54 protein-coding genes, 1 tRNA gene, 1 other RNA gene and 2 pseudogenes (2 of these 58 cut by a window edge) are annotated in these 56,981 nt (G+C 51.7%); 20 read left to right on the top strand and 38 right to left on the bottom strand.

The features are described from left to right. The 5 genes from ACKI5T_RS18715 to ACKI5T_RS18735 form a co-directional block, all read left to right on the top strand. Window positions 1-364: the final stretch of a carbohydrate ABC transporter permease gene (locus ACKI5T_RS18715; RefSeq protein WP_015960281.1), read on the top strand. The gene continues 527 nt to the left of window position 1, outside the view; only the last 364 of its 891 coding nucleotides appear in the window; its start codon lies off the left edge, out of view; it ends in the stop codon at window positions 362-364. Then, window positions 357-1,259 (top strand): carbohydrate ABC transporter permease, encoded by a 903-nt coding sequence (locus tag ACKI5T_RS18720; protein WP_015960282.1) that lies wholly within the window; start codon window positions 357-359, stop codon window positions 1,257-1,259. The genes ACKI5T_RS18715 and ACKI5T_RS18720 overlap by 8 nt, the downstream gene beginning before the upstream one ends. A gap of 12 nt (window positions 1,260-1,271) precedes the next feature. After that, the gene (locus ACKI5T_RS18725) at window positions 1,272-2,399 is read left to right on the top strand and encodes an ABC transporter ATP-binding protein (protein ID WP_015960283.1); all 1,128 of its coding nucleotides are present in this window, start codon (window positions 1,272-1,274) and stop codon (window positions 2,397-2,399) included. A gap of 14 nt (window positions 2,400-2,413) precedes the next feature. Next, the gene (locus ACKI5T_RS18730) at window positions 2,414-3,700 is read left to right on the top strand and encodes an ABC transporter substrate-binding protein (protein WP_407439385.1); all 1,287 of its coding nucleotides are present in this window, start codon (window positions 2,414-2,416) and stop codon (window positions 3,698-3,700) included. A gap of 64 nt (window positions 3,701-3,764) precedes the next feature. Further along, window positions 3,765-4,892, top strand: a complete 1,128-nt coding sequence (locus ACKI5T_RS18735; protein WP_407439387.1) for an oligogalacturonate lyase family protein — start codon at window positions 3,765-3,767, stop codon at window positions 4,890-4,892. A gap of 88 nt (window positions 4,893-4,980) precedes the next feature. Here the strand turns inward: ACKI5T_RS18735 and ACKI5T_RS18740 are convergent, their stop codons facing one another. The 3 genes from ACKI5T_RS18740 to kduI all read right to left on the bottom strand — a co-directional run bounded on the left by ACKI5T_RS18740 (window position 4,981) and on the right by kduI (window position 8,372). Beyond that, window positions 4,981-6,396, bottom strand: coding sequence for a sugar porter family MFS transporter (locus ACKI5T_RS18740; RefSeq protein WP_407439389.1), 1,416 nt, complete (start codon window positions 6,394-6,396; stop codon window positions 4,981-4,983). 314 nt (window positions 6,397-6,710) lie between these two features. Then, the gene (gene kduD, locus ACKI5T_RS18745; RefSeq protein ID WP_015960287.1) at window positions 6,711-7,472 is read right to left on the bottom strand and encodes a 2-dehydro-3-deoxy-D-gluconate 5-dehydrogenase KduD; all 762 of its coding nucleotides are present in this window, start codon (window positions 7,470-7,472) and stop codon (window positions 6,711-6,713) included. A 63-nt stretch (window positions 7,473-7,535) separates the two neighbouring features. Further along, entirely contained in the window at window positions 7,536-8,372 is an 837-nt protein-coding gene (gene kduI, locus ACKI5T_RS18750) for a 5-dehydro-4-deoxy-D-glucuronate isomerase (RefSeq protein WP_015960288.1), read from the bottom strand. A 456-nt stretch (window positions 8,373-8,828) separates the two neighbouring features. Here kduI and ACKI5T_RS18755 point away from each other — a divergent pair, with 456 nt between their 5' ends. Then, a complete protein-coding gene (locus ACKI5T_RS18755; protein ID WP_015960289.1) occupies window positions 8,829-10,004 on the top strand; it encodes an oligogalacturonate lyase family protein in 1,176 nt (391 codons plus the stop codon). Between the two features lie 136 nt (window positions 10,005-10,140). Here the strand turns inward: ACKI5T_RS18755 and ACKI5T_RS18760 are convergent, their stop codons facing one another. The 3 genes from ACKI5T_RS18760 to ACKI5T_RS18770 form a co-directional block, all read right to left on the bottom strand. Continuing rightward, the gene (locus ACKI5T_RS18760) at window positions 10,141-10,827 is read right to left on the bottom strand and encodes an oligogalacturonate-specific porin KdgM family protein (protein ID WP_015960290.1); all 687 of its coding nucleotides are present in this window, start codon (window positions 10,825-10,827) and stop codon (window positions 10,141-10,143) included. A 325-nt stretch (window positions 10,828-11,152) separates the two neighbouring features. Further along, on the bottom strand, window positions 11,153-12,331 hold the full coding sequence (locus ACKI5T_RS18765; RefSeq protein ID WP_407439392.1) for an acetyl-CoA C-acetyltransferase: 1,179 nt from the start codon (window positions 12,329-12,331) through the stop codon (window positions 11,153-11,155). Window positions 12,332-12,427: 96 nt separating this feature from the next. After that, entirely contained in the window at window positions 12,428-13,294 is an 867-nt protein-coding gene (locus tag ACKI5T_RS18770; RefSeq protein ID WP_407439393.1) for a LysR family transcriptional regulator, read from the bottom strand. Between the two features lie 104 nt (window positions 13,295-13,398). Here ACKI5T_RS18770 and ACKI5T_RS18775 point away from each other — a divergent pair, with 104 nt between their 5' ends. Both ACKI5T_RS18775 and ACKI5T_RS18780 read left to right on the top strand, forming a co-directional pair. Next, window positions 13,399-13,857, top strand: coding sequence for a multidrug/biocide efflux PACE transporter (locus ACKI5T_RS18775; protein ID WP_015960293.1), 459 nt, complete (start codon window positions 13,399-13,401; stop codon window positions 13,855-13,857). Between the two features lie 119 nt (window positions 13,858-13,976). Then, the gene (locus ACKI5T_RS18780) at window positions 13,977-15,206 is read left to right on the top strand and encodes an amino acid permease (protein ID WP_407439394.1); all 1,230 of its coding nucleotides are present in this window, start codon (window positions 13,977-13,979) and stop codon (window positions 15,204-15,206) included. A gap of 17 nt (window positions 15,207-15,223) precedes the next feature. Here the strand turns inward: ACKI5T_RS18780 and ACKI5T_RS18785 are convergent. After that, window positions 15,224-15,424: pseudogene (locus ACKI5T_RS18785) on the bottom strand (GNAT family N-acetyltransferase); the annotation flags it as partial. On the opposite strand from ACKI5T_RS18785, the pseudogene ACKI5T_RS18790 reads away from it, so the two are divergent. Then, a pseudogene (locus tag ACKI5T_RS18790) lies at window positions 15,417-15,647 on the top strand (cytochrome ubiquinol oxidase subunit I); the annotation flags it as partial. The pseudogenes ACKI5T_RS18785 and ACKI5T_RS18790 overlap by 8 nt on opposite strands. A 384-nt stretch (window positions 15,648-16,031) precedes the next feature. Here ACKI5T_RS18790 and ACKI5T_RS18795 read toward each other — a convergent pair. From ACKI5T_RS18795 to ACKI5T_RS18810, 4 genes are all read right to left on the bottom strand, one after another. Further along, on the bottom strand, window positions 16,032-16,586 hold the full coding sequence (locus ACKI5T_RS18795; RefSeq protein WP_407439395.1) for a hypothetical protein: 555 nt from the start codon (window positions 16,584-16,586) through the stop codon (window positions 16,032-16,034). After that, complete coding sequence (locus ACKI5T_RS18800; protein WP_407439397.1) at window positions 16,583-19,051, bottom strand: fimbrial biogenesis usher protein; 2,469 nt, start codon at window positions 19,049-19,051, stop codon at window positions 16,583-16,585. The genes ACKI5T_RS18795 and ACKI5T_RS18800 overlap by 4 nt, the downstream gene beginning before the upstream one ends. A gap of 33 nt (window positions 19,052-19,084) precedes the next feature. Then, a complete protein-coding gene (locus ACKI5T_RS18805) occupies window positions 19,085-19,792 on the bottom strand; it encodes a fimbria/pilus chaperone family protein (protein WP_407439398.1) in 708 nt (235 codons plus the stop codon). A gap of 152 nt (window positions 19,793-19,944) precedes the next feature. Then, window positions 19,945-20,589 (bottom strand): DUF1120 domain-containing protein, encoded by a 645-nt coding sequence (locus tag ACKI5T_RS18810; protein WP_407439400.1) that lies wholly within the window; start codon window positions 20,587-20,589, stop codon window positions 19,945-19,947. Between the two features lie 435 nt (window positions 20,590-21,024). Between ACKI5T_RS18810 and ACKI5T_RS18815 the strand changes: the two genes are divergently transcribed. Continuing rightward, window positions 21,025-21,318 (top strand): hypothetical protein, encoded by a 294-nt coding sequence (locus ACKI5T_RS18815; protein ID WP_407439402.1) that lies wholly within the window; start codon window positions 21,025-21,027, stop codon window positions 21,316-21,318. Window positions 21,319-21,373: 55 nt separating this feature from the next. On the opposite strand, the gene ACKI5T_RS18820 is transcribed toward ACKI5T_RS18815, so the two are convergent. After that, window positions 21,374-21,982 (bottom strand): helix-turn-helix domain-containing protein, encoded by a 609-nt coding sequence (locus ACKI5T_RS18820; RefSeq protein WP_407439404.1) that lies wholly within the window; start codon window positions 21,980-21,982, stop codon window positions 21,374-21,376. 1,253 nt (window positions 21,983-23,235) lie between these two features. Here ACKI5T_RS18820 and ACKI5T_RS18825 point away from each other — a divergent pair. Beyond that, a complete protein-coding gene (locus ACKI5T_RS18825; protein ID WP_407439405.1) occupies window positions 23,236-23,874 on the top strand; it encodes a hypothetical protein in 639 nt (212 codons plus the stop codon). A 172-nt stretch (window positions 23,875-24,046) separates the two neighbouring features. On the opposite strand, the gene ACKI5T_RS18830 is transcribed toward ACKI5T_RS18825, so the two are convergent. Both ACKI5T_RS18830 and actS read right to left on the bottom strand, forming a co-directional pair. Beyond that, window positions 24,047-24,120, bottom strand: a tRNA-Gly gene (locus tag ACKI5T_RS18830). Window positions 24,121-24,200: 80 nt separating this feature from the next. After that, complete coding sequence (actS, locus tag ACKI5T_RS18835; protein WP_407439407.1) at window positions 24,201-24,947, bottom strand: amidase activator ActS; 747 nt, start codon at window positions 24,945-24,947, stop codon at window positions 24,201-24,203. A 159-nt stretch (window positions 24,948-25,106) separates the two neighbouring features. Here actS and idi point away from each other — a divergent pair, with 159 nt between their 5' ends. Then, window positions 25,107-25,658, top strand: coding sequence for an isopentenyl-diphosphate Delta-isomerase (gene idi / locus ACKI5T_RS18840; RefSeq protein WP_407439409.1), 552 nt, complete (start codon window positions 25,107-25,109; stop codon window positions 25,656-25,658). A gap of 49 nt (window positions 25,659-25,707) precedes the next feature. Here the strand turns inward: idi and lysS are convergent, their stop codons facing one another. The 5 genes from lysS to xerD all read right to left on the bottom strand — a co-directional run bounded on the left by lysS (window position 25,708) and on the right by xerD (window position 31,815). After that, window positions 25,708-27,225: a lysine--tRNA ligase gene (gene lysS, locus ACKI5T_RS18845; protein ID WP_015960300.1), complete on the bottom strand. Its 1,518-nt coding sequence runs from the start codon at window positions 27,223-27,225 to the stop codon at window positions 25,708-25,710. 9 nt (window positions 27,226-27,234) lie between these two features. Next, window positions 27,235-28,333 (bottom strand): peptide chain release factor 2 gene (gene prfB / locus ACKI5T_RS18850; RefSeq protein ID WP_096759544.1). Its coding sequence is split into 2 segments (ribosomal slippage): window positions 27,235-28,257 and window positions 28,259-28,333, totalling 1,098 coding nucleotides; the frame shifts between segments, so codons are not numbered across the junction. Between the two features lie 104 nt (window positions 28,334-28,437). After that, window positions 28,438-30,171 carry a single-stranded-DNA-specific exonuclease RecJ gene (gene recJ, locus ACKI5T_RS18855; RefSeq protein WP_407439412.1) on the bottom strand — a complete coding sequence of 578 codons (1,734 nt, stop codon included), beginning with the start codon at window positions 30,169-30,171 and terminating at the stop codon, window positions 28,438-28,440. Window positions 30,172-30,176: 5 nt separating this feature from the next. Continuing rightward, the gene (gene dsbC, locus ACKI5T_RS18860) at window positions 30,177-30,890 is read right to left on the bottom strand and encodes a bifunctional protein-disulfide isomerase/oxidoreductase DsbC (RefSeq protein ID WP_015960302.1); all 714 of its coding nucleotides are present in this window, start codon (window positions 30,888-30,890) and stop codon (window positions 30,177-30,179) included. A gap of 28 nt (window positions 30,891-30,918) precedes the next feature. Further along, window positions 30,919-31,815, bottom strand: a complete 897-nt coding sequence (gene xerD, locus ACKI5T_RS18865; protein WP_133631337.1) for a site-specific tyrosine recombinase XerD — start codon at window positions 31,813-31,815, stop codon at window positions 30,919-30,921. A gap of 100 nt (window positions 31,816-31,915) precedes the next feature. Here xerD and fldB point away from each other — a divergent pair, with 100 nt between their 5' ends. After that, complete coding sequence (fldB, locus tag ACKI5T_RS18870; protein WP_015960304.1) at window positions 31,916-32,437, top strand: flavodoxin FldB; 522 nt, start codon at window positions 31,916-31,918, stop codon at window positions 32,435-32,437. 4 nt (window positions 32,438-32,441) lie between these two features. On the opposite strand, the gene ACKI5T_RS18875 is transcribed toward fldB, so the two are convergent. Next, entirely contained in the window at window positions 32,442-32,855 is a 414-nt protein-coding gene (locus ACKI5T_RS18875) for a protein YgfX (RefSeq protein WP_407439415.1), read from the bottom strand. Then, complete coding sequence (gene sdhE, locus ACKI5T_RS18880; RefSeq protein WP_015960306.1) at window positions 32,836-33,102, bottom strand: FAD assembly factor SdhE; 267 nt, start codon at window positions 33,100-33,102, stop codon at window positions 32,836-32,838. The genes ACKI5T_RS18875 and sdhE overlap by 20 nt, the downstream gene beginning before the upstream one ends. Before the next feature lie 267 nt (window positions 33,103-33,369). On the opposite strand from sdhE, the gene ygfZ reads away from it, so the two are divergent. Continuing rightward, a complete protein-coding gene (gene ygfZ, locus ACKI5T_RS18885; protein ID WP_407439417.1) occupies window positions 33,370-34,350 on the top strand; it encodes a tRNA-modifying protein YgfZ in 981 nt (326 codons plus the stop codon). 42 nt (window positions 34,351-34,392) lie between these two features. Here ygfZ and ACKI5T_RS18890 read toward each other — a convergent pair whose 3' ends face one another. Both ACKI5T_RS18890 and yqfB read right to left on the bottom strand, forming a co-directional pair. Then, the gene (locus tag ACKI5T_RS18890; protein WP_407439467.1) at window positions 34,393-35,052 is read right to left on the bottom strand and encodes a hemolysin III family protein; all 660 of its coding nucleotides are present in this window, start codon (window positions 35,050-35,052) and stop codon (window positions 34,393-34,395) included. A 163-nt stretch (window positions 35,053-35,215) separates the two neighbouring features. Beyond that, complete coding sequence (gene yqfB / locus ACKI5T_RS18895) at window positions 35,216-35,527, bottom strand: N(4)-acetylcytidine aminohydrolase (protein ID WP_407439419.1); 312 nt, start codon at window positions 35,525-35,527, stop codon at window positions 35,216-35,218. 52 nt (window positions 35,528-35,579) lie between these two features. Here yqfB and ACKI5T_RS18900 point away from each other — a divergent pair, with 52 nt between their 5' ends. Further along, entirely contained in the window at window positions 35,580-36,311 is a 732-nt protein-coding gene (locus ACKI5T_RS18900; RefSeq protein WP_015960310.1) for a MurR/RpiR family transcriptional regulator, read from the top strand. A gap of 115 nt (window positions 36,312-36,426) precedes the next feature. Continuing rightward, window positions 36,427-37,860, top strand: coding sequence for a 6-phospho-beta-glucosidase (locus ACKI5T_RS18905; protein WP_407439420.1), 1,434 nt, complete (start codon window positions 36,427-36,429; stop codon window positions 37,858-37,860). 35 nt (window positions 37,861-37,895) lie between these two features. Here ACKI5T_RS18905 and ACKI5T_RS18910 read toward each other — a convergent pair whose 3' ends face one another. The 8 genes from ACKI5T_RS18910 to ACKI5T_RS18945 all read right to left on the bottom strand — a co-directional run bounded on the left by ACKI5T_RS18910 (window position 37,896) and on the right by ACKI5T_RS18945 (window position 48,005). Then, a complete protein-coding gene (locus ACKI5T_RS18910; RefSeq protein WP_407439421.1) occupies window positions 37,896-38,639 on the bottom strand; it encodes an SDR family oxidoreductase in 744 nt (247 codons plus the stop codon). Between the two features lie 65 nt (window positions 38,640-38,704). After that, complete coding sequence (gene gcvP, locus ACKI5T_RS18915; protein ID WP_407439423.1) at window positions 38,705-41,578, bottom strand: aminomethyl-transferring glycine dehydrogenase; 2,874 nt, start codon at window positions 41,576-41,578, stop codon at window positions 38,705-38,707. Window positions 41,579-41,762: 184 nt separating this feature from the next. Beyond that, complete coding sequence (gene gcvH / locus ACKI5T_RS18920) at window positions 41,763-42,152, bottom strand: glycine cleavage system protein GcvH (protein ID WP_015960314.1); 390 nt, start codon at window positions 42,150-42,152, stop codon at window positions 41,763-41,765. 24 nt (window positions 42,153-42,176) lie between these two features. Further along, complete coding sequence (gene gcvT / locus ACKI5T_RS18925) at window positions 42,177-43,271, bottom strand: glycine cleavage system aminomethyltransferase GcvT (protein ID WP_407439425.1); 1,095 nt, start codon at window positions 43,269-43,271, stop codon at window positions 42,177-42,179. Window positions 43,272-43,697: 426 nt separating this feature from the next. Next, window positions 43,698-44,900, bottom strand: coding sequence for an FAD-dependent 2-octaprenylphenol hydroxylase (gene ubiI, locus ACKI5T_RS18930; RefSeq protein ID WP_407439427.1), 1,203 nt, complete (start codon window positions 44,898-44,900; stop codon window positions 43,698-43,700). Between the two features lie 12 nt (window positions 44,901-44,912). After that, window positions 44,913-46,091: a 2-octaprenyl-6-methoxyphenyl hydroxylase gene (ubiH, locus tag ACKI5T_RS18935; RefSeq protein WP_407439429.1), complete on the bottom strand. Its 1,179-nt coding sequence runs from the start codon at window positions 46,089-46,091 to the stop codon at window positions 44,913-44,915. Next, entirely contained in the window at window positions 46,088-47,401 is a 1,314-nt protein-coding gene (gene pepP / locus ACKI5T_RS18940; RefSeq protein WP_407439431.1) for a Xaa-Pro aminopeptidase, read from the bottom strand. Before pepP ends, ubiH begins: the two co-directional genes overlap by 4 nt. Window positions 47,402-47,426: 25 nt before the next feature. Beyond that, window positions 47,427-48,005, bottom strand: coding sequence for a YecA family protein (locus ACKI5T_RS18945; RefSeq protein WP_072241760.1), 579 nt, complete (start codon window positions 48,003-48,005; stop codon window positions 47,427-47,429). A 166-nt stretch (window positions 48,006-48,171) separates the two neighbouring features. Here ACKI5T_RS18945 and zapA point away from each other — a divergent pair, with 166 nt between their 5' ends. From zapA to ACKI5T_RS18960, 3 genes are all read left to right on the top strand, one after another. Continuing rightward, complete coding sequence (zapA, locus tag ACKI5T_RS18950; RefSeq protein WP_015960320.1) at window positions 48,172-48,501, top strand: cell division protein ZapA; 330 nt, start codon at window positions 48,172-48,174, stop codon at window positions 48,499-48,501. Between the two features lie 41 nt (window positions 48,502-48,542). Beyond that, a non-coding RNA gene (gene ssrS, locus ACKI5T_RS18955) (6S RNA) lies at window positions 48,543-48,726 on the top strand. Window positions 48,727-48,753: 27 nt separating this feature from the next. Beyond that, complete coding sequence (locus ACKI5T_RS18960; protein WP_407439433.1) at window positions 48,754-49,353, top strand: 5-formyltetrahydrofolate cyclo-ligase; 600 nt, start codon at window positions 48,754-48,756, stop codon at window positions 49,351-49,353. A 74-nt stretch (window positions 49,354-49,427) separates the two neighbouring features. On the opposite strand, the gene serA is transcribed toward ACKI5T_RS18960, so the two are convergent. Further along, window positions 49,428-50,660: a phosphoglycerate dehydrogenase gene (serA, locus tag ACKI5T_RS18965; RefSeq protein WP_015960322.1), complete on the bottom strand. Its 1,233-nt coding sequence runs from the start codon at window positions 50,658-50,660 to the stop codon at window positions 49,428-49,430. Window positions 50,661-50,923: 263 nt separating this feature from the next. Beyond that, window positions 50,924-51,583: a ribose-5-phosphate isomerase RpiA gene (gene rpiA, locus ACKI5T_RS18970; protein ID WP_041689510.1), complete on the bottom strand. Its 660-nt coding sequence runs from the start codon at window positions 51,581-51,583 to the stop codon at window positions 50,924-50,926. Window positions 51,584-51,770: 187 nt separating this feature from the next. Here rpiA and argP point away from each other — a divergent pair, with 187 nt between their 5' ends. Next, a complete protein-coding gene (gene argP / locus ACKI5T_RS18975) occupies window positions 51,771-52,664 on the top strand; it encodes a DNA-binding transcriptional regulator ArgP (RefSeq protein WP_015960324.1) in 894 nt (297 codons plus the stop codon). A gap of 41 nt (window positions 52,665-52,705) precedes the next feature. On the opposite strand, the gene ACKI5T_RS18980 is transcribed toward argP, so the two are convergent. From ACKI5T_RS18980 to pgk, 5 genes are all read right to left on the bottom strand, one after another. Next, window positions 52,706-53,449 (bottom strand): oxidative stress defense protein, encoded by a 744-nt coding sequence (locus tag ACKI5T_RS18980; protein WP_041689511.1) that lies wholly within the window; start codon window positions 53,447-53,449, stop codon window positions 52,706-52,708. A gap of 91 nt (window positions 53,450-53,540) precedes the next feature. Further along, a complete protein-coding gene (argO, locus tag ACKI5T_RS18985; protein ID WP_407439435.1) occupies window positions 53,541-54,176 on the bottom strand; it encodes an arginine exporter ArgO in 636 nt (211 codons plus the stop codon). A 143-nt stretch (window positions 54,177-54,319) separates the two neighbouring features. Further along, window positions 54,320-55,174 carry a small-conductance mechanosensitive channel MscS gene (locus ACKI5T_RS18990; RefSeq protein ID WP_015960327.1) on the bottom strand — a complete coding sequence of 285 codons (855 nt, stop codon included), beginning with the start codon at window positions 55,172-55,174 and terminating at the stop codon, window positions 54,320-54,322. Between the two features lie 189 nt (window positions 55,175-55,363). Continuing rightward, window positions 55,364-56,443 carry a class II fructose-bisphosphate aldolase gene (fbaA, locus tag ACKI5T_RS18995; RefSeq protein ID WP_015960328.1) on the bottom strand — a complete coding sequence of 360 codons (1,080 nt, stop codon included), beginning with the start codon at window positions 56,441-56,443 and terminating at the stop codon, window positions 55,364-55,366. A gap of 91 nt (window positions 56,444-56,534) precedes the next feature. Beyond that, window positions 56,535-56,981, bottom strand: the end of a protein-coding gene (gene pgk, locus ACKI5T_RS19000; RefSeq protein ID WP_407439438.1) for a phosphoglycerate kinase. 717 nt of this gene lie beyond the right edge of the window; the window shows 447 of its 1,164 coding nt (coding positions 718-1,164); the start codon falls outside the window, past its right edge — the gene reads right to left on this strand; the stop codon is at window positions 56,535-56,537.

A 56,981-nucleotide genomic window follows, 5' to 3' on the forward strand; every position in this document is an offset into this window, starting at 1 on the left:
GAACGTTCCGCAATCTCAGTACGAAGCGGCAATGATCGATGGCGCATCGAAATGGCAGATGTTCACGAAAGTTACCGTGCCGCTGATTACGCCGGTTATTTTCTTCAACTTCATCATGCAAACCACCCAGGCGTTCCAGGAATTTACGGGACCTTACGTCATCACGGGCGGCGGACCAACCTACTCCACGTATCTGTTCTCGCTGTACATCTACGACACCGCATTCAAGTACTTTGACATGGGTTACGGCGCTGCGCTGGCCTGGATCCTGTTCCTGGTAGTCGCTGTCTTTGCCGCTATCGCCTTTAAGTCATCGAAATACTGGGTGTTCTACTCCGCCGATAAGGGAGGCAAAAATGGCTGATATTCAAGAACTTTCCACGGCGAGAAGCATCGCGGAACGTGAAGTCGCGCGCACCATGCGCAAAGAGAAAATCAACGCCAGCATTCGCTACGTAATCCTGCTGTTCGTTGGCCTGTTGATGCTCTACCCGCTGGTGTGGATGTTCTCGGCGTCGTTTAAGCCGAACCACGAGATCTTCACCACGCTGAGCCTGTGGCCTGCAAACGCAACCTGGGACGGCTTTGTGAACGGCTGGAAAACCGGGACGGAATACAACTTCGGCCATTACATGCTGAACACGTTCAAGTATGTGATCCCGAAAGTCATTCTGACCATTATCTCTTCCACTATCGTGGCGTACGGCTTTGCCCGCTTCGAGATCCCCTGGAAGAAATTCTGGTTCGCCACGCTCATCACAACCATGCTGTTGCCGAGCACCGTACTGCTGATTCCTCAGTACCTGATGTTCCGCGAAATGGGCATGCTGAACAGCTATATGCCGCTGTACCTGCCGCTGGCGTTTGCCACCCAAGGGTTCTTCGTGTTCATGCTGATTCAGTTCCTGCGCGGTGTACCTCGTGACATGGAAGAAGCTGCACAGATCGATGGCTGTAACTCCTTGCAAGTGCTGTGGTACGTGGTCGTACCGATTCTGAAACCGGCCATTATCTCCGTCGCATTGTTCCAGTTCATGTGGTCAATGAACGACTTTATCGGGCCGCTGATTTATGTCTACAGCGTGGATAAATACCCGATTGCACTGGCTCTGAAAATGTCCATCGACGTCACCGAAGGTGCGCCGTGGAACGAAATTCTGGCAATGGCGAGCATCTCCATTCTGCCATCTATCATTGTCTTCTTCCTGGCACAGCGCTACTTCGTACAGGGCGTAACCAGCAGCGGAATTAAAGGTTAAGAGGGATATATCATGGCTGAAGTTATTTTCAACAAACTGGAAAAGGTTTACTCCAACGGCTTCAAAGCGGTACATGCTATCGACCTGAAAATCGCTGAAGGGGAATTCATGGTGATTGTCGGTCCATCCGGCTGCGCCAAATCGACTACCCTGCGCATGCTGGCTGGGCTTGAGACCATCAGCGGTGGTGAAGTGCGCATCGGTGAGAAAATCGTGAACAACCTCGCGCCAAAAGAACGCGGGATTGCGATGGTATTCCAGAACTACGCGCTGTATCCGCACATGACCGTGCGTGAAAACCTGGCCTTTGGCTTGAAGCTGAGCAAGCTGCCAAAAGCGCAGATCGAAGCGCAGGTTAACGAAGCGGCAAAAATCCTTGAGCTGGATGAGCTGCTGGATCGTCTGCCGCGCCAGCTCTCCGGCGGCCAGGCGCAGCGTGTGGCCGTCGGCCGTGCGATTGTGAAAAAGCCAGACGTGTTCCTGTTCGATGAACCGCTGTCGAACCTGGATGCCAAGCTGCGCGCCTCAATGCGTATCCGTATCTCTGACCTGCATAAGCAGCTGAAGGCTTCCGGCAAGCCAGCCACCACGGTGTACGTCACACACGACCAGACCGAAGCCATGACCATGGGCGACCGCATCTGCGTGATGAAGCTCGGCCATATCATGCAGGTGGATACCCCGGATAACCTGTACCACAGACCGAAAAACATGTTCGTTGCTGGCTTTATTGGCTCGCCAGAAATGAACATCCGCGCCAGCAAACTGGTGCAACAGGACGGTCAGCTGTCTCTGACCATTGGCAACCAGACCATGCCGTTAAGCGCAGAGCTGAAAGAAAAAGTCGCCAGCTACGCCGATAAAGACATGTTCTACGGCATTCGCCCGGACTTTGTGTCGATCTCCGATGAGCCATTCGCGGAGGGAGGCTGCAGCGGCGAGATGGTTCGCGCTGAAAACATGGGACACGAATTCTTCGTTTACCTGAAAGTTGGCGAGTACGAACTGACTGCCCGAATTCCTTCCGATGAAGCTAAGCCTCTGATCAACAAGGGCCTTCACCGTAAGGTGTATTTTAAGTTCGACATGCATAAGTGTCATATCTTTGACGCGAAAACTGAACAGAACATCTCTCTCTAACTGGAGTTATAAAAATGAAAAAAGTGCTTTTAAGCGCAGCAATCTCCGCTACCCTGGGCCTTACCGCGCTGCCATCCATGGCGCAAGATGTTGATTTACGTATGTCCTGGTGGGGCGGCAATGGCCGCCATCAGGTGACGCTGAAAGCGTTAGAAGAGTTCCATAAACAGAACCCTGACATCAACGTCAAAGCAGAATACACCGGTTGGGACGGTCACTTGTCCCGTCTGACTACACAAATCGCGGGCGGCACTGAGCCGGACGTGATGCAGACCAACTGGAACTGGTTGCCAATTTTCTCGAAAAATGGCGACGGTTTCTACGATCTGAACAAAATGAAAGACGTGATCGACTTATCTCAGTTTGATCCGAAAGAGCTGCAGTCCACCACGGTTGACGGCAAGCTGAACGGGATCCCAATCTCCGTAACGGCGCGCGTATTCTACTTCAACGATGAAGTGTGGAAAAAAGCAGGCGTCGAGTACCCGAAAACCTGGGATGAGCTGAAAGCTGCCGGTAAAGCCTTCGAAAGCAAGCTGGGCAAACAGTACTATCCGGTGGTGCTGGAGCACCAGGATACGCTGGCGCTGCTGAACTCCTACATGATTCAGAAGTACAACGTCCCTGCGGTTGACGAGAAAGCGAAAAAACTCGCCTGGAGCAAAGAGCAGTGGGTTGAGGTCTTCCAGACCTATAAATCTCTGGTTGATAGCCATGTGATGCCGGACACCAAGTACTACGCGTCGTTTGGTAAGAGCAACATGTACGAAATGAAGCCGTGGATCGAGGGTGAATGGGGCGGTACCTACATGTGGAACTCCACCATCAAAAAATATTCCGATAACCTGAAGCCACCAGCAAAACTGGAGCTGGGTAACTACCCAATGCTGCCAGGTGCAACCGATGCGGGCCTGTTCTTCAAACCAGCACAGATGCTCTCTATCGGTAAAACCACCAAAAACCCAGAAGCCGCTGCAAAAGTGATTAACTTCCTGCTGAACAGCAAAGAAGGCGTGCAAACTCTGGGCCTCGAGCGCGGCGTACCATTGAGCAAAGTCGCGGTTCAGTACCTGACCGAAGATGGCACCATCAAAGAGAGCGATCCGTCTGTTGCGGGTCTGCGCATGGCGCAGTCTCTGCCAGCCAAACTCTCCGTGTCACCTTACTTTGACGATCCACAGATCGTGGCGCAGTTTGGTACCTCTCTGCAGTACATCGACTACGGCCAGAAAACCGTGGAAGAGACCGCGACAGACTTCCAGCGTCAGGCTGAACGTATCCTGAAACGCGCAATGCGCTAATTTTTCCGTCCGATCCCTACCCTGTCACTTCGGTGGCAGGGTATTTTTTTATCTGGAGAACCCTATGAAAGGCAAAATCATCCCACTGAATTTTCGCTCGCGCCTGGATACTGAAACGGGACACGAGGTGATACGGATGACGCCCCCGCATATCATTTGTCACCGCAACTACTTCTATCAAAAGTGTTTTACGCAGGATGGCAGCAAGATCATTTTTGGTGGCGCATTCGAAGGCCACTGGAATTACTACCTGTTAGACATTGAAAAACAACACGCTACCCAACTGACCGAAGGGGCTGGCGATAATACCTTTGGCGGTTTTTTATCTGATGACGATAAATCGCTGTGGTATGTGAAAAACAGCCGTGAGTTGCGCCGGGTTGATCTCGAGAGTTTCGAAGAACATGTGGTGTATGAAGTGGATGAGGAGTGGGTGGCGTACGGCACCTGGGTCGCGAATTCTCATTGCACAAAACTGGTCGGAATCGAGATTAAAAAGAGCGACTGGCAGCCGCTGACCGACTGGAGCAAATTCCGCGCGTTTTACTTCACCCAACCGGAATGCCGCCTCATCAACATCGATTTATGCACGGGCGAACCGCGCGTGATTTTGCAAGAAAAGCGCTGGCTGGGGCATCCGATTTATCGCCCGTTCGATGACAATACCGTCGCGTTTTGTCACGAAGGACCGCGCGATGCGATTGACGCCCGTATGTGGTTGATCAACGAAGATGGTAGCAATCTGCGTAAGGTGCGCCAACATGCGCCGGGTGAAAGCTTTACTCATGAATTCTGGGTGCCGGACGGTTCCGCGCTGTATTACGTGGCGCATAAAGAAAACGATCCGCAGCGCTATCTGTTTAGCGCCGACCCTCACTCTCTCGACAATCGCCAGCTCATGGCGATCCCGCCGTGCTCGCATCTGATGAGTAATTTCGACGGGTCGCTGATTGTCGGCGATGGCGCACCGCACAACACCGGCGATATCAATCTGAATGACCCGTTTATCTGGGTGTTTGATATTGCGGCCGGAACGCAAAAAGCGATTTGTCAGCACAACACGAGCTGGAAAGTGTTGGATGGCGACCGCCAGGTGACGCATCCACACCCGTCGTTTTCACCGGACAATAAGTGGGTTCTGTATACGTCGGATGAAGAAGGGATGCCGGCGCTTTATCTCTGCGCGGTTTGATGCCCTCAACCGCGGGGAGAGGGAGAAAACAGAAAAACGGCAACCAAGGTTGCCGTTTTGCTTTTACCTTTTGCGAATGAGCGGAAAATCACACGCCGATGTTGCGTAACTTCTCCCCAGACATCAGTCTGCGCTCGATATGTTCCAGCGTGACGTTTTTGGTTTCAGGAATTAACCAGAACGTGATCCCAATAAACACCACGTTGAGTGCGGTATAGAGCCAAAACGTTCCTGCTGCGCCAATAACATCGAGCAAGGTCAGGAAAGTCGCGCCGATAATCATATTCGATACCCAGTTGGTGGTCGTCGAACAGGTGATGCCAAAGTCGCGGCATTTGAGCGGCTGAATTTCAGAGCATAAAATCCATACCACCGGCGCGGCGCTCATCGCATAACCCGCAATACACATCATCGTCATCCCAACAGACAGCCAGGAAAGACTGTTCGACGCCGTGCCATTATCAAACTGCATCAGACAGTAGCCGAGAATTAATGTGCCAATCGCCATGACGCTAAAGCCAATTTTCAGCGCCGGTTTACGCCCGGCTTTATCCACGGTAAAGACCGCGATAAAGGTCGCGAACATAAAGGTCAGCCCCACCACCAGCGTGGCGATCATCTGCTGCTCGGTGGTGGTGAAACCGGCCATTTTGAAGATGCGCGGCGCGTAATACATGATGATATTCATACCGGTAAACTGCTGCATCGCCTGCAATAACATGCCGAGGAACACGGCGCGGCGCACATTACGGTTCGCCTTAAACAGTGCAAAACCGCCCTGCTTGAGTTTCAGGCTTTCGCGAATTTCATTCAGCTCTTCACGCGCTTTCTCGGAGGTGTCGCGCAGCATCCGCAGCACTTCTTCCGCCTCAACGTGACGCCCTTTTTGCGCCAGCCAGCGCGGACTGTTCGGTAAAAAAATCACCAGCACCATCAGCAATACAGCAGGAAGCGCCAGGACGCCAAGCATCGCGCGCCAGTTGCCGCTATAGCTGAAATACGTGTCCGACAGGAACGCCAGCACAATCCCGAGCGTCACCATCAGTTGGTACATGCTGATCATTTTGCCGCGCACATTTTCGCTCGCCATCTCTGAGAGATAAAGCGGTGCCGTGTACGACGCAATCCCAACGGCCACGCCAAGCAACACGCGTGACAGCAACAGGGCTTCAATGCCTGTCGCAAACGCCGAGCCTAACGATCCGGCGACAAACAGAATCGCCCCTACCATCAGGCTGTATTTTCGGCCCAGTTTGAACGAGAGCCAACCGTTGAGCAGCGCACCCAGCGCCGCACCCAGCATCATACTGCTCACCACCCACTCCTGCAGGCGATTACTGAGCGTAAAGTGATCGGTAATAAACGGTAACGCACCGGCAATCACGCCGATATCCAGGCCAAACAGCAAACCCGCTACCGCTGCAGAAATCGAGACGAACTGGTTCATTCTGCGGGTATCGCGCAGCGCGCGGGGCATTAAGAGTGAGTCATTAAATGATGTCATTATTTCCAGCCATAACAGCGTAAGACGTTTACTGAAATTACGAGAAAGCGAGAGAAAGTGTCAGGTCTTATAACGCGAAGATATGGATTATTGGGTTGTAAGGCATCGTTTTGTGATGGATATTCCAATTTAAACTTTTAATGAATAATCATCATTTAATATTAACTACTTAAATTATAAGCAATATAAATGTGATCGCTATCATCACACGGGATATTGCTATGGATTTTCTTATTTTCGCCATATGGACAATGCCGAAATTGAGACAAAAAAAACCTCCGCTCCAGGCAGAGGTTTCTCGATGAACGCGGCGATTAACGCGCCAGCCACCCACCGTCGACAGCAACGGTATAACCGTTGATATAGTCAGATGCCGGCGACGCCAGGAAAACAATCGGTCCCATCAGATCGCTTGGCAGACCCCAACGGCCCGCAGGGATACGCTCCAGAATGGCCGCGCTACGCTCTTCATCGGCACGCAGCTGCTGGGTGTTGTTTGTTGCCATATAACCCGGTGCAATCGCGTTGACGTTGATATTGTGCTGCGCCCACTCGTTCGCCAGCAGACGGGTCACGCCCATGACTGCGCTTTTGGAAGCGGTGTATGACGGCACGCGGATGCCACCCTGGAAGGAGAGCATAGAAGCGATGTTGATGATCTTGCCGCCATTACCCTGAGCGATAAAGTGCTTCGCCGCCGCCTGGGACATAAAGAACACGCTCTTAATGTTCAGGTTCATAACGTCGTCCCAGTCACGCTCGCTGAAGTTGATTGCGTCTTCACGACGAATCAGACCCGCGTTGTTAACCAGCACATCGATATGACCAAACTCTGCTACTGCACGATCCAGCAGCTCAGGGATTGCGTCGATTTTACGCAGATCGGCAGTCAGGCTCAGGAAGCGACGGCCCAGCGCGGTAACGCGCTCGATAGTTTCAGTCGGCTCAACGATGTTAATACCGACGATGTCGCAGCCCGCTTCAGCCAGACCTAACGCCATACCCTGGCCAAGACCAGTGTCACAGCCGGTCACAACCGCGACTTTACCTTGCAGAGAAAATGCATCCAGAATCATTTTTATTCCTTAATCTTTCAGCGCCTGTCACGAACAGGCAGGGTTATGCTTAACTGCCCGCGACTAGCGCAGATCTTTAACAGCGACGTGGTCCATGTCATCGAAGACCTGGTTTTCACCGACCATACCCCAAATGAAGGTATAGGCTTTGGTTCCAACGCCTGAGTGAATCGACCAGCTTGGTGAAATCACAGCTTGCTCGTTGTGCATCACAAGATGTCGAGTTTCCTGGGGTTGTCCCATCATGTGGAAAACGCAGGCGTCTTCGTCCATGTTGAAATAGAAGTACACTTCCATGCGGCGTTCATGGGTATGGCACGGCATAGTGTTCCACAGGTTGCCCGGATCCAGCTCGGTCAGACCCATACTGAGCTGGCAGGTTTCCAGCACATCCGGAACGAAGTATTTGTTGATGGTGCGACGGTTGCTGGTGAGGTTGTCGCCCAGCGTGACCGGCGAAACGTCTGCAGGGGTGACTTTTTTGGTCGGATAGGTCATGTGGGCAGGTGCGCAGTTGTAGTAGAACTTCGCAGGCTTGCTGCTCTCTACGCTGGCAAACACGACTTCCTGCGCGCCTTTGCCGACGTACAGCGCATCGCGATGGCCAATCTCAAAGCACTGGCCGTCAACCGTAATGGTGCCTGGGCCGCCAATATTGATCACACCCAGTTCGCGGCGTTCCAGGAAGTAGCTGACGCCGAGCTGTTTGCCCACTTCGCCACCCACTGACACCGTTTTTGCAACCGGCATGATGCCGCCGACAATGATGCGATCAATGTGGCTGTACACCATGGTGTACTCATCGGCAACAAACACTTTCTCAACCAAAAATTCATTGCGCAGCTGCTGAGTATCCAGCGTTTTAGCGTGCGCGCTGTGGATGCTTTGTCTGACGTCCACATTTACCTCCAAATGATCGTGCCCGAAGGCCTGGAAAATTAACGAAACAATGTTCCGATTTCTTTATAAGCACATAGTATCCGCTGCGAAATGGGTTTTCAATTACATTTAAAACGTTGTTTCAGTTTTCCTGCATCTTAATGACAGAAATGCAGTTCGGATCACGATTGTTGAGAGTTGACGGCAAAGGAGTGGCTAACGCGTCAAAATATGGAAATCAGATTTATCATAGTAAACAATCGATTATAAAACCTTGAAGATTTGACCGTATAAATTTCATTCAGCGTTAAAAATCAAAGATAATCATCATTCTGCGTAATGAATCTCACAAAGTGCGCCATCAGTCACACACATTGAAACGTCGTTTTGATAATTTAATACTTGGCTTTTAACTTATTTCACATTGAGATCTGACTGCCGGAACTGTGTCCAGCCGTCGATACAAAGGAGCGCATCATGGCTAAAGGTATGCGGGTCAAGCTGAACTATGAGGTCAGCCGCGATCCGGATACAGGCGTGGAAATCACCCGCCTGACCCCACCGGAAGTAACGTGTCACCGAAACTACTTCTATCAGAAGTGCTTCTTTAATGACGGCAGCCATTTGCTGTTCGCAGGGGAGTTCGACGGTCACTGGAATTATTACCTGCTGGACCTGAACAAAGCAGAAGCCGTGCAGTTGACAGAAGGTGCGGGCGACAACACGTTTGGCGGCTTCCTGTCGCCGGACGATAAGTCTCTTTATTACGTGAAGAACGATCGCACGTTGCTGGAAGTGAACCTGGAAACGCTGGCCGAGCGCGAAGTCTACCGTGTTGCGGATGACTGGGTCGGTTACGGAACCTGGGTTGCCAACAGTGATTGCACCAAACTGGTCGGTATCGAGATCGCGAAAAGTGACTGGACGCCGCTCAACGACTGGAAAATTTTCCACGACTTCTTCCATAAAGGGCCGCACTGCCGCCTGCTGCGCGTCGATTTGAAAACAGGCGAAAGCGCAACGATTCATGAAGAGAAGAACTGGCTGGGTCATCCGATCTACCGCCCCTTCGACGACAACACCGTCGCGTTCTGTCATGAAGGCCCACACGACCTGGTTGATGCGCGTATGTGGATGGTGAATGAAGACGGCAGCAATGTGCGTAAAGTGAAAGAACACGCCGAAGGCGAAAGCTGCACGCATGAGTTCTGGGTGCCAAACGGCTCCGCTCTGGTTTACGTCTCTTATCTGAAAGGTCAGCAGGGCCGTACCATTTACAGCTTCAATCCGGATACCGGCGTGAACGAAGCAGTGATGCAGATGCCAGCCTGCTCGCATTTGATGAGCAACTTTGACGGTTCGCTGTTTGTGGGTGATGGCTCCGGCACCCCGGTAGACGTGAAAGATACCAGCGGGTATACAATCGATAACGATCCTTACCTGTACGCATTTGATGTGGCGAAAAAGGCGCACTTCCGCATCGCCCGTCACGACACCTCCTGGGCAACCGTGGCAAACAGCCGCCAGGTCACCCACCCGCATCCATCCTTTACCCCGGATGATAAAGCGGTTCTGTTCAGTTCCGATAAAGACGGCAAACCTGCCCTCTATATCGCGAAACTCCCCGAGCAACCTGAAATGTTGCAAGCATGATTTGAGTTAGTGTTTCTGTAACTGGCCTTGCCCTCCCCTGTGGAGGGCTTTTTTTTGCGTGGAATTCTGCCAAATAATACAGATATAAAAAAACCGGCTCGAATGAGCCGGCTGTTTTTACCCGGAGATACTGATATTAGAATGAATATGCTACACCTAAACGGAAACGCGTTTGACGCTCGTCGGTTGTTTTACTGCCGTTCACATTACCTACTTCAACATACGGAGACCAGTTTTTATCAATTTTGTACGCCAGCTTCGCATTATATTCTTCGGAGTAATCTTTGTTATTACTACGAATGGTTCCTTCTGAACTTTTCGCATAAACATAATTCAGCTCGGTACGGAAATCGCCCATTACCCAACCTAACCATGCATCACCACGGTTGACTTTATCGTCATCTTTCTCAGCGCTTGAAGGGTAGCGGGTATAATCATAACGATAACGCGCGGCTACATAGAAGCCATTATCAAAGCTATATTGCGCATGCAAGAAAGGTTTATAAATGGTGCGGCTATCATTACTCTCAAGAGTAAAACCTGGTGTCAGCGAGATATTATCTGTTGCTTTCCAGCGCCAGCTAATTTGGTCTTCATGACCATTACCTACCATATCTGAGAATGGGCGGTCAGCTTTGTCGCCGCCTGATTTCCATTTAGCTTCAACAGAGAATCCAAAACCATTTGCGAAGCGATGCGAGACAGCAACGCGATCGGCATTGGAGCCGCTATCGATGTATTCGTGACGTAAATCAACAGTAACAGCCTGAGCTGCAAACGACGCACCAACAAGAGACGCAAGGACCAGAGATTTCTTTAACATGAAAAAACCCTCAATTAAAATGTCATTTCGTTTTTATGGAACTGCATTTTATTTTTAATGTAACAACATTTTAGTGATCGAGATCGTAATTATTTGTTTCATTTTTTTTGGCAAGAATCGACGTGACAGGCATCAACAAACACAGGAGATTAAGGGTAAATTTCAGGATTGAGATCACATAAAAATTATATTGAGAAGGGTTGTATTTTGGGTGCGCTAAATTTGTCGCTTTAGAATTAACTTAAGGGAATAAAAATATGATTTCGCTCACACAAAAAAGGCTCCTCAAGGGAAGCCTTTTTTCAGGAAATAGGTTGAGTAGAACTTATCTTTCGATGGCTAATGCCACACCCTGACCACCGCCAATACACAGCGTCGCCAGACCTTTCCGTGCATCGCGCTTGATCATTTCATGAACCAATGAAACCAAAATACGGCAGCCGGAGGCACCAATTGGGTGGCCGAGGGCAATCGCCCCGCCGTTGACGTTCACACGGCGGGGATCCCACTCCAGCATTTTCCCCACGGATAACGCCTGAGCGGCAAACGCCTCGTTGACTTCAATCAGATCGACATCGCCAAGCTGCCAGCCCGCACGTTCCAGACAACGACGCGTGGCGTAAACCGGCGCGATGCCCATCAGAGCCGGATCGACCCCGACGCTGGCAAAGGCTTTGATACGTGCCAGCACCGGCAGATTCAGTTCTTCCGCTTTGTTTTCGCTCATCATCATCACGGCAGCTGCGCCGTCGTTAATAGAAGAGGCGTTTCCCGCCGTCACCGAGCCCAGCGTCTCAAACGCAGGATTCAGTTTCGCCAGCCCTTCTGCGCTGGCATCCGTGCGCGGCTGTTCGTCGGTGTCTACAATCAGCGGTTCGCCATTTTGACGCACGGTTTTTACCGGGACAATTTCATCACGGAAGCGACCAGAGTCGATTGCGGCGCGCGCTTTGTGCTGCGAATTGAGCGCGTAATCATCCTGTAATTCGCGGCTGATGCCGTATTCGCGGGCCAGGTTTTCGGCCGTTACGCCCATGTGATAATCGTTGAAAGCGTCCCATAAGCCATCGTGCACCAGGCTGTCCAGAAGCTGACTGTTGCCGAGCTGCGCGCCGGTACGGCTGTCGGTGAGAACGTGCGGGGCACGGCTCATGTTTTCCTGGCCGCCTGCAATGATAACATCTGCTTCACCGCACTGAATCGCCTGCGTCGCCAGATGCAGCGCTTTTAGACCCGATCCGCAAACATCGTTAATCGTAATGGCCGACACCGTATTGGGTAACCCGCCTTTGAGTGCGGCCTGACGCGCAGGGTTTTGTCCGGCGCCTGCCGTCAGCACCTGGCCCAAAATCACTTCGTCGATTTCATGTGCGGCAATTCCACTGCGCTCTACCAGAGCTTTAAGCACCACACTGCCCAGATCCACCGCAGAATGCCGTGCCAGCGCCCCCTGAAAACAGCCGATAGCCGTCCGTAACGCACCCACTATCACGACATCTTTCATCACTACCTCAGCGCAAATTATCAGCGCTGATAGTAGAGGCATTGTTATCAACTATTAACGTAATTGTTTAAAATAAGTGAGTTTAATCACAAAGGATCAGTGCTTCTCCTGCAAAAACTCACGTAGCCAACTTCCGGCGACGCCCGGCGGTGTCCGTTTGTTCCATAACAGGTCAATGGCAATCGAGCGGGGCCAGCCGGGAACATTCAGTTGGGTGAGCGTTTTCGCTGCGGAAAACTCTTCCACCAGCGCGACGGGCAACTCACACCAGCCGAAACCTTGCACCGCCATACTGAGCAACAGCAAATAGTTCGGCGCAGACCATACAGGGCCTGCCGTCAGCGTCGGCTCGCGTTCAAGGTAAGTATTGAGCCGTAGTTCGCGCCAGCCCTGCAGTTCGTCCCGTTCGACCACATTTTGTGATACCAGCGGGTGCGCCTGCGCGACATAAATTGCCATGTGCGTTTGCAGCGGCAGGCGTACCACGCCGATATCCGTGGGATAGCTTTCGCGGGCTTCGATCAGCCCGATTTGCGCCCGCTCTTTTTGCACCAGATCCACGACATCCTCGTCTTCACCAATCAGACACTCAAACTCGGTATGGGGAAAACGTTTGTCAAACTGGATCATCAGATCTTCCAGCACGTCCGGGTGCAGCGTATCCGACAGCACAAACGCCAGCCGCGCTTCGGTCTGCGCGGTCAGCGACACGGCAAGTTCATCCAGTCGCGCACTGGCAGCCAGAATCGACTGCACGTAGCCCAAAACCTGTTTTCCCTGCGAGGTCAGCACTGGCTGCCGCGCTGAACGATCAAAAAGCGCAAAACCTAAATCCGCCTCAAAATGGGCGATCGCAGTGCTAATGGTGGACTGGCTTTTGCGCAGACGGCGCGCCGCGGCGGAAAAAGAGCCAGTGGCCACGGTTTCGACAAACGCATTAAGAGCTTCAGGAGAATAGCGCATGATCTATCTACTTTATCGATGGTTACTATCTTTTATATATCATCTTTAACGATGAAAATAGCGCACATCAACGCCCATCACGGCGAATTAATGAGGTTCAGGTTATGCAACACGATGTACATCACCGCAAATTGCCGGAGCGCATCTTTCACGCGGTTTGCTTCGAAGGGATTGCCACTGCCATTCTCGCGCCAACGGCCGCCTGGCTGATGCAGCGCTCGGTGGTGGAAATGGGCGGATTAACCATTATTCTGGCGACTACAGCGATGCTCTGGAACATTATTTATAACTTTGGATTTGACCGTTTCTGGCCGGTTCAACGTGTCACCCGTACCGCAAAAGTCCGCGCACTGCACGCGCTGGGCTTTGAGTGTGGCTTTATCGTAATCGGCGTGTCCATTGTCGCCGCGGTCCTCGGCGTCACGCTGCTTCAGGCATTCACATTAGAAATTGGTTTCTTCCTGTTCTTCCTGCCGTACACCATGTTCTATAACTGGGCGTACGATAAATTGCGCGAAAAAAATATCAAACGTCGCCAGCAACGACGCGCCCTGGCCAACTAATTCCTGCATGGGCCGGAAGCCCTTCCGGCCCTTATCGATCACGTCAACTGCGCCCTAAAACCATAACTATGGTAAATTGCACTTCTTTTTGTTCGTTTTATAGTTGATACGTTGCTCTAATGTCGAAAATTTGGTCAAAAGAAGAGACTCTCTGGAGTTTCGCCCTTTACGGCACTGCCGTGGGCGCAGGAACGCTGTTCTTGCCTATTCAGCTCGGTTCCGCAGGCGCTATCGTCCTGCTCGTTACCGCCCTTGTGGCGTATCCGTTAACCTACTGGCCGCACAGAGCGCTCGCACAATTTATCCTTTCGTCGAATGCCAAAGGCAGCGAAGGGATCACCCGCGCGGTCACTCACTATTACGGGAAAAAAATCGGCAACCTGATTACCACGCTCTACTTTGTCGCCTTTTTCGTGGTGGTACTGATCTATGCTGTGGCGATCACTAACTCGATAACCGAACAGCTCGCCAGGCATCTGACGGTCGACACCACCGTGCGGGTCATGGTGAGTCTGGGCGTGGTGATGGTATTAAACCTGATCTTTTTGACGGGTCGCCATATCACCATCAAGGTGATGGGTTTCCTGGTCTTTCCGCTGATCGCCTACTTTTTGTTTGTTTCGCTATATCTTACCGCCAGCTGGCAGCCGTCATTGCTCACCAGCCAGATGGCGGTGAATCAACACACGCTGCACCAGGTATGGATTTCTATTCCAGTGATGGTTTTCGCTTTTAGCCATACTCCGATCATCTCAACTTTTGCTGTCGACCGACGAGAAAAGTATGGCGATGCGGCCATGGGTAAATGCAAAAAAATCATGAAAGTCGCGTACCTGATTATTTGTCTGAGCGTGTTGTTCTTTGTCTTCAGCTGTCTGCTGTCGATTCCGCCGTCGTACATTGTGGCGGCAAAAGAAGAAGGTGTGACCATTTTGTCTGCGCTTTCAATGATGCCATCTTCTCCGGCCTGGCTGGGTATTTCTGGCATCATCGTGGCCATTGTGGCGATGTCGAAATCGTTTCTCGGCACCTATTTTGGGGTGATTGAGGGAGCGACGGAGATCGTGAAGTCATCGCTGAATCAGGTGGGAATCAAGAAAAGCCGCGCCTTTAACCGCGCGCTGTCGATAATGGCCGTCTCGTTCATTACCTTCGTGGTGTGCTGCATTAACCCCAACGCTATTTCAATGATTTATGCGATCAGTGGTCCGCTGATTGCCATGATTCTGTTTATCATGCCAACGCTGTCAACGTACCTGATCCCGTCGCTGAAACCGTATCGTTCCATCGGCAGCCTGATCACGCTGATTGTTGGCGTGTTGTGCGTATCGGTGATGTTTGTGGGGTAAACCGAGGACGCCCGGCCTCACGCAGGGCGTCGAATTTGATACAGAACGTGTTGTGAAAGTCGATCGTCAGGCGCGAGTGCCGGATGGGCAAAGTCCCCGGCCCGTTTCATTCCCAGGCGCTTCATCAGATTCTCTGATGGCGTGTTCAAGACTGCGGTGAACGAGACGATTTCATCCAGGGCCAGAACCTCAAACGCATAGTTCAGCGCCGCCGTGGCCGGCGATATGTATGGCCTGAACACGCTGGAGCACCAGCCCGCTAAGATAGCCGCTATTGAAGGCCACTGGGAGAATCCGCCCGGTGAAGCCACACCACTGCTGCTGTTTGGCGTACCGGATATAGCAGAAGAACGCACCAAATACGGGCTTGCAATCCCCGCCCTCGGCAGCCTGATCCTGACGCACAGCCTGGATAAACAGGTGCCAATGCTGCGGGCATATTTACATAGGGCCCTGCCGCAGATGCACGTGCTGCAATCTTCAACTCAATGACCTCTGACGTTGGTGTGTACCGCTAAGAGACTTAAAGACATCGTATTGAAAAACGTGATACCGGATCCAAAGCCAGACCCGACACCTAGTCGGGGTCAAACATTATCAACGGCTGCCCGGTTGGTGGTAAATTCGCGTGCTGTTTCGGTAAATCTCTGGCGTGATAAGGATAATGCACTGTACAAAACAGCGATAATGGTGTCCGGACCAGCGACTAAGGTGGATATCATCGCCAGCAGATGAATAATGGCCTGTATATTGATGCAACCTTGAAAGCCGAATATGTTTAGGATATTTCGCCTGGGGTTACCACGCCCCATCAGAGAATTGTCTCTAGTTGGTTTCAACGCTAATGTGAATATGACTCATCAAATCGCTTTTGTCTGTTATAGCAAACTCAGTGCTACTGATTTCTGGTTTTACTGTCAATGTGACTGAAAATTGTTTGCCAGATAATATTTCACTTCCCTGAACAGGGATGAGTCCCTGTTGGCTGCGTACAATATGTTTCTGGTCAGAATGCCCTGCCGGAGAAAAAATATCCCGGTTCGTTGTATGGTTTAACGAAACAGGTTTTCCGTCCAGTAAGGCACCGCTTGCAACCATAAGCATGGCGCTATTTTGTCCAAATGTCATCGCCCCTTTATCCCCCACTTTACCGTCAAAAAACAGCGCCATCTTGTGGGGTTCGGTACACCACGCGGATAACTGCAGTGTACGGTCTGGCAAGGCATTCCATTTTTTTCCGCTCTGTTTTACATCGCTATTTTTGATATTTCCGTAATCAACATTATGCTGGGAGACAGATAACTGACAATCAGCAAAGGCAACGTGACTGCCCAACAACAGTAACAACCCGCAAGCACCTTTTTTCATTACGGTATTCATTGACATACTCCGGTAATATTTTCATAGAACGCATTTAAATCGCGTTCTTTGGCAAGAGAGTAATGTAACTGACACTGTTTTTGACCCTTTTCATCGGTCACATAGAGCGTCGGAAGATTATCCAGGTCGGTTAAAAAGACCATGCCATCATCGATAGCTGTCGCAATGTAATTGCCTTTTTCATCAACAATAGAGCTGCCTTTTTTCATCATGTTATTGGCCGAAGGTTTCACGCGAAGCATCCCCCGACGCACATTGAGCACGCCGAATTTTACCTGACTGACGGCACCGTGGCCTTCGCTTACCATGCTCGTACCATTATTCACATCAATATTTTTTGGCAGCGTTTCAGTGTTAATTTCAATTCGTGAGCTCTGGTAGGCTGGCAAAGAAGCCACAACCGCATGCCCCCAGCGATCGGTCCAGACGTCGCCGGATGGCGTTGAAATTTCGACATTGCTGATTTTATCCCCGAGGGACACCAGCGCAAATGTATCGCCAATTGCATATGGGGAGAACGTCACACCTTCTGAATGTGCAAGAACACCACCCGATAATGTCGCCCCGTAGTTTTTGCTGTCTGGTCCGTTAGTACCGGCATTTAATCCTAACTGCGCATAGTGCAAATTATCAGAAAGACTGCCGTTGAAACTGTTCTCATGAGACGTGAGGTCCCGATCGGCTGAGATCGCATACGACATTTCAGGGTTCACATTACCACTCGTTTGCAAACCCGCGCTTTGCGATTCGCCCTGCTTACGCCAGTAAGCACCAACACGCTGAGATCCCAGGGGTACGCTGAGATTGACATAAACCTGAGCGCCCTCATTGCTGCGATGAGAATTATCGCTCTCATGGTTAAGCTGATTTTGCACGTTGACCGATACGTTGACGCGGGAGAAGGTTTTCCCCCAGGATAATGACACACTCTTGCTGTCGTCTTCGCCGTTTGCCCCTTCACTCAGATTATAGCCGAGTGAGAATGAGCCTAAGGTTTCATTACTCCAGTTAATATTGGCACTGTATTGCCCGGTATACTGAGAAAAATCGTCCTGTAACGTATCACCTAATTCACGGTATCCTGCGCTGTAACGCGAGACAGCCCCTGAAACGGAAAGATGTTCTGTTGCAGAATAACTGGCATTCAGAATGGCATTACTCCCGGTATTGCCATTCTGCTTATCCTGCGACTCTTTCAGCGTCATGGATACGACCGTATTTTTCATCGGAGCCACATCGACTGACGTTGCGAGACCGGTATATTTTTCGGTCACCAGACCACCTGCACTCACGTTCATCCACCTTTGCAGCTTCCAGCCTTTTGAAGCCGTTAAGAGCACAGGTGTTGCTTTGTCATATTCGTCACCGATATCGCGTAGTTTACCTATCGCTAACGAGAGTCCTTGTGGGCCGCCTAGCTGATTCGGGCGCAGCGCCTGAGCGGGAATAATGAAATGATTTTCTTTTCCGTCAGTTTCTTTGACGGTGACCTCAAGTGAGGTATTTACGCTGGTAATCGGAACATTATTGAGGACAAAAGGTCCCATGGGGACTAACGTTGAATAGACGAGTGCGCCTGCCTGTCTGACTTCTACACGAGCCTGCGGCCCTCTCGCCAGCCCTCTCACGGTAACACCCGATTCGTCACTTCCTGTTAATGCCGTTTCAGGGATCATCTGTATCCCGCTAATAGATGAACCGGAAAAAAGCGTATTCGATATGTTGATTTGTCCAGCCTGAACAATCGCCTTTTGCTCGACAAAAGTATGCTGTGCATAGGTATAGAGGCTTTCGCTATTAAAGGCATCATCTTCTTTTGTGACTACCTGGCGGCTGCGAATCATCCAGTCACTAAAATTCAGCCCCTCTTCAAGTGCAGCCTGAGAGTACGTACTCGAGTCACTTGATGAGTCATTATGCGTGCTGAAAAGAGTATAATTAAATAATCCTGCGGTCCCGCCTGTGACATAGGGGATCTGTGCCTTATCGCTCATGGCCAGCGCCTCTTCAGGGACGACAATGTCCAGCCGCTCCTCTCCGGGAAGAGGTGTAATAACGGCTGTCGGATAATCTTTTTGATAGTCGTAGCACTCTTCAGACGCAGGCTGAGCATCCGCCTGATCTGGGGCGCTTTCGCCCAGGCCTGAAGGCACGTTGAGACCGGCACTGTTTAAAAAATCCCGATCGACACAGAGCTGTCCCTGGCTGCCAAACCGCGCCGTGACGGTTCCACGATCGTTACCATTCACATGCAAAGCGAGGGGATGCCTTCCTGGCATAAACTTTGCTGAATCAGCAAAATATTTCCCCAAAGCACTGTCCAGTCCGCGGTTTTTGAGCGTTTCGATGTCAAACCCGTTTGTCGTGCCTTCAGCTCTGGATTTTGCGACAGGCAGAGCGAGGATGAGTATCACAATACAAAGCTGAGACAATTTGAACGGGTTTGACCGGCGATTCGTTGACATAGGGGTTAGGATTCTGGATTGAACAGCCATGTATTAATGGGTTAATGAAGCGATGTAGTCGTCAACTTTCACACCATAGCGGCTCACCGGTGCGATTTTTACCTGACTGTCTGCACTTATTTCTTTCTTCATCTCCACTGTCAGCGTTTTGCCCGGCAGGATGTACGTTTGTTTCATTGATGCCGTGTTATTCGAAGGCAGCGTGGTCACTGTGGGTTGAAAGCGAACGACATAAGGGCTGGGGTTGGTTAACGTAAGCTGTTTACCCTTGGCCTTATAGGTCAACAGAGTCCACGCATTCTGTACTTCCGGCAGATTGGTCGGATGAATAATGACAGGAAGATTCTGGCGAATGCTGAAACCCACTTTATTTTTACCCGGGGTATTTTGAGGAATACCTTCAAAAATAACCCGTTTCAGATGTTCAGTGGTTAACGGCGCGTCTGTCTGAAGTACAAATCGCACGTGCTGAGTCTGGTTTCCTTCAACCCGCGTTACCGGCTGAGTAACCAACAAATGGGTGCCAGTATCATCAGGTAGATCCACAACCGTGGTATATAACAGTAAAGGGTTTGCCTCGCTGTTCTTCAGGTTCATACTGCCGCCATTTTCAGCTTCTTTAATCAGGAGCATGGATGTTTCGGGTACGAGACCCATCGCAGCAGCAGGGGCAGAATGTATCGCAAAAGCGGCGAGCATAACAACAGCAGAGGAATAAACATAAAATTTAGATAAGGACATAATTATACTCTATATATCAATTGAGGTTTAAAGAATCATCTTTAAAAAAAAGATAAGAAAATATTTTATATCCCTGGCAAGCGCCTTATTGAAAAATAGAGTTAAAACCTGACATACGTCAGGTTTTAACGAATGTGTCATTCCATATCTAATTATAAATAGAGGACAGAAATGGTTGCGAGGCCATCCAACTCAGTATCGTCTGTGATATTCAGAGTATCTGTACCTTGAATATAAGGGGCAATACTTAAATCAAAAACGCCGACCTTAAATGCAGTGGGGACCGCTGGGTTGGAATCCGTTTTTGAGACGCTGTAAACATATGCTTCTGGCTGTATACCACTTGCTATCATCCCCTTAACCCAACTATTATCGTCTAACATCGTTTTATTCGAAGAAATTATTATCCCGGCGACCCCATCTGCCATAGGGCTTGTCGTGGCGGTGATTTTATAATACCCCAAATTAACACCCCCGGCTGTTTTCCCCATTCCAAAATTATAGCTACTGGCCGTACTAACGCTATCCGCTCTATTATCATCAACAACAAAACCCACCGTTGTGGCAGCGTCACAGGTGATGGTTAACGTAATTGTTTTTGCACGCAACGCATTATCTCCCGTAGCGGTAAGCGTGGATAAACTTGTTTTACCGAAATCAACCACGCCACCATTGCTTAATGTTGGTGTACAGGCTGAATTTGTTAAGGTGCCTTTAACCGTCAGATCAACCGTGGATGCTGCCCAGACGGATGATGTTAAACTGCAAAGGAATAAAGCCAGTAATTTATTTTTCATGCTTAAACTCATTTCATAGTTTCAAGATAAGATTTTTTAGCTCTTCTCAATACAGGAAAGAGCAGGTGAGTGTTATGATAAACATAACAGTGAAGGATGAAGAGTAAATTTGGATCCTATATAAGATTTTAAATAGAACTTTTAGAGTAAAGCGATATGAGCATCGCCTTAAACACGCTAAATAAGTACGCACAGGCGTTGCACACATTGAAGGAACGAAGGAAAACCGCCAACCAGGCGAAGAGTCCAGCCAATGGAAATGTTTTTATATCAGCACGTTGCATAACAACGCGTTCGGCAAACCATGGCTTGTCCTAAATGAGATATTATTTAGGATATAAAAAAATAGCCGTGCGTATTGTTTGTCTGCAAAATCTCAGCGGTCCAATAATGGCGATAGTGTGTATATTACCGTGTCATTAAGCGGAACCTAAAATGCAGACACAACTGACAACAGCGTGCTCGCCCTGTCCGGTGCCAGTGATAACCAGCAAAGTAACAGCCACCTTTTCGGGTCAGGCTGACGCCTCAGCAAACATCGGTTTCGCAAATAATACACAAGACGGGGCGGAGAATTTGTCGATGCAAATCGCCAAGGGTAATGACCGTAGCCAATTTTACAGGGATGTCGATAGCGAAACGGTGACCATCGACAGCAGTGGCAATGCTACCTTTCCGCTTTCAGCACCTGCATACACCGTTAAAACTTCACCTTTCAATGACAGGTGAGTTACGCTCCTGGCGCAATGGGTGACTACGCCAGGCATGACGCATTAAGTGATATTTAATAATTCTGGGGAAGTTTGTTAATGGCGATTAAAATTCCACGCTGAATGACAATATGCTCACCGGTGCGAAGATCGCTGATGATTTTCATAATGCGACTCCGGGAAAGCCCTGTTTTTTCTAAAATGTAGTCACTTGCATTAACTGACAAACGCAGTTCTTCTTTTTCATCCATCAATGCGAAAAGATTGAGGCGAATAAGATCGTAGGTAGAGAGGCCAGCGGAGGTATTATGTGCTTCGACAAGCCGTTTAATTGCGTACATATAGACGTAGGAGGCCTCTTTCCACAATGCAAACTGGTCAATCTTTTCGATCACAGTTGCTACGGGGATCAATTCGTAGCGAATTGCACCACTGGCTTGATAAAACCACCCCTCATTCGCATCGAAAAGCTCATTCATCCCAAACACCATGGGTGCTTGAGCATATCTCATTAATAAATGCCCCTGTTCTCTATAAACAGCTACAGTACCTTCATGCAGCAAGAGACAAACGGGTCCAGCCTGGCTTTCCAGAGAAATCATACGCCGTGCACTCCCGGTACGGATATTCGCCGGATTAGATAGACTATTGATAATCTTGAGTATTGCGTCTTTTGGTTTCATCTGGCTAAGAATCCCAATAAAAAAATCGAATAGGATCACATCTTAATTAAATGATATCAGATAGTATGATATGACGCGAAAAATCATGCGCGTATTTTTTATGTTAAGTATCATCTCAACGTAAGCTATAAACGCCCCCACTAACGGTAAGAGGCCACGGCAGCCTAAGCTCACCAAAAAAACCTTGTCAAAACACGAGGGACCGCGGACCCGAACTGACTTTATGAGGAGCAGTGATAAATTTATGCATTATCTTATTATGGATTATATGTTCATAGACAGAGGTATGGGCCTTAGATACTATAATTAAGAATAAATTTATTTTTAAGTAAAGGAGCCAATTCAATGACAATGTTAAGTTGTTCAGCACTTCAATTTTGTGACCATACTTCCAAAGTTTTAATTTTAAATTCGGATATTGATTTTTGCCAATGGTATCTAAACAGTTATGATTTTAATTGTTTTTCTGACTCGGAAATAAAAGCACTCCTGGTCGAAGTAAAACCAGAGCAGTATCCATGCATACCATTACGATTGGGAAGCAGCCTTGATATCACTTATCTTAGTCTCGAATTGGTAAAGTTATGCATTGAATAAATAACTAACAAAGAAAAAACTCACACACATTGCCTTGTAGGAAAATCGCCCAAAATATATGAGCATTCTTAAAATTATGCAGGGCCGTTGTTTTGCATTGAATACCCATGCCGATCTCTTTACTACTTTTATGTCCCCGTGATAGTGGATATTACCCTATTAATGCTTATCTTAAGTATTCTATTATATGCTTCATTGTTTGTATTTATTTCAGGTAATCATAAGGGAATACCCACATTCGCGGCGTTTGACAAAGGGAGTGATAGTTTTTTAGGTCAACGCTACGATGATTGCGGGGCCTTGTCCAGTTCATCACTGTTATTCGCCAGTTTCTGTGTGATGCTCACCGCTTTATCAATAATCCCTACCGCAGGCGCCGTGCTTGCCAATACACCTGCCATAACATCCCCTAACTAAAATTTATCGCCCCCCACAATTTCGCCGGATAACCTTCTGTTAAGAAACGAACTTTCACTTATCATTTCAGGTGCTGGTGCAGCACGAGTAATGCAGGGGGCATCTGCTGCACTGGTTGGAAGTATGCTTGATAATGAAGATGAAATAATCTCAATGCCACAATCCAGCAATAGACTGGTTTTCCGTGAAGGTGACACTCTCCCGAATGGATTCCTGACCATGCCAGGGAGTAAGCACTAATGGGAGCCAAGGGTAATTATCTATTCAGGGGTGATAAGACTGTTTGCGGTGGCAGAATTCTTGAAGGATGTACCGATCACCCGTTTTTTGATAAAGACATGGCCTGTGAAGGCCATAAAGTAATCCGCATAGACGATGCCGACTCGGTGAAGATAAGAGCATTCTTCGAAGACCTTTGGGACAGCAGTGAGCCAGCCATACAAACATCAAAAATCCCAGAAACTACAAGGAGGAGAGGTCATACCATTGATGAGTATGACGTTACTGGCAGCAACTGCACCACGCATTCAGTTTTAGGGATTAAGTTTGCTGGCTCAAAGGTATTTGAGCACGGTTGCACGTCTACGACGACACAATTACCTATTGAAGCCGAGGAAGATTTCACCGTTCCGGTATCGCTGCAAAGATTTCTCATCGCAAAGGGTGGAGACATGTCCTCAATGCTTGTCGTTGAGATGAACGAAGTATTCAAAGAGCAATACTCTAATTCATGTAACTTACAACCATTCCAGGAAACTCGCGGTGGTGTAGCTCAGCATGTTGCAGCGGAAGGTGCAACCACTGCCGATTCATTCTTTCCGTATTCCGGCGGCACTGTAGATGGCGTTTTAGGGGGATCTTATGGCGATGACGAATAGTTATACTCTTACTTCCATAGTAACTATCCGTGACAACTAACAGTGTACCTCTTGTTGGCAAACCGTCGTTCAATGGTAGAACGATTACAGACAACTAATGTTAAGTAACTTATTGATAGAAAAACACATTTAAGCCAGTTACTGGCGGTGTTTTGCAGCAAGGGGAAAGATCTGGAGCGGGCGAAGGGAATCGAACCCTCGTATAGAGCTTGGGAAGCTCTCGTTCTACCATTGAACTACGCCCGCTTTGAGGTGCGTAAGGCATTATAGACCTTACGCTTTTTCGCACAAGCCACCCAAACGCTAACTGGCGATTAATTAACCGTTTAGCATTTTGGTTTGCTGCCCTGCGCCGGGAGATAACGCTGAGGATCGATTGCGGTTGCACGGTAGCGAATCTGGAAATGCAGGGCAACGGAGCTGGCACCCGTGCTGCCCATCGTCGCGATCTTTTGCCCGGCTTTCACATTTTGCCCGTTATTGACCAGCAATGAGTCGTTGTGCGCATAGGCGGTAATGTAGTCTTCACCGTGCTTAATCATGATCAGATTACCGTAACCGCGCAGCTGATTCCCCACATACACCACCTTCCCTGCTCCGGACGCATAAACCGGCGCACCGCGTGAGCCCGCAATATCGATCCCTTTATTGCCGCCTTCTGCAGTCGAATACGGGGTAATCACTTTACCACTGGCAGGCCAGACCCAGCAGCGCTGCCCTACCGGCGGCCATGACGATTTTGGAACGGCATACGATGGCGTCACCGCAGCAGTTTTGCCGCTCTTGGTTGAGGATTTCTTACCTGACGCACTACCGCCATTCACCTTAAGCTTTTGGCCCACCTCGATTGTGTAGGGAGGTGAAATGCTATTGAGACGCGCCAGATCCTTCACGCTGGTGCCCGTCGCACGAGAAATGCGATACAACGTGTCACCGCGCTTAACGGTGTACACCGAACCGGAATAACTGCCCATGTCAGATGATTTACTGCCAGAACAGCCCGCCAGCAGCAATGCCAGCGCCAGGCAGAAAATAGCACTCAGGGGATTTCTCGTCAGGCTTCCTGCGAACAAAACGGATCCTTGGTCAAGGTAAATGGCATCCTATGATAACAGCCTAAATCCTGTTGCCAACTTTTGCCGTTAATCCGCATTTAAGCTCGGGGCGACAACTCGTTTGCTGGAGAGTGAGATATAATTTCGCCGTCCCGTCGTTCGGGTACTGGAGTCTGAATGAGCATACAAGAACACGTCATTTTGGTTAACGACCAGGGAGAGGTTGTTGGCACTCAGGAGAAGTACGCTGCGCACACTTCTCACACCTCACTGCATCTGGCTTTCTCGTCGTGGCTGTTTAACGATCGGGGTCAATGCCTTGTGACCCGCCGCGCATTGAGCAAAAAAGCCTGGCCTGGCGTTTGGACAAACTCGGTCTGCGGCCATCCACAAATCGGCGAAACCACTGAACAGGCGATAGCGCGCCGCTGCCTTTTCGAAGTCGGCGTAGAGATCGCGCAGCTCACGACGATCGCAGCGGATTTCCGTTACTGCGAAATCGATCCCTCAGGCATCGTTGAAAACGAAATTTGCCCGGTGTTTGCGGCACAGATTATCAGCCCAGTCAAGGTGAATCCAGATGAAGTAATGGATTATCAGTGGGTTGAACTGACATCAGTGTTACGCGCTCTGGAGGCCACGCCGTGGGCCTTCAGCCCGTGGATGGTTTCGGAAGCGGCTAACGCTTCTGAAAAGCTCAAACACTTCGCCGATAACGTAAAGGCATAAAAAAAGCCCCGACGCGATAAACGTCGGGGCTTTTTAGATCGTTACGACCTTATTTTACCGGACGCATCGCCGGGAACAGGATCACATCACGGATGGTGTGGCTGTTGGTAAACAGCATCACCATACGGTCGATGCCAATACCCAGACCCGCCGTTGGCGGCAAGCCGTGTTCCAGGGCAGTCACGTAGTCTTCGTCGAAGAACATCGCTTCATCATCGCCTGCTGCTTTCGCATCAACCTGATCCTGGAAGCGCTGCGCCTGATCCTGCGCATCGTTCAGCTCGCTAAAGCCGTTACCGATTTCGCGGCCACCGATGAAGAACTCAAAGCGGTCAGTGATTTCCGGGTTTTCGTCATTACGACGCGCCAGGGGAGACACTTCAGCAGGGTATTCAGTGATGAAGGTTGGCTGAATCAGATGCGCTTCTGCCACTTCTTCGAAGATCTCAGTCACGATACGACCCTGACCCCAGCTCTTCTCAACTTTGATACCGATGCTTTCCGCGATTGCTTTCGCAGAATCGTAGTTATCCAGATCGGCCATTTCGGTTTCTGGACGGTATTTCTTGATCGCTTCGCGCATGGTCAGCTTCACGAACGGCTTACCAAAGTCGAACACTTCGTCGCCGTAAGGCACTTCCGTGGTGCCCAGAATATTCTGCGCCAGGGTGCGGAACAGAGACTCGGTCAGCTCGATCAGATCTTTGTAATCCGCGTACGCCATATAGAGCTCCATCATGGTGAACTCTGGGTTATGGCGAACGGAAATACCTTCGTTACGGAAGTTACGATTAATTTCGAACACGCGTTCGAAGCCGCCAACCACCAGACGCTTCAGGTACAGTTCCGGCGCGATGCGCAGGTACATGTCCAGGTCCAGCGCATTGTGATGGGTGACGAACGGACGCGCAGAAGCGCCACCCGGAATCACCTGCATCATTGGCGTTTCGACTTCCATAAAATCACGGCCAACCATGAACTGACGGATGCCCGCCATAATCTGGGAACGGATTTTGAACGTTTTGCGGGATTCATCGTTAGAGATGAGATCCAGGTAGCGCTGGCGATAGCGCGCTTCCTGATCCTGCAGACCGTGGAATTTATCCGGCAACGGACGCAGCGCTTTGGTCAGCAGGCGCAGTTCAGTGCAGTGTATAGAGAGTTCACCCGTCTTGGTCTTGAACAGCTTGCCTTTCGCGCCAAGGATGTCGCCCAGGTCCCACTTTTTGAACTGCTCGTTATAAATGCCTTCTGGCAGATCGTCGCGGGAAACGTACAGCTGAATACGACCACCGACGTCCTGCAACGTCACGAAGGACGCTTTACCCATGATACGGCGGGTCATCATGCGGCCTGCAACGGACACTTCTACGTTCAGCGCTTCCAGCTCTTCGTTTTCTTTTGCATCGAAGTCAGCATGCAGCTGATCGGAAGTGTGATCGCGACGAAAATCGTTCGGGAATGGAATCCCCTGCTCACGCAGTGCAGCCAGCTTTTCGCGACGTGTTTTCAGCTCGTTATTAAGATCGACTACCGCGTCAGTGCCCTGTGCTTGTTGTTCAGACATGTTGGTTCCTCATAACCCTGCTTTCAAACTTGCTTCGATAAATTGATCCAGGCTGCCGTCCAGCACCGCCTGCGTGTTACGGGTTTCAACCCCGGTACGCAAGTCTTTAATGCGGGAGTCATCAAGGACATAAGAACGAATCTGGCTGCCCCAGCCGATGTCAGATTTGTTATCTTCCATCACCTGTTTCTCGGCATTTTTCTTCTGCATCTCCAGCTCATAAAGCTTCGCTTTCATCTGCTTCATGGCCTGGTCTTTGTTCTTATGTTGCGAACGGTCGTTCTGGCATTGCGTTACCGTGTTGGTCGGAAGGTGGGTAATACGCACCGCGGATTCCGTTCGGTTAACGTGCTGACCGCCAGCGCCAGATGCGCGATAAACGTCAATGCGCAAGTCAGCTGGGTTGATTTCGATATCGATATCGTCCTTCACTTCTGGATAGACAAACGCAGAACTGAAAGAGGTATGACGGCGACCGCCTGAGTCGAACGGGCTTTTACGCACCAGGCGATGAACGCCCGTTTCGGTACGCAGCCAGCCGTAAGCATAATCGCCAATGATCTTGATGGTGATGGATTTAAGACCCGCCACTTCACCTTCAGACTCTTCGATAATCTCGGTTTTGAAGCCGCGCGCTTCTGCCCAGCGCAAATACATACGCGCCAGCATGCTCGCCCAGTCTTGCGCTTCTGTTCCGCCAGAACCGGCCTGGATATCAAGATAGCAATCAGCGCTGTCGTATTCGCCGGAGAACATGCGGCGGAATTCAAGCTGCGCCAGTTTCTCTTCTAATACGTCGAGCTCAGCGATCGTTTCGTTGAATGTTTCTTCGTCGTCGGCTTCGACCGCTAATTCCAGCAGACCAGAAACGTCTTCCAGTCCCTGCGTCATTTGATCCAGCGTTTCAACGATGGCTTCGAGGGAGGAACGCTCTTTACCCAGCGCCTGGGCGCGTTCAGGTTCGTTCCAGACGTCCGGCTGTTCCAGCTCGGCGTTTACTTCTTCAAGACGTTCTTTCTTCGCATCATAGTCAAAGATACCCCCTAAGAACGGCGGAGCGCTCCGTAAGGTCTTGAATGCGGTTTTTTACCGGATTAATTTCAAACATGGTCTGTTTTCTTTATTGGACTAGTCAAAATGCGGTGATAAGAGCGGGATTGTACCCAATCCACGCTCTTTTTTATAGAGAATAGTGACGCTAAATTGGTCAGCTTACATCGGCCAGATATGATCGATGATGATTTGCAAACTGCGATTTCCGCGAAACTCATTGATATCCAGTTTGTAGGCCAGTTCGACTTCGCGCACGCCGTTATCAGGCCAAACCGAGGTATCAACGTTGAAGGCAATCCCATCCAGCAGCGGGCCGCCGCCAATCGGTTCAACCATCACTTTTAGATGACGCTCACCCACCAGGCGCTGTTGCAGTAAACGAAAACGCCCGTCAAACAGCGGTTCCGGGAACATTTGTCCCCAGGGGCCCGATTCACGCAGCAGTTGCGCAATTTCCATGGTCATTTCAGCAGGCGTCAGCGCGCCATCAGAAACCACTTCACCCTGCAACAACGCGGGATCGAGCCAGTCAGTCACCAGCGCGCTAAAGAGCCGTTGAAACTCATCAAATTTCGTCTCTTCCAGCGATAAACCCGCAGCCATGGCATGACCGCCGAATTTAATCATCAACCCAGGGTGCAGCGTATCCAGACGCTCCAGCGCGTCGCGCATATGCAGCCCCTGAATAGAACGACCCGAGCCTTTTAGCGTGCCGTCCCCCGCTGGCGCAAACGCGATCACCGGACGGTGAAAACGCTCTTTAATACGCGAGGCCAAAATGCCCACGACGCCCTGATGCCATTCCGGATGGTACATCGCCAGCCCGCCGGGCAGCGTTTCGCTGCTACGCTCAAGTTTTTCACACAGCGTCAGCGCCTCTGCCTGCATCCCCTGCTCAATTTCTTTGCGTGTCTCATTCAACGCATCAAGCTCGTTAGCCAGCACGCGCGCTTCGCCGATGTTGTCGCACAGCAGCAACGCCACGCCAACAGACATATCATCCAGCCGCCCTGCCGCGTTTAGACGTGGGCCCAGAGCAAAACCTAAATCGCTTGCGGCCAGCTTTTGCGCATCGCGGTTGGAAATTTCCAGCAGCGCTTTGATGCCGGGCCGACATTTACCCGCGCGAATCCGGCTCAAACCCTGCCAGGTCAAAATACGGTTATTGGTATCCAGCGGGACAACGTCCGCGACCGTCCCCAGCGCCACCAGATCGAGATACTCCGCCAGATTCGGTACCGCAATCCCGCGCGCCTCAAACCAGCCTTTATCACGCAGTAACGTGCGCAGCGCCAGCATTAAGTAGAACGCTACCCCTACACCCGCGAGCGATTTTGACGGGAAGTCGCAGTCGCGCAGATTGGGGTTAATGATCGCGTCTGCGGCAGGCAAGGTGTCACCCGGCAAATGGTGATCGGTAACGATAACCGGGATCCCTAGCTGGTGCGCCCGATCGACCCCGGCGTGTGACGAGATCCCATTATCGACGGTTAAGATCATCTGGGCGCCACGCGCTTTCGCCTGATCGACCACTTCTGGACTCAGGCCGTAGCCATCTTCAAAGCGATTCGGCACCAGATAGGTGACATTATCGCAGCCGAGTGCGCGCAGGCTGAGCACCGTTAACGCGGTGCTGGTTGCGCCATCGGCGTCAAAGTCACCGACAACGACAATGCGCGTCCCTTCACGTAGCGCGTTGTAAAGCAGCTCGGTCGCCGTTTCTACACCGCTGAGCTGCTGCCACGGCAGCATCCCTTTGACGCTACGCTCAAGTTCGTCGGCATTGCGCACGCCACGTCCCGCATAAAGTCGACGCAGAAGCGGCGAAAGATCGGCAGGTAAATTAACGCTTTCATCCACCTCACGGCGGCGCAGTTGGGTCTTTGCTTTCACGCGAATTATTTACCGCCAGTCTGTTTCTGGTGCGCGTCGAGAAACTCTTTCATCTCTTTCGGCCCCTGGTAACCCGGCACGACGTAACCGTTGCTCAGCACGATGGCAGGCGTTCCGGTCACGCCGAACTGCACGCCCAGCGCGTAATGGTTCGCAATGTCGATGTCGCAAGACGCCGGTTTCACGCCTTTGCCGTTCATCGCATCATCAAACGCTTGTTTCGGATCTTTGGCACACCAGATAGCTTTCATGTCCTGCTCTGGCTGGCTCTGAAGACCCGCACGTGGGAAGGCCAGATAACGCACGGTGATCCCCAGCGCGTTGTAGTCTTTCATCTCTTCATGCAGCTTGTGGCAATAGCCACAGGTGATATCAGTGAAAACGGTAATGACGTGTTTTTCCTGCGCTGCTTTGTAGACAATCATCTCTTTTTCGAGCGCATTCAGGTTTTTCATCAGCAACTGATTAGTGATGTTGACGGGCTGCGCACCACTGACGTCATACATTGGACCTTGAACGAAATGCTTGCCGTCTTCGGTAACGTAGAGCACACCGCTGTTCGTCAGTACCGTTTTCATTCCGGCTACGGGTGCAGGCTGGATATCACTGCTGGTCACGCCGAGTTTGGCCAGTGACTGCTTGATTGCCGCATCGTCAGCATGAGCAAAGCCCGCCCAGGATGCAGCCAGCAGAGAGAACAGCGCTAAAGATTTTTTCATTTTCGATCCTATGACTATGTGTCGGCACTCACGCTCGCGGGTGGTGCTGTTGGTGTAGCTGCCGCAACCGTTCTGTTGCAACGTGGGTATAGATTTGCGTGGTTGACAGGTCACTGTGTCCCAGCAACATCTGTACGACGCGCAAATCAGCGCCATGATTGAGCAAGTGCGTTGCGAAGGCATGGCGCAGAACATGCGGCGAAAGTTTTTCACTGTCGATACCCGCCAGTGTGGCGTAATGTTTTATGCGATGCCAGAAGGTTTGTCGTGTCATTTGTTGCGCGCGCTGACTGGGAAACAGAACATCAATAGAAACGCCGTTCAGAAGCCATGGTCGACCATGCTCCAGATAAGTCTCCACCCAGTACACCGCCTCTTCGCCAAGCGGGACCAGACGTTCTTTGTTTCCTTTACCTATTACGCGGACCACGCCCTGACGCAGGCTGATATCGCTCATCGTCAAACCCACCAGTTCCGAGACGCGTAAGCCCGTGGCGTAAAGCACTTCAAGCATGGCTTTATCGCGTAACTCCAGCGGCACGTCAACCGTAGGCGACTGTAATAATCTGTCCACTTGTGCTTCGCTGAGATCTTTAGGTAAACGCTGCGGCAGCTTGGGGGACGCCAGTAGCGCACTCGGATCGTCAGCGCGAATCTTCTCGCGATACAGATGCTGAAAAAGGCGTCGCATTGCGCTGAGCAAGCGCGCTGAACTGGTGGCTTTGTAGCCGCCGTCCATACGTTCGGCCAGTAGCGCCTGGAGATCGTCACGTTGTGCCTGTTCCAGGGACAAGCCACGGTGCGCGAGCCATTCCGCCAGCATCGTTAAATCGCGACGATAGGCGCTCAGCGTGTTCTCCGCCAGGTTCTTCTCTAGCCAGAGCGCATCGAGAAATTGTTCGATGAGTGCGAGATCCTTTTCCACGTCTGCTCCTGTGATTCAGCCCTCGGCCATTATGACGTAATGGTACAGCTTTCTGGTACACTACGCGCAAAGTCAAAGCAAGTATTGAGAAGTTTACGCGATGAATATTGGTCTGTTTTATGGTTCCAGCACCTGCTATACCGAGATGGCAGCGGAGAAAATTCGCGACATTATCGGCCCTGAACTGGTGACTCTCCACAATCTTAAAGACGATGCGCCCACCGAAATGGAACAGTACGATGTACTGATTTTAGGCATTCCGACCTGGGATTTTGGTGAGATACAGGAAGACTGGGAAGCCATTTGGGAGCAGCTCGATTCACTCAACCTGGAAGGCAAAATCGTTGCGCTTTACGGCATGGGCGATCAGTTAGGATATGGCGAGTGGTTCCTTGATGCGCTCGGTATGCTGCACGATAAACTTGCCCCAAAAGGCGTTCATTTTATCGGCTACTGGCCAACAGAGGGCTACGAGTTCACCAGTCCAAAACCGGTGATTGCTGATGGCCAGCTGTTTGTGGGCCTGGCGCTGGACGAAACCAACCAGTACGATCTCAGTGACGAACGCCTGCAAAACTGGTGTGAACAAATTCTGGGTGAAATGGCGGAAAAATTTAGCTAATCCGCTATCGACCGGGCGTCGGTTGCTGTAAAACCATCCGACGCAAATCTCGCCACTCGTCAGAATCCATACTGTCCGCCGAAAGCCATAAATGCTGGCTTCGTCCGCCTTGCACGTCACGCAAGCGAAACATCATGCCAAAACTCAGCATCCAGGGCGTACCAACGATTTCCCACTCTTTACCTTGCCAACGTAGACGCGAGTCCATCAGCAGCTTGATTTCGCCCTGACAGGAATTGATACGTCGCTGGCTGCGCACGCTGTCGAACACGACTAGCGAGAGTAATAGCATCCATAGCGGGGTGTAGCTAAGGGGCCACGGCATCAGCAAAACAAAGGCCGCAACCATTCCGTGGAGTAACAAAGACATCCACTGTGAGCGCCACGAAACGCGCAGATCAGATTGCCACAGGACCACGTTCCCGATTCCGTGTTTGAATTAATTGCACCATCCGTTGCAACTCGGTGTCGGCGGGTTTGCCGTGATTCATCAGCCAGTTGAATAAATCAGGATCGTCACTTTCAAGAAGGCGAATAAATAGACGCTTATCGTCGTCGCTTAAGCTGTCGTACTCATACTCGAAGAATGGCATGACGGAAATATCAAGTTCGCGCATGCCGCGACGGCAAGCCCAGTGAATACGAGCTTTATTGCTAATGTCCATGTTGATTTCCTGCTAAACGTTTCTTCTACCTCTAAGAGGGACGATTTCTAGTGTAACGTGTTTTTTGCCGTTCCATTACAGGAAAATCACTGACTGGAAGCACGCTTCCAGAAAAATCCCCTATAAAGAGAGCGGATTACTCTGTTTTGCGTGACGCAACGCAGAACGCTAATAAGGCACAATTGGGCTGCTGAAAGCGCTTGCAATGACTGCTGTCTCTTTTACCATTAGGCATTAACAAAGCGTTAAGCAATTCAGGATATCACTATGGCTTTTAACCCATTTCCTCCTCGCCAGCCTGTCGCCTCTGCGCGTCTGCCGCTGACGCTTATTTCTCTTGATGACTGGGCTCTGGCGACGATTTCTGGCGCTGACAGTGAAAAATATCTTCAGGGTCAGGTCACTGCCGACGTTGCCCAGTTAGGCGAGCATCAGCATCTGCTGGTGGCGCATTGCGATCCCAAAGGGAAGATGTGGAGCAATCTACGTCTGTTCCGTCGTCAGGACGGTTTTGCCTGTATCGAACGCCGTAGCTTGCGAGATGCACAGCTGACTGAACTAAAAAAGTACGCGGTTTTCTCCAAAGTGACGATCGTTGCAGATGACGAAAATGTGCTGCTTGGCGTTGCCGGTTTTCAGGCACGCGCGGCGCTGAAAAATCTCTTCAGCGCGCTGCCGGATGCGGATAAACCGTTGATCAACGATGGCGTAACCTCGCTTCTGTGGTTTGAACACCCAGATGAGCGCTTCCTGCTGGTCACGGATGTGGCGACGGCGGATCGCGTGACCGAGGCGCTGCGTGGCGAAGCGCAATTCAACAATAGCCAGCAGTGGTTAGCGCTGAATATTGAAGCGGGTCTGCCGATCATTGATGCGGTAAACAGTGCACAATTTATTCCGCAGGCAACCAATATTCAGGCGCTCGGCGGCATCAGCTTTAAAAAAGGCTGTTATACCGGTCAGGAGATGGTAGCCCGGGCAAAATTCCGCGGGGCGAACAAGCGCGCGCTGTGGTATCTGGCAGGAAACGCCAGCCGTGTGCCGGAAGCCGGTGAAGATCTTGAGCTGAAAATGGGTGAAAACTGGCGTCGCACAGGTACTGTGCTTGCCGCGGTTCAGCTTGATGACGGACGCGTGTTAGTCCAGGTTGTCATGAATAATGATATGGAAGCTGACAGCGTGTTCCGCGTGCGTGACGATGCCAGTACATTAAGCATCCAGCCGCTGCCGTATTCATTAGAAGAGTAATGCTTTGCCCGGCAGTGCCTTCATTGCCGGGCGTTCAAAACGCTACACCTGCGCAACGTACAAATAAATCGCCAGGAAATGACACACGCTCCCGCCCAACACAAAGCCATGCCAAATAGCGTGGTTATACGGAATACGTTTACAGACGTAAAAAATCACGCCGAGTGAATAGATAATCCCTCCCAACGCCAGCAACGTCACACCACCCGCGTCCAGTTTTGTCGCCAGTTGATATACCACGATCAGTGACAGCCAACCCATCGTCAGATACGTCACTAGCGAAAGCACTTTAAACCGGTGCGCAATCGTAAGCTTAAACAAGATACCGAGCAGCGCCAGACCCCAGATGACGATCATCAGGCCACGTGATAAAGGCGAATTTAACCCCACCAGCAAAAATGGGGTATAGGTTCCGGCAATCAGGAGATAGATAGCGCAGTGATCAAATTTCTTAAGCCAGATTTTGGCCCGCTGGTGCGGAATGGCGTGATACAGCGTTGAGGCGAGAAAGAGCAGAATCATACTCCCGCCATACAGGCTGTAGCTGGTGATAGCTAGCGCATTGGCGTTTGTATCAACCGCCTGCACCAGCAGAAGCACCAAACCGACAATACCAAAAACGAGACCAATACCATGGCTAATACTGTTGGCTATTTCCTCAGCCAGTGAATATCCCTGTGCAACGATTGGTTTGCTCACTATAGGAAACTCCAGGATAACAGAAGATAAAAATGTATCGCAAAACTATGCTAACTGAGAACGATTCCAGTGAACACCTGTTAGCTAAAATAAACACCGCTTCCAGAATAATCCATTAAAATCATTACATTGACGTTAAAACTCACCTAACGACTGTTCTTTTTTGTTAAAGACATTTGAATTCAATCACATAAAACTGGGACTGGTTAGGGTAAATCTCGGCGATGACCTCTTTAAGCGTTTCCAGCGACATGTTTTCCTGCTGCGCATGTTTTTCAGTTAACGCATCTAGCGTCACCGTCGATGTGCGGATGACCTCAATCGTGCAAAAGTAGCCCTCATCCTCATAGCGCCCAACGCGCAGAATATCGCCTGCGGTAAAGTGTGATTCTGAGTCGTCGCGGATGGTGATGGTTTTTCGCCCGGCCAGAATGTCTTCCTGAAAGCGCTGAAAAAAAGTGATGTCGTTTGGCTGCATGGTATTATTCCCTGAAGATAAAGTCTGATGAGTGAGTTTAGCCATCGTGAGCATGTTCTCCCATTCTGCCATTGCCAGTCTCAACAATCTTGAGATGATGGTTTACAACTATGCTATCAAAAACCGCGACAAGGTCACGTACATGACCATCCGCGAACTGGCGGACGCGGCGGGAGTCTCCACAACCACAGTGCTGCGTTTTTGCCGTAAGCTCAACTGTGAAGGCTATTCTGAATTCCGTCTGCGCTTTAAATTATATTTAGAGAATAATGAACCCCAACAGGCTAATTTCGGTGCCAGTGAAATTATCAGTTTCTTCCGCAGCGTCAATAATGAAGAATTTGATTCATTATTAGCGCAAGCGGTTGATATTATATTATCGTCCGAACGTATTATATTTGTTGGCGCAGGGACCTCTGGTTCGCTGGCAAAATATGGTGCACGATTCTTTTCAAATATTGGTAAATTCAGCAATCATATCGACGATCCCTATTTCCCGGTTACCAACGATATGGCGAAAAATGCGCTGGCGATTGTGCTTTCTGTTTCTGGTGAAACCGAAGAGATCCTGCGCTTCGCCAGCCAGTTCAGCCTGCACAACTGTAAAGTGCTGTCCATCACCAGCCATGAGCACTCTCGTTTGGCAAAACTTGCCGACTTTAATCTCTCATGGCATGTGCCGCAAACCCGTATTGGCGGCGTCTACGATATAACCACTCAAATCCCGGTTATTTATATTCTTGAATCATTAGGCCGGAAACTGGCGAAGAAACTGGCGGAATAAAACAGGCTGTTTTTTTGATGTAACAAATCACATAAGTCGCCATTTGTTATATCGTGACATTTAATTCCGCTTTGCTAGACTCGAATACAACAGCAACAATTCGAGACTCGCTAATATGAAAAAACTCACCTTACCAAAAGACTTTTTATGGGGCGGCGCGGTCGCTGCTCACCAGGTTGAAGGCGGTTGGAACAAAGGCGGCAAAGGCCCCAGCATTTGCGATGTGCTGACCGGCGGCGCGCACGGCGTTCCGCGCGAAATCACGCAGGAAGTGATCGAGGGAAAATATTACCCGAACTACGAAGCCATCGACTTCCACGGTCATTACAAAGAAGACATCAAGCTCTTTGCAGAGATGGGCTTCAAATGCTTCCGAACCTCAATCGCCTGGACGCGTATCTTTCCGAAAGGCGACGAAACCCAGCCGAATGAAGAAGGGCTGAAGTTTTACGACGACATGTTCGACGAACTGTTGAAGTACAACATCGAACCGGTCATCACCCTCTCCCACTTCGAAATGCCGCTGCATCTGGTGCAAGAATACGGCGGCTGGACCAACCGTAAAGTGGTGGATTTCTTCGTGCGTTTTGCCGAAGTGGTCTTCGAGCGCTACAAAACCAAGGTCAAATACTGGATGACCTTTAACGAAATCAATAACCAGCGCAACTGGCGCGCGCCGCTGTTTGGTTATTGCTGTTCTGGCGTGGTGTACACCGAGCATGAAAACCCGGAAGAGACCATGTACCAGGTGCTGCACCATCAGTTTGTGGCCAGCGCGCTGGCGGTCAAAGCCGCGCGTCGTATTAATCCAGAGATGCAGGTCGGCTGCATGCTGGCGATGGTGGCGCTCTATCCGTTCTCCTGCAAACCCGAAGACGTAATGTTTGCTCAGGAATCTATGCGTGAACGCTATGTCTTTACCGACGTCCAGCTGCGCGGCTACTACCCGTCCTACGTGCTAAACGAATGGGAGCGCCGCGGTTTCTCAATCAAAATGGAAGCCGGCGACGAACAGATCCTGCGTGAAGGCACCTGCGCTTACTTAGGTTTTAGCTATTACATGACCAATGCGGTCAAAGCGGAAGGCGGGACAGGCGATGCGATTTCCGGCTTCGAAGGCAGCGTGCCAAACCCACATGTGAAAGCGTCCGACTGGGGCTGGCAGATTGATCCGATAGGATTACGCTATGCGCTGTGTGAACTTTACGAGCGCTATCAGAAACCGCTGTTTATCGTGGAAAACGGTTTTGGCGCTTACGATAAAGTGGAAGACGACGGCAGCATCAACGATGACTACCGCATCGATTACCTGCGCGCTCACGTCGAAGAGATGATCAAAGCGGTCACCTATGACGGGGTAGACCTGATGGGCTATACGCCATGGGGCTGCATCGACTGCGTGTCATTCACCACCGGTCAGTACAGCAAGCGTTACGGCTTTATCTACGTGAACAAACACGACGACGGGACTGGCGACATGTCGCGTTCCCGTAAGAAAAGTTTCGAGTGGTACAAAGCGGTGATCGCCAGCAACGGCGAAACCCTCTGAATTTCATTCCCTCTCCCCGATGGGGAGAGGGAAAATTATTTCCCGCCCGCTAATTCCAGAAAACTGCCCGTCACGTAAGACGCCTTTTCGCTCAGCAGCCAGACTATCGCCTGTGCCACCTCTTCGGGCTGGCCGCCGCGCTGCATCGGTAACAGAGATTTCACCCGATCCACGCGCTCTGGTTCACCGCCAGAAGCATGAATGTCGGTATAAATTAGCCCTGGACGCACGCAGTTCACGCGAATACCCTGCGCCGCCACCTCCAGCGATAACCCGATGGTCAACGAATCTACCGCACCTTTCGAGGCGGCATAATCGACATACTCACCGGGAGCCCCAAGACGCGACGCCGCAGACGACACGTTCACTATCGCCCCGCCTTTGCCGCCGTGTTGATGAGACATGCGTTTCACCGCTTCGCGACAGCAGAGAAAATAGCCCGTCACGTTGGTGGCTAATACGCGATTGATACGCTCGGCGGTGAGGTTTTCAATCGTGCTTTGTTCAAACAAAATGCCAGCGTTGTTGACCAGTGCAGCCAGCGGTTCGCCTTCACGGTCCAGGCTTTCGAACATCGTCATCACCTGCGTTTCGTCGCTGATATCAGCGCGTAGCGCAAAGGCTTTGCCGCCGGACTCGGTGATTTGATTGACCACATCCGTCGCGGCTTTGATGTTGTGATGATAATTCACCGCCACCGTGTAGCCTTCGCGCGCCAGTTGCAGCGCGGCCGCTTTACCAATTCCGCGGCTTGCGCCGGTAACAAGAGCAATAGCCAATAGACGTCCCTCCAAAATAAAAAAGCCGGGCATCACTCGCCCGGCTTAAGCAGTCACGTTAAGTATTACTGGTATTCGCTCATTGGCACGCAGGAGCAGAACAAATTGCGGTCGCCATAAACGTCATCAAGACGTTTCACCGTCGGCCAGTATTTGTTCGCCATGCCCGCCGGGAAGACCGCCACTTCGCGGGTATAACCGTGATGCCACTCCGCTATCAGCTCGTTTTGAGTATGCGGCGCATTGACTAACGGGTTATCTTCAAGCGTCCATTCGCCCTGCTTCACGCGGGTAATTTCGTTGCGAATCGCCAGCATCGCTTCGATAAAGCGATCCAGTTCGACTTTGCTTTCTGACTCGGTCGGCTCAACCATCAGCGTGCCCGCTACCGGGAACGACATGGTTGGCGCATGGAATCCATAGTCAATCAGGCGCTTGGCGATATCCAGTTCGCTGATCCCGGTGTCGTCTTTCAACGGACGAATATCCAGAATGCATTCGTGCGCCACGCGGCCATCACGACCGGTATAGAGCACCGGATAGGCGTCTTTCAGACGAGTGGCAATATAGTTGGCGTTCAGAATCGCCACCTGGCTTGCCTGCTTCAGCCCTTCCGCGCCCATCATGCGGATATACATCCAGCTGATTGGCAGAATGGATGCGCTGCCAAACGGCGCCGCAGAGACCGCGCCCTGACGGGTCAACATACCTTCGATTTGCACCACGCTGTGGCCTGGAACAAACGGTGCCAGGTGCGCCTTTACGCCAATCGGACCCATACCTGGGCCGCCGCCACCGTGCGGAATACAGAAAGTTTTATGCAGATTCAGGTGCGAAACGTCCGCGCCGATAAAGCCCGGAGAGGTAATGCCCACCTGCGCGTTCATGTTTGCGCCATCGAGATACACCTGGCCGCCGAACTGATGCACAATCTCGCACACTTCACGGATGGTTTCTTCGTACACCCCGTGGGTGGACGGATACGTGACCATAATGCAGGACAGTTTTTCGCCCGCGTTTTCGGCTTTGGCACGCAGATCGGTCAGGTCGATATTGCCGTTTTTATCGCACGCGACGACAACCACTTCCATTCCCGCCATCTGCGCGGATGCAGGGTTAGTGCCGTGCGCAGAGCTTGGGATCAGGCAGATATCGCGATGACCTTCGTTGCGGCTTTCGTGGTAATGACGAATCGCCAGCAGGCCCGCGTACTCACCCTGCGCGCCGGAGTTGGGCTGCATGCACAGTGCGTCATAGCCGGTCAGCTTCACCAGCCAGTCGGAGAGTTGATTGATCATCTGATGGTACCCTTCCGCCTGGTCTGCCGGGCAGAACGGGTGCAGCTCAGAGAATTCAGGCCAGGTAATCGGGATCATTTCTGCGGCGGCGTTCAGCTTCATGGTGCAGGAACCCAGCGGAATCATCGCCTGATTCAGCGCCAGATCTTTGCGCTCCAGAGAGTGCATATAACGCATCATCTCGGTTTCGCTGTGATAGCGATTGAACACCGGGTGAGACAGAATCGCGTCATCGCGCAGCATGCTTTCCTGAATAGAGCGGCTGTCGTGCGCCACTTCTTTATCCAAGGCATCGACGTCAAGTCCGTGCGCATCGCCAAGCAGGACGTTAAACAGATTTTGCACGTCCTCGCGGGTCGTGGTCTCATCCAGCGTGATGCCGACGGCGTTGAGAATATCGCTACGCAGGTTGATCTCTGCGGCTTCGGCGCGCGCCAGCACACCGGCTTTATCCGCGACTTCAACACACAGGGTGTCAAAGTAATGGGCATGGCGCAGCTTCAGACCTTTTTGCTGTAACCCGGTAGCCAGAATATCCGCAAAGCGATGAATGCGGGTCGCGATGCGCTTCAGGCCCACTGGACCGTGGAATACCGCATACAGGCTGGCGATATTGGCCAGCAGCACCTGAGAGGTACAAATATTGGAGTTGGCTTTTTCGCGACGAATATGTTGTTCGCGAGTCTGCATCGCCATGCGTAGCGCGGTATTCCCGGCAGCATCTTTCGACACACCGATAATGCGGCCAGGCATGGAGCGTTTGAATTCATCTTTTCCGGCGAAGAATGCCGCGTGCGGGCCACCGTAGCCCATCGGCACGCCAAAGCGCTGTGCGGAACCGAAAACAATATCTGCGCCCTGTTTGCCTGGGGCCGTTAACAGCACCAGCGCCATAAAATCGGCCGCCACGCTGACAACAATTTTGCGCGATTTCAGCTCGGCAATAAGCGCACTGTAGTCGTGCACTCCACCGGTGGTGCCGACTTGCTGCAACAGCACGCCAAAGACATCCTGATGATCCAGCACTTTATCAGCATCATCGACAATCACGTCAAAACCGAAGGTTTCGGCACGCGTACGCACAACGTCCAGCGTTTGCGGATGAACGTCAGCCGCAACGAAGAAGCGATTAGCATTCTTGAGCTTGCTGACGCGTTTTGCCATCGCCATCGCTTCGGCTGCGGCAGTCGCTTCATCCAGCAAAGAGGCCGAGGCGATGTCCAGTCCGGTCAGATCCAGCGTGACTTGCTGGAAGTTCAGCAGCGCTTCCAGACGCCCCTGAGAGACTTCCGGCTGATACGGTGTATAGGCGGTGTACCAGCCCGGATTTTCCAGCATGTTACGCAGAATAACCGGCGGCAACTGCACAGGGGTGTAACCCATGCCAATGTAAGACTTAAAGCGCTTGTTGAGACCGGCAATGGCCTTCAGTTCCGCCAGCGCAGCAAATTCCGTTGTCGCCTCGCCCACTTGCGGTGGCGTGGCGAGCTGAATGTCTTTCGGCACGATCTGGCCAATCAGTGCGTTTAACGAATCCGCGCCAACTGTCTTCAGCATCTCCTGCTGTTGCTGAGCATCCGGCCCAATGTGACGTTCAATGAAGGCGCCACGGTTTTCAAGCTGGCTTAAAGTCTGTGTCATGAGCGATGGTTCCTGAAACGTGCGGTGAATCGATGTAGAAATCGTGATTGTCTTGCCTTGATACGCTAAAGCATTCGCGTTGCAGGAAGGCGGCGACGCTGCGAATCCTCAGGAGCTTACATAAGTAAGTGACTGAGGTGAGTGAGGACGCGTACGCACCTGCAACGTGAAGGATGACGCGTATTTACTCGTTTTCTAGCAGAGCGGCATAGGCCGTCGCATCCAGCAGCGCTTCCACTTCCGCTTCGTCAGCCGCTCGGATTTTGAAAATCCAGCCGTCGGTGTACGGGTCGCTGTTCACCAGCTCCGGGGAGTCGCTCAGCGCATCGTTGACGGCAACGATTTCGCCGCTCACGGGTGCGTAGATGTCAGATGCGGCTTTAACAGATTCCGCAACCGCACAGTCGTCGCCCGCACTCACGGTCGTGCCGACGTCTGGCAGGTCGACAAACACCATGTCGCCGAGCAGCTCTTGCGCATGCTCGGTGATGCCCACGGTGTAGGTTCCGTCGGCTTCTTTGCGCAGCCATTCGTGTTCTTTACTGTATTTCAGTTCTGCTGGCACATTGCTCATTGGAATTCTCCTGATAAAAAATGATTAGGCGACCGGCTTACCGGCGCGAACAAAAATTGGTTTAGTCACGTTAACGGGCATTTCTCGGTTGCGGATCTGCACAATGGCGGTTTCGCCAATGCCGGCCGGAACGCGCGCCAGCGCAATGCTGTAGCCTAACGTCGGCGAGAAAGTACCGCTGGTGATCATACCTTCACGCTGATTGCCCAGTTCATCGGTGAATCGCACAGGCAGCTCGTTACGCAGCACGCCTTTTTCGGTCATCACCAGGCCAACAAGTTGATCGGTGCCTTTCTCGCGCTGCATCTCAAGCGCTTCGCGGCCAATAAATTCACGATCGGCGGGTTCCCACGCGATGGTCCAGCCCATGTTGGCGGCCAACGGAGAGACGGTTTCGTCCATTTCCTGGCTGTACAAATTCATGCCTGCTTCCAGACGCAGCGTATCGCGTGCGCCCAGACCCGCAGGTTTGACACCAGCTTCCACCAGTGCGTGCCAGAATTCGGCGGCTTTCTCGTTTGGCATTGCAATTTCGTAACCCGCTTCACCGGTGTAACCGGTGGTGGCGATAAACAAATCGCCCGCCTGCACACCGAAGAACGGCTTCATGCCTTCAGTCGCGTGGCGCTGTTCATCGGTGAATAATGTGGCGGCTTTCGCCTGCGCGTTAGGCCCCTGAACGGCGATCAGCGACAGATCGTCACGAACGGTAACCTCGACGGCGTACTTTTCAGCGTGTTGGGAAATCCAGGAGAGGTCTTTTTCGCGGGTGGCGGAGTTAACAACGAGGCGGAAGAAATCGTCAGTGAAGTAATAAACAATCAGGTCGTCAATGACGCCGCCGGAGGCATTGAGCATGCCGGAGTATAACGCCTTGCCTGGAGTCTTGAGCTTAGCGACGTCGTTTGCCAGAAGATAACGCAAAAACTCCCGGGTGCGGCTCCCGCGCAGATCGACAATGGTCATGTGCGACACATCAAACATACCGGCATCGGTGCGCACGGCATGGTGCTCATCGATTTGTGAGCCGTAATGCAGCGGCATCATCCAGCCATGGAAATCCACCATGCGTGCACCGCATAACGTGTGTTGTTCGTATAAAGGAGTTTGTTGAGCCATCTTGTCCTCGTTGAATAAGCAGGGCTATCTTGTGTTTCGTCTAAAAATCCATCACGAAACCCGGCGTTGGCATCACGCCTGGACGCCGACGCAAACGTTCTCTTTTACCTGAACTTACCACTGAAACTGGGGATTAACCATAAGGCAAAACGGGTCATCACATTAGCTTATGACTAAAAACCAGCAAAAACCCAACAGAATGATTCACTGGTTAAATACAATTACCTCCGAGCAAACGCAATGTTAATTCCAGGTTAGTTAGCTTATGGTGATATTTAATGTGGTAAAAGATGCCGATTTTCCATCATGAAAAAAACGCGAGATTAGATAATCTAATGCGAATTAGAGGGTGAAATTAGAATATTTCAAATGAGAGAAATCTCCCGGCACAGAAGCCGGGAAACGAAAGTGTGATGGGGGTCTAACTTAGCGCAGCCAGTCTGGCAGATCGTTCAAACCCATCGCCTGACGAAGCAGCTGGGGTTTTACACCTGGAAGGGTATCGGCCATTTTCAGACCCAGATCGCGGAGCAGTTTTTTGGCCGGGTTATCGCCCGCAAACAACTCGCGGAATCCCTGCATACCGGCCAGCATCATCGCGGCACTGTGCTTGCGGCTGCGTTCATAGCGGCGCAGATAAAGGTGCTGACCAATGTCTTTCCCTTCACGATGCAAACGACGCAGCTCTTCGATGAGCTCAGCGGCATCCATAAAGCCCAGATTAACGCCCTGTCCCGCTAAGGGATGGATGGTGTGCGCGGCATCGCCCACCAGCGCCAGACGGTGCGCGGCAAACTGGCGCGCGTAACGGCCTGTCAGTGGGAACAACTGACGCTCGCTTTCAAGCGCACACAGACCCAGGCGGTTATCAAACGCCATGCACAGCGCCTGATTAAATTCTTCCGGCGTCACGTCCTGCATCTGCTGGGCTTTTTCCGGGATCAATGACCAGACAATGGAACACAAATGCGGATCGCTCAGCGGCAGAAACGCCAGAATGCCGTTATTGTGGAAAATCTGACGTGCTACGCCACCGTGCGGCTCGGTGGTACGGATCGTCGCGACCATCGCGTGATGACGGTAATCCCAAAACGTCAGTGGGATATCCGCTTTATTTCGCAGCCAGGAGTTCGCACCATCAGCGCCAACAACCAGACGCGCCGTTAACATCTCGCCGCTCTGCAACGTAATGAAAGCTTCGTTCTCGCCCCAGGCCACCTGCTGCACCTGCGCGGGCGCTATCAGCGTCACATCTGAGCTTTGCTGTGCTTTTTGCCACAGCGCGTGATGAACCACCGCATTTTCGACGATGTGCCCCAGATGGCTGTAGCCCATGCTTTCGTCATCAAACGTGATGTGACCAAAGCTGTCTTTGTCCCACACTTCCATACCGTGGTAACAGCTTGCGCGAAACGCCGTGATATCTGACCAGACGCCAAGACGCGTCAGCAACTTTTCGCTGGCGGCATTGATGGCCGATACGCGAAGTTCAGGCGGTGCGTCTGGGGCGACGGGCTGCGGTGGCGTGCTTTCAAGAACCGCAACGCGCAGGCCGCTTCCCTGCAAACCGCAGGCTAAAGCCAGACCGACCATTCCGCCGCCAACAATGGCAACATCAACATTCTGCACTGAGTTAACTCCTTAACGCGCGACCCAACCAAGAGTCCGCTGCGCCAGCACGTTACGTGCCGGAATGAATAGTTCCATCGCCATCAGCCCCGCATTACGTCCGGCCACCAGCGGTGCCCAACGGTTTGCGAATAAATGCACCAGGCCATCGGTGACGCCAATGGTGGCCTCTTTGTCGGTCTGACGACGTTTCTGATATTGGCTGAGTATGGCGTATGCGCCGTAATCATTTTCATCTCGCCACGCCAGTGCCAGCGTCTCTGCCAGGCTCATCACGTCGCGCAGACCCAGGTTAAATCCCTGGCCTGCTATCGGATGCAGCGTTTGCGCCGCATTGCCGACTAACGCGAGGCGATGGGAAATGGATTGCGATGCCGTGGTCAGTGCCAGAGGATAAGCGGCACGCTGCCCCGCATGGGTGATACGTCCAAGCCGCCAGCCAAACGCCTTTTGCAGCTCGTCGCCAAAACGGGCGTCAGACCAGGTCATCACCTCGTCAATGTTGTCCAGCGCGTGACACCAGACCAACGAGCTGCGTCCGTCCGACATCGGCAGCATCGCCAGCGGGCCAAACTCCGTAAAACGTTCAAACGCGCGCCCCTGATGGGCGACAGCGGTAGAAACGTTAGCAATCACCGCCGCCTGACCGTAGGGCTGCTGATGCCATTCAACGCCACACTGGGTGGCGAGTGCGGAACGAGAACCATCGGCAGCGACGAGCAGTTGCCCGTCGAGCGTGTCGCCATTATCAAGCGTGACGCTGACGCTATCCTGAGAACGGGTAAAACTCGCTACTCGCGCCGGACAGTGCAGCCTGACGCCGGGCGCATCCTGCAATAAACGGAACAACCGCAGGCCAACGTCATGCAGCTCAACCACGTGCCCTAGCGCGTCAATGCGGTAATCCTGCGCATCCAGCGTCACGAAACCGGCATGGCCGCGATCGCTGACATGTACGGTGTTGATTGCGGTTGCACGATCGGCAATGGCTTGCCAGATACCCACCCGAGCGAGTTGCTGGCAGGTGCCTTGCGCCAGCGCAATCGCTCGGGCGTCAAACCCCGGGTGATCCGAAATTTGCGGGGCAACGGCTTCGACAAGATGAACAGGCAAGCGCCCCTCGGTGAGCTTAGAAATCGCCAATGCCAGCGTCGCGCCAGTCATGCCTCCACCCACGATGATGACACTCATGCGCGTGCCGCCGCCATCAGCGCTTCGATATCGTCTGCCTTTTTCACCACTTGCGCAGTCATATTTTCGTTACCGGTTTCGGTAATGACGATGTCGTCTTCAATACGGATTCCGATGCCGCGATACTCGGCAGGCACGTCAGCATCTGGGGCTATGTAGAGGCCCGGTTCGACGGTAAGCACCATGCCCGGCTCAAGCGTACGCGAGCGGTCAGGCCCGTAGCCGCCGACATCATGTACATCCAGCCCCAGCCAGTGGCTCAGGCCGTGCATAAAGAATGCGCGATGCGCGTTATCCGCAATGAGCTCATCAATATCGCCGTTGAGAACGCCGATATTGACCAGGCCCGTGACCATTATGCGCACGACTGCGCCCGTCACCTCCTGAATGGACGTACCTGGGCGGAACAGCGTCAGTGCGGTTTCGAGCGATTCCAGAACAATGTCGTAAACGGCACGCTGTGCAGGGGTAAATTTGCCATTCACCGGGAATGTACGGGTGATGTCACCGGCGTAGCCTTTATATTCACATCCTGCATCGATCAGCACTAAATCGCCGTCGCGCAATGCGCTTTCATTTTCGGTGTAATGCAAAATGCAGCCGTTTTCACCGCCGCCGACAATCGTGTTGTATGACGCAAAGCGCGCGCCGTGGCGGGAAAACTCGTGAAGAATTTCGCCTTCAAGCTGATATTCGAACATGCCAGGACGACATTTTTCCATCGCTCGCGTATGCGCCAGCGCGCTGATTTCGCCCGCGCGGCGCATGACGTGTAGCTCTTCTGCCGATTTAAACAGGCGCATTTCGTGAACGATGGGACGCCAGTCGGTGAGCGATGCAGGCGCCGTTAAGTTCTGACGTGAGCCCTTACGCAGCTTATCCAGCGCGGTGAAGACAATGTCGTCTGCATACGCATATTCGCCCTGCGCGTGGTAAACCACATCCAGACCGTTGAGCAATTGATAAAGCTGTTCGTTGATTTCGCTAAAGGCCAGCGCGCGCTCGACACCGAGTTTTTCGGGGGCGGCTTCCTGACCTAAGCGACGGCCAAACCAGATTTCGGCGGTGAGATCGCGAACACGATTGAACAAAACGCTGTGATTATGGGTGTCATCGCTTTTGATCAGCACCAGGACCGCTTCCGGCTCGTTAAAACCGGTAAAGTACCTGAAATCGCTGCTTTGGCGATACGGATACTCGCTGTCGTTGCTGCGCGTCGCTTCCGGTGCGGCAAAAATCAGCGCCGCGCTTCCAGGCTGCATTTTTGCCAACAGCGCCTGGCGACGACGAAGATACTCCTGCTGAGTCATGACACCCTCCTGTGCGTTCTTATTCTTAATGTAATGTCGGTTTGCGAACTTCCGGTGCGGTTGGCTGCGAGCGCGTAAAGGTATCGTGGCACAGCAGCGCAGCGACGCGCACATACTCGATAATCTCTTCGACAGACATTTCAAGCTCTTCCTGGTCTTCGTCTTCGTCGTAGCCAAGCTGGGCAATGTTACGCAGGTCGTCGATGGCTTCACCCGCTTCACCGGTGACTTTATCGAGCTTAGGCTGCGTCACGCCCAAACCTAACAGATAGTGGTTTACCCAACCCGCCAACGCATCGGCGCGATCAAACACGCTAACGTCATCGCCATCAGGCAGATAAAGCTGAAAAAGGAAGCCGTCGTCTTCCAGCGAATCGCTGGTAGCTGAATGCATTTTACGCAGCGTTTCCGCCAGTTCGTGACCAAACGCCAGACCTTCGTTTGTCAGGTCGTGAAGCAGCGGCTGCCATGAGCTGTCGCTGTTTCCGCCGCACAGCATGCCACTGATCAGACCGTGCATTTCAGCAGGGGTCAAACCCACGCCCTGCTGGTTAAGTAACTGGCTTACTTCGTTGTAACCAGGCATTTCGTTCTGTATAGACATGCGCATTCGTCATCGTTGGGAGAATATTCATGATATGCTACCACTTTGGACCCTGGAGATACCAGAAAAGGGCTTGTATCTTCATATCATGGTAGCTATAGTGTCGCCCCTTCGCAGCCCCCGGGCCATGAGCGAAGGTCGCGCAGTCAATAAGCAGGAAGGTGGCATGTCTGCACAACCCGTCGATCTCCAAATTTTTGGCCGTTCGCTGCGAGTGAATTGTCCGCCTGAACAAAGGGATGCTTTGAGTCAGGCTGCGGACGATTTGAATCAGCGGTTGCAAGATTTAAAAGAACGCACTAGAGTCACAAATACTGAGCAGTTGGTTTTCATCGCCGCGTTGAACATCAGCTATGAATTAACTCAGGAAAAAGCGAAGACCCGCGATTACGCGGCGAGCATGGAGCAGCGCATTAAAATGCTCCAGCAGACCATCGAACAAGCGTTGCTTGATCAAGGTCGCACTCCCGAAAGACCGGGACAAAAGTTTGAATAACACTTCGCAGTTGACTATGGTAGAGTGACTGTGAAGAAAAAATTTCTCTGAGATGTTCGCAAGCGGGCCAGTCCCCTGAGCCGATATTTCATACCACAAGAATGTGGCGCTCCATGGTCGGTGAGCATGCTCGGTTCGTCCGAGAAGCCTTAAGACTATGACGACATATTCACCTTGAACCAAGGGTTCAAGGGTTACAGCCTGCGGCGGCATCTCGGAGATTCCCACTCTTCTTACTACCAAACTTCCACCATGACGCAACTTCCTGAAGTTCCAGTATCCCGACAAGAAATCCGTCAGTTCATCCGCAAACAACGTCGCGCATTAACCCCCGATCAACAAGCTCACTTTGCCCAACAAGCCTCGGCTCGCATGATGGCCTATTCGCCCGTTGTGATGGCGCATACGGTGGCGCTGTTTTTGTCCTTTGATGGTGAACTGGATACCCAACCGCTGATCGAACAACTGTGGCGTGCCGGAAAGAAAGTCTATCTGCCCGTCTTACATCCCTTCAGCCCCGGCAATTTACTGTTCCTGCATTATCATCCGCACAGCGAACTGGTTGTGAATCGCCTGAAAATCACTGAACCCAAACTTGATGTGCGCGATGTTTTACCGCTCAACGAACTGGATGTGCTGATTACGCCGCTGGTGGCATTCGACAGATATGGTCAACGCCTTGGAATGGGTGGTGGATTCTACGATCGTACGCTGCAGAACTGGCAGCAGCATGGCTTGCAGCCGGTCGGATATGCGCATGATTGTCAGGGTGTGGACATGCTGCCGGTAGAGAAATGGGATATCCCGCTGCCCGCCGTGGTCACGCCATCAAAAGTGTGGGAGTGGCGATAAAAAAACGGTAACACCCGTTACCGTTTTTACTGTTTTCGCGCTCTTCCGACGAAGAGAAATCAGGTTGCCGCAGATTAGTACAGCAGGCGTGCGCGAATCGTTCCTGGAATAGCCTTCATGCTCAACAGCGCTTTCTCAGCAACATCGTCATCCGCTTCAATATCGATAACCACGTAGCCCATCTGCGCGTTGGTTTGCAGATACTGCGCGGCAATGTTGACGCCCTGCTCGGCAAAAATCTGGTTAATTGCTGTCAGCACGCCTGGGCGATTCTCGTGGATGTGCAGCAAACGACGACCGCCGTGCAGCGGGAGAGACACTTCCGGGAAGTTCACCGCAGAGAGCGTGGAACCGTTATCGGAATATTTGCTCAGCTTACCCGCCACTTCCAGGCCGATATTTTCCTGGGCTTCCTGCGTCGAGCCACCGATGTGCGGCGTCAGGATCACGTTGTCGAATTCTAACAGCGGAGTGGTAAACGGATCGCTGTTGGTTGCCGGCTCCGTTGGGAAGACGTCGATTGCCGCGCCCGCCAGATGCTTACGTCTAAGCGCGTCACACAGCGCTGGAATATCCACTACCGTGCCACGTGCGGCATTAATCAGCAGCGAGCCCGGCTTCATCAGTGCGATCTCTTCTGCGCCCATCATATTCTTGGTAGAGGCGTTTTCCGGCACATGCAGACTCACCACATCGCTCATATTCAGCAAGTCGGAAAGATGCTGCACCTGAGTGGCGTTGCCCAGCGGCAGTTTGTTTTCGATATCGTAGAAGAACACATTCATACCCAGGGATTCGGCAAGAATACCGAGCTGCGTACCGATGTGACCGTAACCAATAATCCCGAGCTTTTTGCCACGCGCTTCATAAGAGCCTGACGCCAGTTTGTTCCAGATGCCGCGGTGCGCTTTGGCGTTCGCTTCCGGAATACCGCGCAGGAGCAACAGCAGCTCACCGATCACTAATTCCGCGACCGAACGGGTGTTGGAGAACGGCGCGTTAAAGACTGGAACACCGCGTCGCGCTGCGGCATTCAAATCGACCTGATTGGTACCAATACAGAAACAACCGATGGCCACCAGCTTTTCAGCACACGCAATAACGTCTTCAGTCAGATGCGTACGGGATCGCAGGCCAATGAAGTGGGCATCACGGATGGATTCTTTCAGCTGCTCTGTATCCAGCGCACCTTTATGGAATTCGATGTTGGTGTAACCTGCTGCGCGAAGATTATCGAGTGCTTTCTGATGCACGCCTTCGACGAGCAGAAACTTAATCTTGTCTTTTTCCAGTGATACCTTTGCCATTTACCCGACCCTGTTTGTCTGAACTGTTGTTGTGCTGGATTTAAATCCGCTACCGCCAACATATCAAAAAAAACTATTGCAGCAATATGAACGTTTGCGTGGGCACTCTGAAGAAAAGTCATCCAGGGCAAAATGACAGCATAAAATGCTGCGGTAAATTTGAAAGGCGGAAGGATCGTCAGGAGAGGTCAAAAAACGTGATACAAGTCACCGAATTTGGCTTTTGAAAAATATTTAACGGGGAGAGGACTCCCCGCGTCAGATCATTTTACGATGGTTTTCACGCCGTCAGCGGTGCCAATCAGCGCCACATCCGCGCCCCGATTGGCGAATAGCCCTACAGTCACTACGCCCGGAATCGCATTGATGGCGTTTTCCATCGCCACGGCGTCCAGAATTTCCAGATTGTAAACGTCCAGAATCACGTTACCGTTATCAGTGACCACACCCTGACGATATTCCGGGCGACCACCCAGCTTCACCAGTTGACGAGCAACCGCGCTGCGCGCCATCGGAATGACTTCGACCGGCAGAGGAAAGGTTCCCAGAATATCGACCTGCTTGGAGGCATCGGCGATACAAATGAATTTATCAGCAACGGAAGCGATGATTTTCTCACGCGTCAGCGCCGCGCCACCGCCTTTGATCATCTGCATATGGCCGTTGATTTCGTCGGCACCATCCACGTAAATGCCCAGACGATCCACTTCGTTCAAATCGAACACGGTAATGCCCAGACTTTTCAGTTTTTCCGTGGAGGCATCAGAGCTGGAAACTGCACCCTCGATCTGCCCTTTCATCGTGCCAAGCGCATCAATAAAGTGTGCTGCGGTCGATCCAGTACCCACACCGACAATCGTGCCTGGTTGTACGTACTGGAGTGCGGCCCATCCTACTGCTTTTTTCAGTTCATCCTGCGTCATGATCGTTTGCCTGTGGTGTGAAAACTCAGGGCGCATTATAGAACATGGACACCCTGAATGTCCCTGTGACCAGTGTCACATTAACGCGTAAAGACCCGACTGCTCCGACGTGGTCAGAATTCGTCAGTCTCAAAGGTGAATTTGTGTCATAGTGCAGAATAAGCAAACTCAGGAGTACTGCCTCGCAATGAAACGTCCGGACTACAGAACACTACAGGCGCTTGATGCCGTTATTCGTGAACGAGGTTTTGAGCGCGCAGCGCAAAAGCTGTGCATCACTCAATCCGCCGTATCACAGCGAATCAAACAGCTGGAGAATATGTTCGGACAACCGCTACTGGTACGTACCGTGCCACCGCGTCCGACAGAGCAAGGGCAGAAACTGCTCGCCCTGCTACGCCAGGTAGAATTGCTGGAAGAAGAGTGGTTGGGTGATGAGCAAACCGGCTCCACGCCGCTGCTGTTATCGCTGGCGGTGAACGCCGACAGTCTGGCGACCTGGCTGCTGCCCGCGCTTTCAGCCGTTCTCGCGGACTCACCGATTCGCCTTAATTTGCAGGTGGAAGATGAAACCCGAACGCAGGAACGTCTGCGTCGCGGCGAAGTTGTCGGTGCAGTGAGTATTCAACCGCAGGCGCTGCCGAGCTGTCTGGTCGATCAGTTGGGTGCTCTCGACTACCTGTTTGTTGGTTCGAAAGCCTTTGCCGATCGCTATTTCCCCAACGGTGTGACGCGCGCCGCGCTGCTGAAGGCCCCCGCCGTCGCATTCGACCATCTCGACGACATGCACCAGGCGTTTTTGCAGCAGAACTTCGATCTCCCGCCGGGCAGCGTGCCGTGCCATATCGTGAATTCATCAGAAGCGTTTGTGCAGCTGGCTCGCCAGGGAACGACCTGCTGTATGATTCCGCATTTGCAGATTGAAAAAGAGTTGAAGAGCGGTGAACTTATCGACTTAACGCCAGGACTGTATCAGCGCCGGATGCTGTACTGGCACCGATTTGCGCCAGAAAGCCGCATGATGCGCAACGTCACGGATGCGCTGTTGGCCTATGGGCATAAAGTGTTGAGACAGGATTAACGGAAGCAACCCCTCTCTTTGTGGGAGAGGGGTCATGCTCATTACTGCGTTTTTGTTGCAGGTTCTGGCTGTTGAGCCTGTGCAGGCTCAAGCTGGAACACCACATCGACCTGATCATCGAACTGAATCGTTGGCTGCTCGTAGGTTTCTTCCGCTGAAACAGGCGCTGCATCTGCCTTCATCATGCGAACCATCGGGCTTGGCTGATAGTTTGAGACGTGATAGCGCACGCTGTACACCGGCCCCAGCTTGGTCTTAAAGCCTGAAGCCAGTTGTTGCGCCTGACGCACGGCGTCATCAATCGCCGCTTTACGGGCTTCGTCTTTATACTTCTCCGGTTGCGCAACGCCTAATGACACGGAACGAATTTCGTTCAGTCCCGCCTTCAGCGCGCCGTCCAGCAGCGAGTTCAGCTTGTCGAGTTGACGTACCGTCACTTCAACAGTACGCACCGCACGATAGCCTTTCAGAATGCTTTTGCCATTCTGATAGTCATAATCCGGCTGAGTCCGCAGATTGGCGGAGTTAATATCCTTTTTCCCAACGCCGTTTTGCTCAAGGAAGGAGAGATATTGCGCAACACGATCGTCCGCCTGTTTTTTAGCAGAAGCGGCGTCTTTTGCTGCCACGTTCACTTCAATCGCAAGCGTTGCGACATCCGGAACGGCATCAACGCTCGCTGTGCCAGAGGTGACAATGTGCGGACCATCAGGCAATTCGTTTGCCTGTACCGACATTGCGCCAAAACTTACTAATGCCGCCAGGGCCATCACTTTACACTTCACTGTCATTCCTCCATGTTGCGAAGAGTGCCCATGAACAGGGCGCATGCCAGCAAGCTTAGCGGGTCTGCTACAGTTGTCCATAAGAGAACGCTTAGTTGAGCAGTCCCTGAATATGATGAAGCCCCTCTTTTGCGAGCTGGAAAGCAATAAACCACATCACCAGGCCGACCAGGGTATTAATAATGCGCTGCGCTTTCGCCGTACGTAGACGCGGTGCCAGCCATGCTGCCAGCAGCGCCAAACCAAAGAACCAAAGGAAAGAGGCGCTGACGGTACCAAGCGCAAACCAGCGTCTCGGCTCAACATCCAGCTGTCCGCCCAGACTACCGAGCACCACAAATGTATCCAGATAAACATGCGGATTAAGCCAGGTCACGGCCAGCATAGTGGCGATGATCTTCCAGCGCCCTTGCTTCATGACCTCCGCGGTGGCGAGTTCCAGATTGCTGCCCATCGCCGTTTTCAGCGCGCCGAAACCGTACCACAGCAAAAATGCGACGCCCCCCCAGGTCACCAACGCCAGCAGCCACGGTGACTGCATGAGCAATGCGCTGCCACCAAAAATCCCGGCGCAAATCAGCAGCAGATCGCTCACCGCGCACAGCATCGCAATCATCAGATGATACTGACGGCGAATACCCTGATTCATCACGAACGCGTTTTGGGGACCGAGGGGAAGAATCATGGCCGCGCCAAGCACAAGGCCTTGAAAATAATAAGATAACATGGGTTCAATCTCGAGCAGATGTCTTTAGGTGCAGACTATACTGACGGATTGTCATTAGAGGAAATTGATAATATTAATTGGCAATTAGCATAGCTAATATAAAGCCCGGACGCATATGCGTTACCGGGCTATAAAAGTAAAAATTATTCTGCTTCTTTTACACGCTTGAAGTTCACGTCCATCTGCGGATATGGGAAGCTAATATCGTTCGCGTCAAATTCACGCTTAATACGCTCCAGCACGTCCCAGTATACATTTTGCAGATCGCCGCTGTTGCTCCAGATACGCACCACAAAGTTGATGGAAGAAGTGCCGAGCTCGTTCAGTCGAACGGTTCTTTCGCGATCCTTCAGGATACGTTCGTCAGATTCGATAATATTGGTGATGAGTGATTTCACCTTATCGATATCCGAATCGTAAGAGACGCTAATAATCAGTTCGTTACGGCGCACCGGCTCGCGAGAAAAGTTAATGATGTTGCCCGCAATAATCTTGCCGTTTGGGATCACCACGATACGACCATCAACGGTGCGCATAGTGGTAGAGAAAATCTGCACCTGCAACACGGTCCCCGCAACGCCGCCTAAGTCGACATATTCCCCTGAGCGGAAAGGACGGAAAGTGACCAGCAGCACGCCTGCCGCCAGGTTAGAAAGGGATCCTTGCAGCGCCAAACCAATGGCTAAACCTGCCGCGCCGAGAACCGCGATGACGGATGCAGTCTGGACGCCTACGCGGCCCAGCGCAGCAATCAGCGTGAAAGCGATAACGCCATAGCGCACCAGTGCAGAGAGGAAATCCGCGACCGTTGCATCAATATGACGTGCGCGCATGACGCGGTTAAGCGCATTGGAGACAATACGCGCCACGATCATACCCACGATAATAATCGCGATTGCCGCTACGATATTGACCGCGTAACTCAACAGCAGCGCCTGGTTGCGCACCAGCCAGGTTCCCGCATTGTTTATGCCATCGACTACACCGAGATCTTCCATTCTTCTGTCCTTTTGCTAAATCAAAACACAAAACATCCGTCCCACAAGGAGACAGGCAAGTGAATTAAGGGTAAACAAAAAGTGAGGAATATGCCAAAGAGATCACAAAATGCAGTGTTGCAGAGTGTTGAAAAACCATAAAAAAAGGCCCGCAAATGCGGACCTTTCTGACGCTTTTAGCAGCTCAAATTACAGAACGTCAACCGCGTTCAGTTCTTTGAATGCCTGCTCCAGACGGGTAATCATGGAAGTCTGTGCAGCACGCAGCCATACGCGTGGATCGTAGTATTTCTTGTTCGGCTGGTCGTCGCCTTTCGGGTTGCCCAGCTGACCTTGCAGGTACGCTTCGTTGGTTTTGTAGTACTGCAGGATGCCGTCCCAGGTTGCCCATTGGGTATCGGTATCGATGTTCATTTTGATAACGCCATAGCTGACGGAATCTTTGATTTCCTGAGCAGAAGAGCCGGAACCGCCGTGGAAGACGAAGTTCAGGCTGTTGTGCGGCAGGTTATGTTTCTTAGAAACATAGTCCTGGGAATCACGCAGGATAGTTGGGGTCAGAACCACGTTACCTGGTTTGTAAACGCCGTGCACGTTACCGAAAGAGGCCGCGATGGTGAAACGTGGGCTGATTTTGCTCAGCTCGGTGTACGCGTAATCAACGTCTTCTGGCTGGGTGTACAGTGCAGAAGCGTCCATGTGGCTGTTGTCCACGCCGTCTTCTTCACCGCCGGTGCAACCCAGTTCGATTTCCAGAGTCATATCCATTTTGGACATGCGCGCCAGGTATTTGGAACAGATTTCGATGTTTTCTTCCAGAGACTCTTCTGACAGGTCGATCATGTGAGAAGAGAACAGTGGTTTACCGGTTGCTGCGAAGTGTTTTTCACCCGCGTCCAGCAGACCGTCGATCCACGGCAGCAATTTTTTTGCGCAGTGGTCGGTGTGCAGGATAACTGGAACACCGTAGTGCTCAGCCATCTGGTGAACGTGGTGTGCACCAGAGATTGCGCCCAGGATTGCCGCGCCCTGAGGAACGTCAGTTTTCACGCCTTTGCCCGCGATGAACGCAGCGCCACCGTTGGAGAACTGAACGATTACCGGAGCTTTAACTTTTGCAGCGGTTTCCAGCACGGCGTTGATGGAGTCGGTACCCACGCAGTTCACAGCTGGCAGAGCAAAGTTGTTTTCTTTAGCTACCTGGAACACTTTCTGAACGTCATCACCAGTGATCACGCCAGGTTTTACGAAATCAAAAATTTTAGACATGTTACGAGTCCTGTATCTTCGGCCGTTAGAAAAGGTGCGAGCTCTTAAAAGCACGCTGAAATTAGGGCAGGTTTCCCTGCCCATGAATGGCTTACTTCTTAGCGCGCTCTTCGAGCATTGCTACTGCTGGCAGAACTTTGCCTTCCACGAACTCAAGGAATGCGCCGCCACCAGTTGAGATGTAGGAGATTTTGTCAGAAATACCGAACAGGTCGATTGCTGCCAGGGTGTCACCGCCGCCTGCGATAGAGAACGCTTCGCTGTCTGCGATTGCGTTAGCAACAATTTCAGTCCCTTTACGGAAGTTAGGGAATTCGAACACGCCAACCGGACCATTCCACAGAATGGTTTTCGCGTTTTTCAGGATATCAGCCAGTTTCTGTGCAGAAACGTCGCCCAGGTCCAGAATCTGCTCTTCATCTTTGATGTCGTTGACAGATTTCAGGGTCGCGGTCGCGGTTTCAGAGAATTCAGTCGCTACGCGAACATCCGTTGGGACTGGGATATCGCAAGTGGTCAGCAGACGTTTAGCTTCTTC

The organism is Lelliottia sp., assembly GCF_045627565.1.
Lineage (GTDB): Bacteria > Pseudomonadota > Gammaproteobacteria > Enterobacterales > Enterobacteriaceae > Enterobacter.

Excerpts from the sequence above, each read along its gene's own strand:
- ACKI5T_RS18755 (WP_015960289.1), top strand. The coding sequence starts at position 8,829 with ATGGCTAAAGGTATGCGGGTCAAGCTGAACTATGAGGTCAGCCGCGAT.
- serA (WP_015960322.1), bottom strand. The coding sequence starts at position 50,660 with ATGGCAAAGGTATCACTGGAAAAAGACAAGATTAAGTTTCTGCTCGTC.
- gcvP (WP_407439423.1), bottom strand. The coding sequence starts at position 41,578 with ATGACACAGACTTTAAGCCAGCTTGAAAACCGTGGCGCCTTCATTGAA.
- ACKI5T_RS18800 (WP_407439397.1), bottom strand. The coding sequence starts at position 19,051 with ATGTCAACGAATCGCCGGTCAAACCCGTTCAAATTGTCTCAGCTTTGT.
- ACKI5T_RS18900 (WP_015960310.1), top strand. The coding sequence starts at position 35,580 with ATGTTCTCCCATTCTGCCATTGCCAGTCTCAACAATCTTGAGATGATG.
- zapA (WP_015960320.1), top strand. The coding sequence starts at position 48,172 with ATGTCTGCACAACCCGTCGATCTCCAAATTTTTGGCCGTTCGCTGCGA.
- ACKI5T_RS18805 (WP_407439398.1), bottom strand. The coding sequence starts at position 19,792 with ATGTCCTTATCTAAATTTTATGTTTATTCCTCTGCTGTTGTTATGCTC.
- fbaA (WP_015960328.1), bottom strand. The coding sequence starts at position 56,443 with ATGTCTAAAATTTTTGATTTCGTAAAACCTGGCGTGATCACTGGTGAT.
- idi (WP_407439409.1), top strand. The coding sequence starts at position 25,107 with ATGAGCATACAAGAACACGTCATTTTGGTTAACGACCAGGGAGAGGTT.
- gcvT (WP_407439425.1), bottom strand. The coding sequence starts at position 43,271 with ATGGCTCAACAAACTCCTTTATACGAACAACACACGTTATGCGGTGCA.
- ygfZ (WP_407439417.1), top strand. The coding sequence starts at position 33,370 with ATGGCTTTTAACCCATTTCCTCCTCGCCAGCCTGTCGCCTCTGCGCGT.
- fldB (WP_015960304.1), top strand. The coding sequence starts at position 31,916 with ATGAATATTGGTCTGTTTTATGGTTCCAGCACCTGCTATACCGAGATG.
- ACKI5T_RS18815 (WP_407439402.1), top strand. The coding sequence starts at position 21,025 with ATGCAGACACAACTGACAACAGCGTGCTCGCCCTGTCCGGTGCCAGTG.
- pepP (WP_407439431.1), bottom strand. The coding sequence starts at position 47,401 with ATGACTCAGCAGGAGTATCTTCGTCGTCGCCAGGCGCTGTTGGCAAAA.
- ACKI5T_RS18730 (WP_407439385.1), top strand. The coding sequence starts at position 2,414 with ATGAAAAAAGTGCTTTTAAGCGCAGCAATCTCCGCTACCCTGGGCCTT.
- ACKI5T_RS18770 (WP_407439393.1), bottom strand. The coding sequence starts at position 13,294 with ATGCGCTATTCTCCTGAAGCTCTTAATGCGTTTGTCGAAACCGTGGCC.
- ACKI5T_RS18795 (WP_407439395.1), bottom strand. The coding sequence starts at position 16,586 with ATGAATACCGTAATGAAAAAAGGTGCTTGCGGGTTGTTACTGTTGTTG.
- ACKI5T_RS18905 (WP_407439420.1), top strand. The coding sequence starts at position 36,427 with ATGAAAAAACTCACCTTACCAAAAGACTTTTTATGGGGCGGCGCGGTC.
- ACKI5T_RS18740 (WP_407439389.1), bottom strand. The coding sequence starts at position 6,396 with ATGACATCATTTAATGACTCACTCTTAATGCCCCGCGCGCTGCGCGAT.
- ACKI5T_RS18990 (WP_015960327.1), bottom strand. The coding sequence starts at position 55,174 with ATGGAAGATCTCGGTGTAGTCGATGGCATAAACAATGCGGGAACCTGG.
- argO (WP_407439435.1), bottom strand. The coding sequence starts at position 54,176 with ATGTTATCTTATTATTTTCAAGGCCTTGTGCTTGGCGCGGCCATGATT.
- lysS (WP_015960300.1), bottom strand. The coding sequence starts at position 27,225 with ATGTCTGAACAACAAGCACAGGGCACTGACGCGGTAGTCGATCTTAAT.
- yqfB (WP_407439419.1), bottom strand. The coding sequence starts at position 35,527 with ATGCAGCCAAACGACATCACTTTTTTTCAGCGCTTTCAGGAAGACATT.
- ACKI5T_RS18725 (WP_015960283.1), top strand. The coding sequence starts at position 1,272 with ATGGCTGAAGTTATTTTCAACAAACTGGAAAAGGTTTACTCCAACGGC.
- ACKI5T_RS18810 (WP_407439400.1), bottom strand. The coding sequence starts at position 20,589 with ATGAAAAATAAATTACTGGCTTTATTCCTTTGCAGTTTAACATCATCC.
- dsbC (WP_015960302.1), bottom strand. The coding sequence starts at position 30,890 with ATGAAAAAATCTTTAGCGCTGTTCTCTCTGCTGGCTGCATCCTGGGCG.
- sdhE (WP_015960306.1), bottom strand. The coding sequence starts at position 33,102 with ATGGACATTAGCAATAAAGCTCGTATTCACTGGGCTTGCCGTCGCGGC.
- rpiA (WP_041689510.1), bottom strand. The coding sequence starts at position 51,583 with ATGACGCAGGATGAACTGAAAAAAGCAGTAGGATGGGCCGCACTCCAG.
- ACKI5T_RS18780 (WP_407439394.1), top strand. The coding sequence starts at position 13,977 with ATGTCGAAAATTTGGTCAAAAGAAGAGACTCTCTGGAGTTTCGCCCTT.
- ACKI5T_RS18760 (WP_015960290.1), bottom strand. The coding sequence starts at position 10,827 with ATGTTAAAGAAATCTCTGGTCCTTGCGTCTCTTGTTGGTGCGTCGTTT.
- ACKI5T_RS18735 (WP_407439387.1), top strand. The coding sequence starts at position 3,765 with ATGAAAGGCAAAATCATCCCACTGAATTTTCGCTCGCGCCTGGATACT.
- ACKI5T_RS18960 (WP_407439433.1), top strand. The coding sequence starts at position 48,754 with ATGACGCAACTTCCTGAAGTTCCAGTATCCCGACAAGAAATCCGTCAG.
- ACKI5T_RS18825 (WP_407439405.1), top strand. The coding sequence starts at position 23,236 with ATGGGAGCCAAGGGTAATTATCTATTCAGGGGTGATAAGACTGTTTGC.
- argP (WP_015960324.1), top strand. The coding sequence starts at position 51,771 with ATGAAACGTCCGGACTACAGAACACTACAGGCGCTTGATGCCGTTATT.
- ACKI5T_RS18765 (WP_407439392.1), bottom strand. The coding sequence starts at position 12,331 with ATGAAAGATGTCGTGATAGTGGGTGCGTTACGGACGGCTATCGGCTGT.
- ubiH (WP_407439429.1), bottom strand. The coding sequence starts at position 46,091 with ATGAGTGTCATCATCGTGGGTGGAGGCATGACTGGCGCGACGCTGGCA.
- ACKI5T_RS18720 (WP_015960282.1), top strand. The coding sequence starts at position 357 with ATGGCTGATATTCAAGAACTTTCCACGGCGAGAAGCATCGCGGAACGT.
- ACKI5T_RS18775 (WP_015960293.1), top strand. The coding sequence starts at position 13,399 with ATGCAACACGATGTACATCACCGCAAATTGCCGGAGCGCATCTTTCAC.
- gcvH (WP_015960314.1), bottom strand. The coding sequence starts at position 42,152 with ATGAGCAATGTGCCAGCAGAACTGAAATACAGTAAAGAACACGAATGG.
- ACKI5T_RS18945 (WP_072241760.1), bottom strand. The coding sequence starts at position 48,005 with ATGTCTATACAGAACGAAATGCCTGGTTACAACGAAGTAAGCCAGTTA.
- ACKI5T_RS18820 (WP_407439404.1), bottom strand. The coding sequence starts at position 21,982 with ATGAAACCAAAAGACGCAATACTCAAGATTATCAATAGTCTATCTAAT.
- kduD (WP_015960287.1), bottom strand. The coding sequence starts at position 7,472 with ATGATTCTGGATGCATTTTCTCTGCAAGGTAAAGTCGCGGTTGTGACC.